Source organism: Pseudaquabacterium inlustre, from assembly GCF_038066595.1.
GTDB lineage: Bacteria > Pseudomonadota > Gammaproteobacteria > Burkholderiales > Burkholderiaceae_C > Pseudaquabacterium > Pseudaquabacterium inlustre.
Genome location: NZ_JBBUTH010000001.1, coordinates 736,349 through 791,444 on the forward strand (window position 1 = coordinate 736,349; position 55,096 = coordinate 791,444).

The window sequence follows — 55,096 nt, forward strand, 5'->3', positions numbered from 1 at the left end:
GAAGCTCTGCGCCGAGGCGCCGCCGGCCAGCGACAGCAGCCCGGAGCCCACGGTGGCCGTTGTGGCGGCGGCGGTGGCGATGAACTGGCGGCGGTTGGTGGGCGTGCGGCGGGTCATGGTGTGTCTCCTGTGTCTTCTTCGTCGTGAGGGGTTCAGCGCACCAGGCAGGGCTTCTTGTGGTCGAAGGTCCAGCCCGGGATCAGGTACTGCATCGCGATGGCGTCGTCGCGCGCACCCAGGCCGTGCTGCAGGTACAGCTGGTGGGCCTTCTCCACCTCGGCCATGTCGATCGCTATGCCCAGACCCGGCTTCTTGGGCACCTGCACGTAGCCGCCCTGGATCTGCAGCGGCTCTTTCGTCAGGCGCTGGCCGTCCTGCCAGATCCAGTGCGTGTCGATGGCCGTCACCTTGCCCGGGGCGGCGGCGCCCACGTGCGTGAACATGGCCAGCGAGATGTCGAAGTGGTTGTTCGAGTGGCTGCCCCAGGTCAGGCCCCAGTCACGGCAGGTCTGGGCCACGCGCACGCTGCCGGCCATGGTCCAGAAATGCGGGTCGGCCAGCGGAATGTCCACCGCCTGCAGCGACAGCGCATGCACCATCTGGCGCCAGTCGGTGGCCACCATGTTGGTGGCCGTGGGCAGGCCGGTGGCACGGCGGAACTCGGCCATCACCTCGCGGCCCGAGAAGCCGTCTTCGGCGCCGCAGGGGTCTTCGGCATAGGCCAGCACGCCGTGCAGGTCGCGCAACACGCGGATGGCGTCCTTGAGCTTCCAGCCGCCGTTGGGGTCCAGCGTGATGCGGGCTTCGGGGAATCGCTCGTGCAAGGCGACGATGGCCTCCACTTCCGCTTCAGGTGCCAGCACGCCGCCCTTCAGCTTGAAATCCTGGAAACCGTAGCGGGCCTGGGCGGCCTCGGCCAGGCGCACCACGCGCTCGGGCGTCAGCGCCTCGTCGTGACGCACGCGGAACCAGCCGTCGGCGGTCTCGGGTTCGTTCTTCGGATCGACGTAGGGCAGATCGGTCTTGTTGCGGTCGCCCAGGAAGAACAGATAACCCAGCATCTGCACGGCATCACGCTGCTGGCCTTCGCCCAGCAGGGCCGCCACCGGCACGCCCAGGTGCTGGCCCTGCAGGTCGAGCAGCGCGCTTTCCACGGCCGTGACGGCATGGATGGTGGTGCGCAGGTCGAAGGTCTGCAGGCCGCGGCCGCCCGAGTCGCGGTCGGCGAAGGTCGTGCGCATCTGGTTCAGGATGCTCTGCAGATCGCCGATCGGCCGGCCCTCGACGATGGCGCGCGCGTCTTCCAGCGTCTGGCGGATCTTCTCGCCGCCCGGCACCTCGCCCAGGCCGGTGTGGCCGGCCGAGTCGGTGACGATGACGATGTTGCGGGTGAAGAACGGGGCGTGCGCGCCCGACAGGTTCAGCAGCATGCCGTCGGTGCCCGCGACGGGCACGACGCGCATCTGGCGCACGACGGGAGAGGTGGTGACAGTCATGGGAAGCCTCAATCTGCGGTGATCTTGCGGGTCTCGATCACGGTCTTCCAACGCGCGTATTCAGCGGCCTGGAACTTGGTGAACTGCTCGGGCGTGTTGGCCACGATCTCGAAGCCCTGCTCCACCAGCTTGGTCTTCAGCACGGGGTCGTTCAGCGCCGCCACCAGGGCGCCGTACAGCTTGGCCTTGACGTCTGCGGCCAAGCCCTTGGGCGCGGCCACGGCCTGCCAGGAGTAGACGTCCACGCCCTTCACGCCGCTCTCGGTGAGCGTGGGCACGTTGGGCAACAGGCTGGAACGGCTGGCACCGGTGATGGCCAGCGCGCGCAGCTTGCCCGCGTGGATGTGCTGCAGCACCGCGTTGATGTTCTGGAACGAGGCATCGACGCTGCCGCCCAGCAAATCGGTGATGGCGGGTGCGCCGCCCTTGTAGGGCACGTGGATGGCCTCGGTGCCGGTCTGCAGCCAGAACAGCTCGGCCGTCAGGTGGTCGGACGAGCCATTGCCCGACGAGGCGAAACTCATCTTGCTGCCGTTCTTCTTCAGCTCGGCCAACACATCGGCCACGCTCTTGAAGCGCGAGCTGCCCGGCACCACCAGCACATTGGGCGCCTGCACCGCCACGGTGATCAGGTCGAAGTCCTTGGTGGCGTCGTACGGCACGCCCTTGAGCAGGTGCGGCGCGATCACCAGCGGACCCAGCGACGACACCAGCAGCGTGGTGCCGTCGGGCGCGGCGCGCTTGACCTGACCGGCACCGATGGTGCCGGTGGCGCCGGCCTTGTTGTCGACGATGAAGGTGCCGCCCAGCTTCTCCTGCAGCTTGGGGCCGAGCGCGCGGGCGATGGCATCGGTGGAGCCGCCCGGCGGGAACGGCACCACCAGGGTCACGGGCTTGTCGGGATAGGCGAAGGCGGGGGCGGACGCGGCGAAGCTGCCGGCCAGGGCAGCGGCCAGCACCGCGCCCGCGCCCAGCAGGCGGCGACGGAAGGTCATGTCGTGTCTCCGGGAACGGACGGCGCGGGAGAGGCTTATTGCGGGCCCAGCTTGGCGATCAGCGCGCGCAGCTCTTCCACCTCGGCGGGCTTCAGGTCCGACAGCGGCGGACGCACCGGGCCGGCCGAGTGGCCGACGATGGCCGCACCGGCCTTGACGATGCTGACCGCATAGCCCTGGCCCTTGTTGCGCAGCGCGATGTAGGGCATGAAGAAGTCGTCCAGCAGCTGGTTGCAGGTGGCGTGGTCGCCCTGGTCCAGCGCGTTGTAGAACGCCATCGCGGTCTTCGGGATGAAGTTGAAGACGGCCGACGAGTACACATGGCAGCCCATGGCGTAGTACGGCGCGGCGTAGAACTCGGCGGTGGGCAGGCCGCCCAGGTAGGTGACGCTGTCACCCAGCGTGCGGCGCATCTGCACGAAGTGCTCGATGTCGCCCACGCCGTCCTTGTAGCCGATCAGGTTGGGGTTGCGCTCCACCAGCTTCGCCACGGTGCTGGGCGCATAGCGTGCGCCGCCGCGGTTGTAGAGCACCACGCCGATCTTCACGCTCTTGCAGATGGCGTCCACGTGGGCCAGCAGACCCTCTTGCGAGGCTTCGGTCAGGTAGTGCGGCAGCAGCAGGATGCCCTGGGCGCCACGGGCTTCAGCCTCCTGCGCGTACTGGATGGCCATCTTGGTGGCACCACCGGCGCCGGCAATGATGGGCGTGTGGCCGCGGCAGGTGTCCACGGCCACCTTCACCACCTCACCGAACTCCACCGGCTCCAGCGAGAAGAACTCGCCCGTGCCACCGGCCGCGAACAGCACGCTGGCGCCATAGGGCTTGAGCCATTCCAGGCGCTCGGCATAGCCCTTGGGGTCGAAGCTGAGGTCGGCGTTGAAGTCGGTCAGCGGAAAGGACAGCAGGCCGCTGGACATGGCGGTCTTGAGCTCTTGGGGGGTCATCGGTGGCTCCGTGAGGGGAATGGAGAGGTGAATCTCTTGTTGTTAGACATCGTACAACTATCCACGCACGAATGATCGAGGGTTAACCCTCGATGCCGTTCAGCGCGCAGCGTTGGCGGTGGTCGAGGGGGTGGCCGCCGCGGTCGCACCGTCTTCCGCGGCACGCCGGCGCCGCTCGCGGCTGTTGACCAGGTGCGTGCGCATGGCGGCACGTGCGCTCTCGGGGTCTTGCGCGGCGATGGCGTCGAGGATGCTCTCGTGCTCGGTGTTCACGCGGCGCAGGTAGGCCTGGTGGGCGCTGTCGGTGAGGTGCGGCACCAGCCGCGCGCGGGGGATCACCTGGGTGCCGAAGGAGTCCATCAGCGCCTCGAAATGGCGGTTGTGCGCGGCGCGGGCGATCTCGCTGTGGAACAGGAAGTCCGAGGCCACGGCGTCGCGCCCCTCGGCCACCGCCTGGCCGAAGGCGTCGAGCGCGGCGCGCATGGCGGCCAGCTGCTCGGGCGTGCGGCGCAGCGCGGCCAGCGCCGCGGCCTCGCTCTCGACGCCGATGCGCAACTCCAGCACCGCGATCACGTCCTGCAGCGTGCCGCGCTCGTGCGGCTGCACCTGGAACTCCCAGCCCTCGCCGGCCTCGGCCACGAAGGTGCCCACGCCGTGGCGCGTGATCACCAGGCCAGCCGCCTGCAGCTTGCTGATGGCCTCGCGCACCACCGTGCGGCTGACACCGAACTCGGTGACCAGCGCCGACTCGGTGGGCAGCCGCTCGCCGGCCGCCCACTGGCCGTCGCGGATGCGCTGGCCGAGCTGTTCCACCAGGTGCTGGGCCAGGTTGCGGGGGCGGTTGGCACCGAGGGGGCGGTTCATGACGGGGTGGGCTCTCGAGGACGGCTGGGCCACCATTGTCGGCGATGCCGACGGTTGTTCAGACATCAGACATCGCACAGCGATATGCTGCGGTCACGCACCGCCACACGATGCGGGCCGGACCCGACGCCCGGCCCGTCCGGAGACACCCGACCATGACCCAGCCCCCGACCGCGACCCCCACCGCATCCGCCACCGTCGGCGCCACGGCGCCCGCCGCCCCACCCTTCGGCCGCCTGCTGCTCACCGGCGCGGCGGGCGGCATCGGCCGCCAGCTGCGCGAGCGCCTGGGCGCGCACTGCCAGACGCTGCGCCTGTCCGATCGGGACCTGGCCGCGCTGGGCCCGGCCCGCGCCGGCGAGGAATTCATGCCCGCCCGGCTGGAAGACGCCGCCGCCATGCACGACCTGCTGGCGGGCGTGGACGCCGTGGTGCACCTGGGCGGCGTGTCGGTGGAGGCGCCGTGGGAGCCCATCCTGCAGGCCAACATCGTGGGCCTGTTCCATCTGTACGAGGCGGCGCGGCGCCAGGGCACGAAGCGCATCGTCTTTGCCAGCAGCAACCATGTCACCGGCTTCTACCGCCAGGACGAGACCATCGACACGCTGGCCCCGCCGCGGCCCGACGGCCTGTACGGCGTCAGCAAGGCCTTTGGCGAGAACCTGTCGCGCATGTACTGGCACCGCCACGGCATCCAGACCGTGTGCCTGCGCATCGGCAGCGTCACACCCGCGCCGGTGGACCGCCGCATGCTGGCCACCTGGCTGAGCATCGACGACATGGAACGCCTGGTGATCGCCAGCCTGCGCACGCCGGTGGCCGGCCACACCATCGTCTTCGGCATGAGCGACAACGGCCAGCGCTGGTGGGACAACCGCCACGCCGCCCACATCGGCTACCAGCCGCAAGACAGCAGCGAGCGCTTCCGCGCCCAGGTGGAGGCGGCGCAGCCGGTGTGGCTGGACGCCAGCGATCCCGCCATCGCCTACCAGGGTGGGCGCTTCGTTGGCCTGGGGCCGTACGACGACCTGCCGGAGCATCTGCCGGCGTATTTGCGGGGCCAGGCATGACCGTCTCGTTGACCGAAGGCCCGGCCGTCCCGTTCTCGCCCAGCACCCGCTATCCCGATCCGACCGTCGAGATCCTGCACCCCAGCTTTGCCGCGCTGCGCGTCTACAGCAGCAGCGTCGAGCAGATCGCCAGCGGCTGCCGCTGGGCCGAGGGGCCGCAGTGGTTTGGCGACCACCGCTGCCTGCTGTGGAGCGACATCCCCAACAACCGCATCCTGCGCTGGGATGCGGCCACCGGCGCGGTCACGCCCTTCCGCATGCCATCGAACCACGCCAACGGCCTGGCGCGCGATGCCCAGGGCCGGCTGCTCGCCTGCGAGCACCTCACGCGCCGCGTCACGCGAACCGAGCACGATGGCCGCATCACGGTGCTGGCCGAGCGCATCGACGGCACGGCCGGAGGCGCGCGCTTGAACTCACCCAACGACATCGTCTGCCAGCGCGACGGCACGGTGTGGTTCACCGATCCCGAGTTCGGCATCCACGGCTGGTGGGAGGGCGAGCCCGGCACGCCCGCGCCGCACCAGGGCGTGTACCGCATCGATGCCGTCACCGGCCGCGTGGACTGCATGCTCACCGACCTGGCCGGCCCCAACGGCCTGGCCTTCAGCCCCGACGAGCGCGTGCTCTACGTGGTGGAAAGCCGGGCCACACCCACGCGCAAGATCTGGGCATGGGACGTTGGCAACGGCGGCGCCCTGACGAACCAGCGCCTGCACATCCAGGCCGATGGCGCCGAAGCCTTTGACGGGATCGCGGTGGACGCCGACGGCCGCATCTGGGCCGGGCTGGGATCGGACGGCCGCGCGGGCGCGCCCAGCGAGGACCTGGACGGCGTGCGCTGCTACGGGCTGGACGGCCGGCCCATCGGCCACATCCATCTGCCGGAGCGCTGCGCCAACCTGTGCTTTGGTGGCGACCGCCGCAACCGGCTGTTCATGGCGGCCAGCCATTCGGTGTACATGCTGGCGGTGAACACGCAGGGCGCGTGACTCGCTGCATGGCCCGCCAATGCCCGTCGACTTGCCGCGCCAGCAAGTCGCAGCCTATGATTTTCAGCAATTCAAGCCCGGAGCCTGAACATGCCACCGAACGTCTCGGAACTCGAAGCGCAGGCCCTTCGCCTGTCACCGGAAGAGCGCGCCCGCTTGGCCGACAAACTGCTGTCCAGCCTCGGCGCTGACGCTGCGGTGGAGGAGGCTTGGGCGGCGGAAGTGGACCGCCGCATCCAGGAATGGGACGCGGGCGCCGTTCAGGCCGTCCCGCTCGCCGACTCCCTCGCCCGGGCTCGCGCGGCCATTCGATGAACGTCTGGCTGCATCCGGCGGCCGACCAAGAGTTGATCGTCGCGGCCACCTACTACGCCCAGAACGCCTCGCGACAGTTGGCGGAAGACTTCATTGCCGAGTTTGACCGCGCAGTTGCGCTCATCGCCGGACACCCGGGCCTCGGCACCCCATGGCGTGGCGAGACCAGGCGATTTCCGTTGCGCAGGTTTCCATACAGTGTGATCTACCACCCGGTAGAAGCGCAGCTTCGAGTGGTGGCTGTGGCCCACCAGCGGCGCAAGCCCGGCTATTGGGCGGAGCGCCTCTGAACCCGCGCGCCCCGCGCCAACATCACACCACCAACATCGCCCTGAAATCGTTGACGTTGGTGAACGTCGGCCCGGTGATCACCAGATCGCCCACCGCGCTGAAGAAGCCGTAGGCATCGTGCCGGTCCAGGAACTCGCCGGGCTTCAAGCCCAGCGCCGCTGCCCGCCCCAGCGTGTCGGGCGTGATCAGCGCGCCGGCGTTGTCTTCCACCCCGTCGATGCCGTCGGTGTCGGCCGCCAGCGCCCACACGCCGGGCTGGCCCTGCAGCGCGATGGCCGCGCCCAGCATGAATTCGCCGGCCCGGCCGCCGCGGCCCGGTGAGGCATGCCGCACCGTCACGGTGGTCTCGCCGCCCGACAGGATCACGCAGGGCCGCGTGAAGGGCTCGCCGTGGCGCGCCACGCTGCGCGCCAGCGCCGCGTGCACCTGGCCCACGGTGCGACTCTCGCCTTCCAGGTCGTCGCCCAGCACATGGGCCGCCAGGCCGGCCGCGCGCGCGGCCTCGGCCGCCGCCTGCAGGCTCTGGCGCGGTGTGGCGATCATGTGCACCTCGTTGCCGGCAAAGCAGGCGTCACCCGGCTTGGGCGACTCGAACGCGCCGCTCTCCAGCCCCGCGCGTGCAGCCGGCGGCACCGCGATGCCGTAGCGGTCGAGGATGGCCAGCGCGTCGGCGCAGGTGCTGGCATCGGGCACCGTGGGGCCGCTGGCAATGACCTGCGGATCGTCGCCCGGCACATCGCTGATCAGCAGCGTGACCACGCGCGCCGGCGCGCACAGCGCCGCCAGGCGGCCACCCTTCACGGCGCTGAGGTGCTTGCGCACGGTGTTCATCTCGTCGATGGCCGCGCCGCTCTTCAGCAGCGCCTTGTTCAGCGCCTGCTTGTCGGCCAGCGTGACGCCCGGCGCCGGCTGGGTCAGCAGCGCCGAGCCGCCGCCGGAGATCAGGCACAGCACCAGGTCGTGCTCGGTGAGGCCCTGGGTCAGCGCCATCAGGCGCGCGGTGGCGGCCAGGCCGGCGGCATCGGGCACCGGGTGCGAGGCTTCCACCACCTCGATGCGACCGGGCTGCGCGGCATACGCCGGCGGCGTGTGCCCGTAACGCGTGATCACCAGGCCCGACAGCGGCGCATCGGCCGGCCACAGCGCATCCACCGCGGCGGCCATCGCGCCACCGGCCTTGCCGGCGCCGATGACCAGCGTGCGGCCGCACGCCGCGTCGGGCGGGGGCGGCAGGCATTGGCCGATCACCTGCGCCGGCTGGGCGCGGGCCACGGCGGCATCGAACAGGCTGCGCAGCAGCGCGCGGGCGCGCGCGTCGTCGAACGGTGCGGGTGCATTCATCACACCATTGTCGCCTGTCGTCCGGCGCGCGCGGATGTGGGTGGTACGGATGCCCCCGCGCTGGCAGCCGGCCCGGCCGGCTTCTACACTGGGCCCACATTCCAGATCACGGAGCGCATGCCTTGACCACCCTGCAGATCGATTTCGTCTCCGACGTGGTGTGCCCGTGGTGCGCGGTGGGCCTGGCCTCGCTGCAGCAGGCGCTGGCGAGGCTGGCACCCGAAGTGCACGCCAACATCACGTTCCAGCCCTTCGAGCTGAACCCGCAGATGCCGGCCGAGGGCGAGGAGATCGTGGCCCACCTGTCGCGCAAGTACGGCATCGGCGCCGAGCAGATCGCGGCCAACAGCGAGGCCATCCGACAGCGCGGCGCGGCGGTGGGCTTCAGCTTCGGCCAGGGCAAGCGCACGCACATCTACAACACCTTCGACGCCCACCGCCTGCTGCACTGGGCCGGCCTGCAGGGCGAGCGCGAGCAGACCGCGCTGAAGATGGCGCTGCTGAGGGCTTACCACGGCGAGGGCCGCAACCCGTCCGACACGGCCACGCTGGTGGCGCTGGCGGGCGAGGCCGGCCTGGACACCGCCGAAGCCGCCCGCGTGCTGGCCTCGGGCGAGCACGCCGAGGCCGTGCGCCAGGCCGAGCGGCGCTGGCAGGAGTCGGGCATCAGCTCGGTGCCGGCAGTGGTGATCGAGGGCCAGTACCTGGTGTCGGGCGGTCAGCCGCCCGAGGTGTTCGAGCAGGCGCTGCGGCAGATCGCCGCGTCCAACAGCACCATGTGCTGACCGGGCACGGGTTCAGGCGGGCTGGAAGCGCGCCAGGGCCGTCGGGTCGGGGATGCGGATGTCGCGCTTGTCGATCTCGATCAGGCCCTCGGCCTCCAGTTCGTGCAGCACGCGCGAGAAGTACTCGGGCGTGAGCGACAGGCGCGAGGCGATGGTGGCCTTGCTGGCCGGCAGCGACACGGTGACCGACCCACAGGGCAAGGGCGGCGGCTCGGCCGCCAGCTCGCCCGCCTCGTCGTCGTCGACCACGCCGTCGGCGATGTGGTCGCGCAGCAGGTAGCCGATGACGCGCTGCATGCCGTTGTGCAGCGCATAGGCCTGCACATCGTTGACCAGGCCGTGCAGCCGGCGTGACAGGCCGGCCAGCATGCGCAACGCGAAGCGCGGGTCGCGGTCGATCTCGCCCAGCACGGCCTGCTTGGCCACGGTGAGCAGCAGCGTGTCGGTCAGCGCCTGGGCATTCACGATGCAGGGCCGGTCGGTGAACATCAGCGCCTCGGCGAAGCTGTGGCCGGGGCCGATCAGCTCGATGACCTTTTCCTGCCCCGCCGGCGAGATGGCGAACAGCTTGACCTGGCCCACCACCGTGACGTGGAAGGCCTCGCAGGGGTCGCCCACGCGGAACACCATGTCGCCGCGCACCAGGCGGCGCAGCGTGCAGCCCTGGGCCAGGCGCTCCAGCTCGGGCCGGTTCATGTCGTTGAACAGGGGCAGCACCGACAGGTAGCGCGGCACGTCGAACGGGCGCGTTTCCACAACAATCCTTCCACAGTGGGCAGCCGCGGATTCTGGGCACCCACCGCAGGCCGCGGCTTGACGCCGATCAAGCGTCGAGGCCGATGTTCAGTTCGATGGCCAGGCGCTGCACCAGCGCACGCAGGTCCAGGTCCACCTGCTGCCCGCCCGACTGCAGTTCGGCCAGCGTGTCAGGCCCCGGCGTCGCCGGCCCCGCTTCGGCCAGCGCCTGCAGCGCCATCAGCTGCTCGGCCAGCACCCGTGCGCCCACGGCACCGCAGGCGCCGCACACCGAGTGGCAGGCCGCGCGCCAGGTGTTCAGGTTGGCGGCACCCAGTTCGCCCCGCAGGGCCGGGGTGCCATCGCGGTAGCTGTCGACGAAGCGCCGCAGCACGCGGCCCAGCACCGCCATCGAGCCGCCCACATGGTGCAGCGCCAGCGCCAGGTCGAAACCCTCGACGACCAGCAGCCGCTCGGCCAGCGAAGCGCTGGCCGGGGCCGGCCGGGCCGGGCGCTCGTCTGGACGCCCGCCCTGACGCTCGACCGGCGCGGCGGCGGCGGGCGTGTCGGCCGTGCGCAGCGGCAGCCAGCGCAGCAGCGTGGCGTACAGGCGCTGCGGGTCCACCGGCTTGGCCACATGGTCGTTCATACCGGCCTCCAGGCACAGGCGCCGGTCCTCGCCGAAGGCATTGGCGGTCATGGCCACGATGGGCAGCGCGCTGCCCACCTGCTCGCGGATCGCGCGGGTGGCGGCCAGGCCGTCCATGCCGGGCATCTGCACGTCCATCAGCACCAGGTCATAGGACCGGCTGCGCGCCATGGCCACCGCCACGCTGCCGTCGTCGGCCGTTTCCACCACCAGGCCGGTGCCGTGCAGCAGTTCCTCGGCCACCTCCTGGTTGATCGGGTTGTCCTCGACCAGCAGCACGCGCTGGCCGGCATGGCGTTCGCGCAGCAGGGCCTCGCCCTCGTCGCCCGCCGCGTCCACCGGCAGCGGCCAGGCAGCGCCGCTGCGCCGCAGCACGCGCGCCAGCGCATCGTTCAGCGTCGACGGCGTGATCGGCTTGACCAGGATGGCATCGAACGAGGCGGCCCGCGCCTGCGCCCACATGTCGGCATCGTCGAAGGCGGTCACCAGGATGGCCGGCGGCAGGCCGTCGCCCAGCATCGCGCGGGCCTGCTGCAGCGTGGCAATGCCGTCCAGCGGCGCCATGCGCCAGTCCAGCAGCAGCACGTCGAACGGGCGAGCCGCGGTCATCTCGGCTTCCAGGCGCCGCAGCGCCGGCTCGCCGCCGGTCTCGGTGTGCACCACCAGGCCCAGCATCTGCAGTTGGTCGGCGATGGCCTGCCGGGCCTCGGGCAGGTCGTCGACCAGCAGCGCGCGCAGGCCCTGCAGCGACAGCGGCCCGGCCCGGTCGCCGGCCTCGGCCGCGCGGCCCAGCGTGGCGGTGAACCAGAAGCGGCTGCCCTCGCCCGGCACGCTGTGCAGCCCCACCTCGCCGCCCATCATGCCGGCCAGGTGGCGGGTGAGCGCCAGGCCCAGGCCCGAGCCGCCGTGGCGGCGCGTGATCGAGTTGTCGGCCTGCTCGAAGGCGCTGAACAGCGCCGCCTGGCGCTCGGGCGCGATGCCTTCGCCGGTGTCCTGCACCTCGAAGCGCACCTGCAGGCGATCCCCGCGCTGGGACAGCAGCTCGCCGCGCAGGCGCACCCAGCCCTGGGCGGTGAACTTCACCGCATTGCTCAGCAGGTTGATCAGCGCCTGCGACAGGCGCACCGGGTCGCCGCGCATGCGCGACGGCAGGTGGTCGGTGTCGAGCACCAGCTCCAGCCCCTTACCGCGCGCTGTTTCGCCCACCATCTCGAACACGCCGGCCAGCAGTTCGTCGAGCGTGAACTCGGTGTCCTCCAGCGTCATCTTGCCGGCCTCGATCTTGGATAGGTCGAGCACGTCGTTGATCAGCTGCAGCAGGTGGCGCGCCGCCACACCGACCTTGGCCAGGCGCTCGCGCTGCAGGGTGTCGCGGGCGTCGCGGCGCATCAGGTGCGTGAGGCCGATGATGGCGTTCATCGGCGTGCGGATCTCGTGACTCATGTTGGCCAGGAAGGCGCTCTTGGCACGGCTGGCCGACACCGCGGCCTCGCGCGCGGCTTCCAGCTCGTGCGTGCGGCGGGCCACCAGGGCCTCGAGGTGGTGGCGATGCTGGTCGAGCTCGTGCGCGATGCGCTTCTTCTCGGTGATGTCCTCCTGCACCGCCACGTAGTTGACCGTCACGCCGTCCTGGTCGCGCATCGGCGAGACGATGGCGTATTCCACGTAGCTGCTGCCGTCCTTGCGGCGGTTCACCCATTCACCCTGCCAGGGCCGGCCGGCGGTCAGCGCCTGCCACATGCGGGCATAGGTGTCGGGCGGCGTCTGGCCCGACTGCAGCATGCGCAGGTTGCGGCCCTGCACCTCGTCGCGCCCGTAGCCGGTGGTGCGCACGAAGGCCTCGTTGACATACTCGACCCGCGCCTCCAGGTCGGTGATGACGATGCTCTCCGGGCTCTGCTCCACGGCCAGCGACAGTTTGCGCAGCGCGCGCTCGGCCTGCACGCGCTGGCTCACGTCCCGCAGCGTCAGCAGGCGGTCGTCGCCGACGGCGACGATCTCGCTGACAGCGATGCGCACGCTGCCGTCCTTGCAGCGCACCGGAAACTCCGACACCCCGCCGACGCGACCATGCGTGGCCGCCTCGTCCACCGCGCGGGCCCGGCGGCGGGCCATCGACTGGCGCAGCGCCGGATCGGGGTAGGCCTGGCGCGCCCAGTCGTCGATGGTGGGGCAGTCCTCGCGGGTGTAGCCGAAGATCTCGGTGAAGCGGCCGTTGACCGCCAGCACGCGGCCCTGGCTGGAGACCAGGGCCTGCGGCATCGGCGAGTTGTCGAACAGCCGCCGAAAGCGCTGCTCGCTGTCACGCAGCGTGGCGGCATCGCGCTCGCGTGCCTGCGTGGCCTCGTCCAGGCGCTGCTGCACCTGGGCCACCTCACGGATTGGGCTGCGCGCGCCGTCCGGTGGGGGGGCGTGCGATTCGGCGCTCAATGCGGCCAGGTCCTGGGTCAGCCGGCGACTGGCCAGGCGCCCGCCCAGCAGGCCGGCCGCGGTGGCCACGCCCAGCAGCCCGCCCAGCGTCAGGCTGGCCGCGAGGAGCGGCAAGCGCGACACCTCGGGCGGGATGGTGACCGACACGCGCCACGGCACGCGCTGCAGCGTGGCGGTGTACAGGTCGGCCTCGCGCATGGCCTCGGCCGGCGCCGAAGCCGGCGCGCGCTGCGCGACCACCGTGCCCACGCTGTCCACCACGGTGACGCCCCAGCCCGCCGGCAGGCTGCGCAGGTCCAGCCGGCGCTGGATCTGGGCCACGTCCACCGTGGTGATGAGGACCCGCACGGCCTGGCCGTCGCGCAGCACCGGCACGGCGATGGCGAACAGGCGCACGCCGGCAGCCGGCGCCGCCACCACGTCGCCCACGGCCGGCTCACCGGTGCGCAGCGCCTCGGGCAGGGCCGCGCGGCCCTGGGGGCGCAGCAGCGGCGGCAGCGGCGCGCCATAGGGCAGCCGGGTGTTGAGCTGCATCGCGCCATCGGGCGCCACCAGCAGCAGCTGGCTGCCATGCGCCTGCACGAAGCCCTGGGCATTGCGGTGGAAGGCGCGCAGATCGCCCGGCTCGTCCAGCAGCGGCGAGGCGGCCAGGGCCTTCAGCGTGTCCATGCGGGCCGTCATGGCCGTGTCCATGCCGGCGGCGATGGCCTGGGCCAGGCCCTGGGCGTCCTGGGCCTGACGGCGCCACACCTCGCGCACACGGTCGGCGGCCAGCCAACCGGCCAGCAGGACCAGGGGCAGCAACACCAGCCAGATGGTGCGCGTGATCAGCGTGCGCAAGGCCAGGCTGTCGGCCGGCGCCGCCACGGAGGCGGGGGCAGGCGGCAAGGACGGGTCCGCAGGCATCGTCGCGCAGTCTTCCCCTGGAGATGGATGCGCCGATTGTGGGGGACAAGCCGTGCCCCGGCGGGCCAACGGCCTCAGGGACTGCCCGGATGCGCGAGAAGAGTCTCAGCGCACCAGCTGCGCATGCAACTGCGCCAACCGCCCCACCAGATCGGCCGGCCGCCGCACCAGGGCCCAGCCGCGCTGGCCGAACAGGCGCGGCAGGTAGTCGTGCGCCTCGGCGTCGATGGTCACGGCAAAGGGCGTGAGCCCGGCGGCCTGCGCGGCCTGCACGGCGTGGCGGGTGTCCTCCAGACCGTAGCGGCCTTCGTACACGTCCAGGTCGTTGGGCTTGCCGTCGGTCAGCAGCAGCAGCAGGCGCTGGCGCTCGGGCCGCGCCTGCAGGCGCTGCGTGGCCAGGCGGATGGCCGCGCCCATGCGCGTGTAGTAGCCGGGCTGGATGGCGCCCACGCGGTCGCGCGCCGCCGCCCCCCAGGCCTCGTCGAAGCCCTTGAGGTGCTGGATGCGCACGTGCTGCCGCCGCACCGAGCTGAAGCCCAGCATCTCGAAGGCATCGCCGGTGGCCGACAGCGCCTCGCCGAAGACGTACAGCGCGTCGCGCACCACGTCGACCACGCGCTGCGCGCGGCCCTGGGCATCCACGCCGGGCACATAGGCATCGGTGGACAGGCTCAGGTCGGCCAGCAGCAGCGTGGCCAGGCTGCGCGCATGGCGCTGGCGCTGGGCATACACCGGCGGCGCGGCCTCGCGCTGCGCCGCACTGCCGCTGCCGGCATGGCGCACCCAGGCATCGAGGTCGATGGCCTCGCCCTCGGCCTGGCCGCGCACCCACTGCGGCGCGGCACGCAGGCCCTCGATGCGCCGGCGCACGCGTTGTGCCGTGGCACGCAGGGCCGGCGTGGGCACGAAGGGCTCGCCAGGGCGGGCAATCAGCATCTGGGCGGTGCAATGCGCGGGGCGGAGCACACCGCGCTTGAAATCCCACTCGGGCAGTGGCTGGCCCTCGCCCAGCGGCAGGTCGTCGGCGGCGGCGCTGGGCAGGTCCAGGTCGAACTTGACGCGCGAGGCGCTGGTCTGGCCGTCGCGTGCCAGGCTCAGGTGATCGAGGTCGGCGGCGGCGGTCAGCGCATCGGGGTTCTCGTCGTCGTCGGTGGCGCGGTTGACCTTGACCAGCTCCGACCAGCCGAACAGCGCCTCGGCGCGGAAGGGCAGCATGAAGGGCGCCCGGTCCTGCGCCTGCGGCGCCTGGCGGGCGCGGCGGCGGGTGGCGTCTTGCAGCGTGTCGGCGCGCGGGGCTGCGTCACCGTCGGCAGCGTTGGCCGCGGCCAAGGCTTCGGGTGTGGCCTGGCCATCGAACCACAGCCACACCGGCGCCACGTCGGCGGCATGCACCTCGGGCGCATCCACCGCCTGGCCGCGCAGCGCGGCCTGCACCGCGGCCTCGGCCACCGAGCTGGCGGGTGGCGGACGCTGGGCGAGGTGCGCGGCCAGCAGGCGCTGGTGGCGCTCGGCCAGGCCTGGAAACACCTGCAGCGCCGCCGCGGTGGCGGCGCGGTTGTCGGCGATCCAGTGGCCGCTGGGGGCATAGCACGCCGCCTGCGCGGCCAGCCACACGTACAGGTCGCGGTTCAGGCCGCGGTCACTGAACACCGCCAGTTCGGGCGGCAACGCCAGCACCTCGGGCGCCCACCAGGGCAGCGCAGCGCGCGTGCCGCTGCCGGCGATGCGCTGCAGCCAGCTGCGCGCACCGGCCGCCGCGGCCACGCGCGTCAGGCCGGCCGGCGCCAGGCGCATGGCGGCATCGCCGCCAGCAGCACGGAACAGCACGCCCAGCAGCGGCTGCACCTCGGCCAGCGTGACAGCGGCCTCGGCATGGCCGCGATCGGCCGCGCGGGTGATCGCGCGGTGCCACAGGGCGCCGACCCACTCTTCCATGTCAGTCCTTCCTTGCGCGTTGCGCCAGGGCTTCGCGCTCGGCCTGCTCAGACTTCTTTTGCCGCAGCGTCTCGCGCACGGCATCGACGCCCACCGCCCACTGCAACAGCGGCGCGCGCTGCTGCGCGCCCTGGCTGGTCTCGCAGGCCGACAGGCAGCGGCCGCACTGCACGCACGAGAACATCATGCGCTTGATGTCGCGCGGGTGCAGGCGCATCGGGCAGGCGGTGTCGCAGGCCGATCCGGTGGGCGGCGAGCACGAACGGCAATCGCGTGCCGCCTCGCGCCGGAAGGCCACCACCATGCCCTTGGGGTTGGCCATCCAGGCCAGGCTCTGGAACAGGCCCACGGCGCAGCCGAAGCGGCAGAACAGGTGGCGCGCGAACGCGAATTCCAGCGTGAACACCCCGCTGGCGATGGCCAGGAAGCGTGCCTGGTTGGGCGTCAGCGTGCCGTGCAGCAGGCCGCCCCAGATCTCGGCCGGCGGCAGCAGGTAGGTCAACAGCGTGATGGCCCAGGTGAAGCCCATCAGCGCACAGGCCAGGCCGAACACCGGCCACCAGCGCGGCTGCGGCTGCTGGCCGGGGCGCAGCGTGGGCCGCTTGTCCCACAGGCTGAACTTGGCCGTGGCGCGGTGCAGCAGGCCGTTGAGCGCCTCCACCATCGAGAAGTGCGGGCACAGCCAGCCGCAGTACAGCCGGCCGTAGCGCCAGGCCACGGCCAGGAAGCCGACGACCAGCACGATGGCCGGCACGAAGCCGCGCAGCAGGATGGCCAGCGCGGTCTGGGTGGCGGTGGCCTGGCCCTGCTGGAAGGCGGTGATGCCCAGACTCCAGCGCTGGCCCAGGAACCACAGCTGCGCCTCGTGCAGGTCGAAGCGCAGCAGGTCCAAAGCCGGCGCCACGAGGAACAGCACGAAGAAGCCGAATTGAAAGGCGCGGCGGCGACGCTGAAGACGCGCACGGGGGGAGGAGGAGACCGTGTCAGCCATGTGCATGACCCCAGACGCCGCCGCCGCAAAACCGGTCGATGAACCGGATGAACAAGTCATCCCAACACCGCAAGAACCACTTCTTCCAGCGCTGCCACGGTGTCGGGCTCGTCCGACAGCGCCTGAACGATGGCCGCCCGCACCGCGCTGCGCAGCGGCAGGCCGCTGGCATGCAGGCGCGCGGCCATCACCAGCAAACGCGTGCTGGCGGTTTCCTCCAGATCATGTTCGGTCAGGCGCCGCAGCGCCTGCGCCAGCGCCACCAGGCGCTGTGCGGTGGCCGCATCCACGCCGCCCTCGGTGGCGACGATGGCGCGCTCGACCTCGGGCGCCGGGTAGCCGAAGTCCAGCGCCACGAAGCGCTGGCGCGTGCTGGGCTTCAGGCCCTTGAGCACGTTCTGGTAGCCGGGGTTGTACGAGATCACCAGCATGAAGCCCGGTGCCGCCGGGATCAGCTCGCCGGTGCGCTCGATCGGCAGCACGCGGCGGTCGTCGGCCAGCGGGTGCAGCACCACGGTGGTGTCCTTGCGCGCCTCGACCACCTCGTCGAGGTAGCAGATGGCGCCCTGGCGCACCGCGCGGGTCAGCGGGCCGTCGCTCCACACCGTGTCGCCACCAGCGATCAGGTGGCGGCCCACCAAATCGGCCGCGCTCAGGTCGTCGTGGCAGCTGACGGTGATCAGCGGCCGCTGCAGCACGTGCGCCATGTGCTCGACGAAGCGCGTCTTGCCGCAGCCGGTGGGGCCCTTGATCAGCAGCGGCAGGCCGCAGCCGGCCGCATGCTGGAACAGCGTGCACTCGTCACCCTGGGGGGCGTACCAGGGCGCCTCGGCGGCCACGCTGCGCAGGTCTGACAGGTCCATCATCGGCTCCGGATGCGGCCTGGCCTCAGGCGCCACGCACCGGGCTGGCGGGGCTGGCCAGCGGGCCGGCGCCGGCACCCACGGCGGCGCGCTCAGCGGCGGTCTCGCCGACGAAGAAGCTGGCCAGGTAGGTGATCAGGCCGACCAGGAAGCCCAGGCCGCCGGCGATGCGCAGCCAGTAGAAGAAGGCCAGTTGGTCCTGCGTGGCCATGAAACCCAGCGCGCCGCTGGTGGGCAGGCGCTGCAGCCACACCTGCAGGATGCCGGCGCCGGTGAGGGCCAGCACCATCACGGCCATGCCGAGGGTCATGATCCAGAAGCTCCACATCTCGACCGACTGCGCGCGCTTGGGGTTGGCCTCGCGGCCGCGCATGATGGGCATGGCGTAGCTGATCATCGTGATCACCACCAGCACATAGGCGCCGTAGAAGGCCAGGTGGCCGTGGGCGGCCGTGACCTGGGTGCCGTGGGTGTAGTAGTTGACCGGGCTGAGCGTGTGGATGAAACCCCACAGGCCCGCGCCCAGGAAGCCCAGCACCGAGGTGCCCACGGCCCACAGCACGGCGGCCTGGTTGGGGTGCTCACGGCGGCGGCGCTGCACCATGTTGAAGGCGAACACCGTCATCATGAAGAAGGGGATGGGCTCGAGTGCCGAGAACACGCTGCCGATCCACTGCCAGTAGCCGGGCAGGCCGATGAAGTAGTAGTGGTGGCCGGTGCCCAGGATGCCGGTGATCAGCGCCATGGCGATGATCAGGTACATCCACTTGTCGATCACCTCGCGGTCGACACCGGTGGTCTTGATCAGCACGAAGGCCAGCAGCGAGGCCAGGATCAGCTCCCACACGCCTTCCACCCACAGGTGCACCACCCACCACCAGGCCATCTTGTCCTGCACCAGGTTCTTCGGGTTGTAGAACGAGAACAGGAACAGCAGCGCCAGGCCGGTCAGGCCCATCAGCAGCACCAGCGTGATGCTGGTCTTGCGGCCCTTCAGCACGGTCATCGCAATGTTGAGCAGGAAGCCCAAGGCGACGATGACGATGCCCACCTTGGTGGGCAGCGGCTGCTCCAGGAACTCGCGCCCCATGGTCTGCAGCAGCTCGTTGCCGGTGAGCTCAGCCAGCTTGGCATAGGGCACGGCCAGGTAGCCCACGATGGTCAGCGCGCCGGCCACCAGGAAGATCCAGAACAGCGCCAGTGCCAGCTTGGGGCTCCACAGCTCGGTCTCGGACTCTTCCGGCACCAGGTAGTAGGCGCTGCCCATGAAGCCAAACAGCAGCCACACGATCAGCAGGTTGGTGTGCACCATCCGCGCCTGGTTGAAGGGGATGTACGGGAACAGGAAGTCCCCGATCACGTACTGCAGGCCCAGGCTGATGCCGAACACGATCTGCCCGACGAACAGCGCCAGCGCGGCCACGAAGTAGTACTTCGCGACGCCCTGCGACTTGTATTTCATGGTTGCGGGTTGCATCTCGATACTCCAATCAACCTTCGATGTTCGGAGGCCACTTCTCCGTATTGATCTTGCTGCTCCAGTCCAGGAACTGCACCAGGTCGTCGAGCTGCTGCTCGTTCAGGTGGAACTGCGGCATCTGGCGGCGCCCCGGCACGCCGGTGGGCTGGGCCTTCATCCAGGCCTTGACGAACTCGGCACCGCGGCGCGGCACCACGTTGCCCAGCTCCGGCGCGAAGTACGCCCCCTCGCCCAGCAGCGTGTGGCAGCCAATGCAGTTGCGCGTTTCCCAGATCGTCTTGCCGCGCTCGACGGCCGGCGTCAGCGCGGCCGCGTTCGAACGCTTGGGGATGTGGCCGGCGCTGTCGGTCACCAGCGCGATGAACACCAGCACGAAGAACACCGTGCCGCCATAGAAGATGTTGCGGGCCATCTGTTTGGTGAACCCGCCCGTTCCGCTTCGTGTCGCGCCTGCGCCCATGGCCGGCCTCCTCGTCGTTCGTGAATGAGACGGACGGAAGCCTAGGGATCCACTCGGGTTCTTTCCTTGAACCGGTTCAAGAAAGCGCACGGCCTCCCGCACCTTGAGCCCGGATTGATGCGCATCAAGTTGCGGGCCGGCCGCTGCGGGCACAGTCGCGCCAGCCGTCGACGGGCCCGGTGCCTGTTGCCGGTGACAACCCATGCGCCGTAACGGAGCGGCCATGGCATCACCGCCTGCCCCGGCCGCGCCCAGCGGCTCCGCCACCACGCGCCGCCCCACGCCGCCATGCGACCTCGCATGTCGGCCCGGCCGCAGGCCAGCCCTCCCCCCCCATCCCCACACCCCTCGCCATGAGCATCCTCGGCGTCATCGTGCGCACCCGCCCCGAAGACCTGGCCGCCACCGAGCAGGCGCTGCGCGCGCTGCCGGGCACCGACATCGCCGCCCCGGCCGGCGAGGCCGATGGCCGGCTGGTGGTGGTGATCGAGGACACGCCCGCACGCACGGCCGCGGCGGTGATGGCCGAGATCGCCCTGTGGCCGCGGGTGCTGAACACCTCGCTGGTCTACGAGTACTCCGGGCCCGATGTGCCGCACACCGCGGTGGAACTCACGGGCTACACCGACTGGCGCAACAGCCTGGCCGACGGGCGCGGACCACTGCCCCGACGCGGTTGATCCCGCCTTGAACCAGTTCAAGGACAGCGCCGCTGCTGCGACGCAGCATCCCGAGCAACCCTGACACGAATCGACTCCGCCGAGGAGCCCACACCATGCAAGCCAACCGCCGCGACTTCATCAAGACCCAGGCCCTGGCCGCCACCGCTGCCGCGGCCGGCATTCCCATCGTCGTGGAAGGGGCCACCAAGGCCGCACCGGCTGCTGCGGCCTCCGCCGCCGACGGCGCCGTGCGCTGGGACAAGGCGCCCTGCCGCTTCTGCGGCACCGGCTGTGCGGTGATGGTGGGTGTGCAGGACGGCAAGGTGGTGGCCACGCAAGGCGACCCCGAGGCGCCGGTCAACCGCGGCCTGAACTGCATCAAGGGCTACTTCCTGTCCAAGATCATGTACGGCAAGGACCGGCTGACCACGCCGCTGCTGCGCAAGAAGGACGGCAAGTACGACAAGAACGGCGACTTCGTGCCGGTCAGCTGGGACGAGGCCTTCGACATCATGGCCGCCAAGTGGAAGGAGACCCTGGCCAAGGACGGCCCCACCGGCATCGCGATGTTCGGCTCGGGCCAGTGGACGGTGTGGGAAGGCTATGTGGCCAGCAAGCTGTGGAAGGGGGGCTTCCGCAGCAACAACCTCGACCCCAATGCGCGCCACTGCATGGCCAGCGCCGTGGCCGGCTTCATGCGCACCTTCGGCATCGACGAGCCGATGGGCTGCTACGACGACATCGAGCAGGCCGACGCCTTCGTGCTGTGGGGCAGCAACATGGCCGAGATGCACCCCATCCTGTGGAGCCGCATCACCGACCGCCGGCTGAGCAACCCGCATGTCAAGGTGGCCGTGCTGTCCACCTACGAGCACCGCAGCTTCGACCTGGCCGACGTGCCCATGGTCTTCGCGCCGCAGACCGACCTGGCGATCCTGAACTACATCGCCCACTACATCATCACGAACAAGAAGGTGAACACCGAGTTCGTGAAGAAGAACGTCAACTTCAAGAAGGGCGCCGACGACATCGGCTACGGCCTGCGCCCGGTGCATGCGCTGGAGAAGGACGCCAAGAGCAACGGCTACCCCGGCGCCGACGGCAAGCCCAAGGGCAACCCGAACGACTCGACGCCGATCACGTTCGAGGAGTACGCCAAGTTCGTCAGCGAGTACACCGCCGAGAAGGTGAGCAAGCTCTCGGGCGTGCCGGTCAAGCAGCTGGAAGACCTGGCCAAGCTGTACGCCGACCCGAAGGTGAAGGTGATGAGCCTGTGGACCATGGGCTTCAACCAGCACACGCGTGGCACCTGGGCCAACAACATGGTCTACAACATCCACCTGCTGACCGGCAAGATCAGCCAGCCGGGCAACAGCCCGTTCAGCCTGACCGGCCAGCCGAGCGCCTGCGGCACCGCGCGCGAGGTGGGCACCTTTGCCCACCGCCTGCCGGCCGACATGGTGGTGACCAACCCCGAGCACCGCAAGCACACCGAGGAGATCTGGGGCCTGCCCGAGGGCACCATCCCCGACAAGATCGGCCTGCACGCCGTGGCCCAGAGCCGTGCGCTCAAGGACGGCAAGCTCAAGTGCTACTGGGTCACCACCAACAACAACATGCAGGCCGGGCCCAACATCAACGGCGAGATGTACCCGGGCTGGCGCAACCCCGCGGCCTTCGTCGTGGTGAGCGATCCCTACCCCACCGTCAGCGCGATGGCCGCCGACCTGATCCTGCCCGCCGCCATGTGGGTGGAAAAGGAAGGCGCCTTCGGCAATGCCGAGCGCCGCACCCAGGTGTGGCGCCAGCAGGTCAACGCCCCGGGCCAGGCCCGCAGCGACCTGTGGCAGATGATGGAGTTCAGCAAGCGCTTCAAGATCGAGGAGGTGTGGCCGGCCGAGTTGATCGCCAAGAAGCCCGAGGTCAAGGGCAAGACGCTGTTCGACGTGCTGTTCAAGAACGGCAAGGTCAACAAGTACCCGCTGGCCGACGTGGGCAAGGTCAACGGCAAGTACATCCCCGGCTACAAGAACGCCGAGTCCGAGGCCTACGGCTTCTATGTGCAGAAGGGCCTGTTCGAGGAATACGCCGAGTTCGGCCGCGGCCACGGCCACGACCTGGCGCCGTTCGACACCTACCACGAGGTGCGCGGCCTGCGCTGGCCGGTGGTGGACGGCAAGGAGACGCTGTGGCGCTTCCGCGAAGGCTATGACCCGTACGTGAAGGCCGGCGAGGGCGTGAAGTTCTATGGCCAGAAGGACGGCAAGGCCAACATCTTCGCCCTGCCCTACCAGCCCGCGGCCGAAAGCCCCGACAAGGACTACGACCTGTGGCTGTGCACCGGCCGCGTGCTGGAGCACTGGCACACCGGAACCATGACCCGCCGCGTGGCCGAGCTGCACCGCGCGGTGCCCGAGGCCGTGCTGTTCATGCACCCCGACGACGCCCAGGCCCGCGGCCTGCAGCGCGGCATGAAGGTCAAGGTGGCCTCGCGCCGCGGCGAGATCGAGGTGGCCGTGGAGACCAAGGGCCGCAACAAGGTGCCGCGCGGCCTGGTGTTCGTGCCCTTCTTCGACGAAGGCCGCCTGGTCAACAAGCTGACGCTGGACGCCACCTGCCCGATCAGCAAGGAAACCGACTTCAAGAAGTGCGCCGTGAAGGTGGTCCGGGCCTAAACCTTCTCGCCATGGGCTTGAACAGACGTCAGGTGCTGCAAGGCGCCGCCAGTGCCACCACCGCAGGCTTGATCGCCGGCGGTGCGGCGCTGCTCGGGCGGCCGGCACTGGCCCGGCCGGCGCAGGCCATCCGGCCGCCGGGCGCGCTGGCGGAAGAGGACTTCCTCGGCGCCTGCGTGCGCTGCGGCCTGTGCGTGCGCGACTGCCCGCCGCAGAACCTCAAGCTCAGCACCGGTGGCAGCGGCGTGGCCAGAGACGTCGCGATCGGCACGCCCTACTTCGTGGCGCGCGACATCCCCTGCGAGATGTGCGAGGCCATCCCCTGCGTCAAGGCCTGCCCCACCGGCGCGCTGGACCACCGGCTCACCGACATCGCCCAGGCGAAGATGGGCGTGGCCGTGCTGATCGACCAGGAGAACTGCCTGAACTTCCTGGGCCTGCGCTGCGACGTGTGCTACCGCGTGTGCCCGGTGATCGACCAGGCCATCACGCTGGAAAAGCACAGCAACCCGCGCAGCGACCGCCACGCCATGCTGCTGCCCACCGTGCATGCCGAGGCCTGCACCGGCTGCGGCAAGTGCGAGAAGAGCTGCGTGCTGGAGCAGGCGGCGATCAAGGTGCTGCCGATGGCCATCGCCCGCGGCGAGCTGGGCCATCACTACCGCAAGGGGTGGGAAGCCGGCAACCGCCAAGGCAAGCCGCAGTTCGACCTGCCGGTGCAGAACCTGCCGGCCCAGCCGGTGCCGGGCGACCTGGCACCGCTGCGTGGCGGCGGTGCGGCCTATGACCCGGCGGCCGCGGCGGCGGCCAATGCGGCACATGCGGCCAGCGGAGTGGCGCCATGACCACGGCCGTGAACGACAACACCGTGATCAGCCGCAGCTTCGGCGTCGGCCGCGCAGCCGCCAGCACCCAGCCCGGCCGCGAGGCCGTGCAGGCCAAGGGCTGGTGGCGGGCCCACCGCTTCCTGCTGCTGCGCCGGCTGTCGCAGCTGGGCATCGTCACGTTGTTCCTGCTCGGCCCCTGGGCCGGCATCTGGATCGTCAAGGGCAACCTCAGCAGCAGCCTGACGCTGGGTGTGCTGCCGCTGACCGATCCGTTCACCCTGGCCCAGGTGCTGGCCGCGCGCCATGCGCCCGAGGTGAGCGCACTCATCGGGGCTGCCATCGTCATCGCCTTCTATGCGCTGGTGGGCGGCCGCGTGTTCTGCAGCTGGGTGTGCCCGGTCAACGTGGTCACCGACACCGCCGCCTGGCTGCGCCGGCGGCTCAAGATCACCAGTGGCCGCGCCCCGCGCGGCGGCCTGCGCTACTGGCTGGCCGGCGCCGTGCTGCTGGCCAGCGCCGCCAGCGGCCTGACCGTGTGGGAGAGCGTCAACCCGGTCAGCATGACCCAGCGCGCGCTGATCTTCGGCGGCAGCCTGGCCTGGGGTGCCACGGCCGCCGTGTTCCTGTTCGATCTGCTCGTCGCGCCGCGCGGCTGGTGCGGCCATGTCTGCCCGGTGGGCGCCGCGTATGCGCTGATCGGCAGCAAGCCGCTGCTGCGCGTGGCCGCCACGCACAGCAGCCGCTGCAACGACTGCGCCGACTGCTATGCCGTGTGCCCCGAACCCCAGGTGATCGTGTTGCCCCTGAAAGGCAAACAGGGCCACGGCCCCGTGATCACCGACCGCGAATGCACCAACTGCGGCCGCTGCATCGACGTCTGCGGCCCTGATGTTTTCCGATTCACCCACCGATTCGACACGAAGAGGGACTGACCATGCGACTCCCCCATTTCGCTTCTTCCGTTGCCAAGCTGCTGCTCGCCACCGCGCTGCTGGCCATCGGCGCCCAGATGGCCCCGGTGCACGCCGCCGACGCCCCGGTCAAGCTGCAGGGCCTGCGCGGCGGCACGCCGGTGAACCAGGACAACCCGCCGGTGGGTGGCCACCAGGAGCGCGACCGTGCGCCGATGGACCGTGACTTCGTGCAGCAGCCGCCGCTGATCCCACACACCACCCAGGGCTACCAGATCACCAAGAACTTCAACAAGTGCATGGACTGCCATGCCTGGCAGAAGACCAAGAACAGCGGCGCCACCAAGGTCAGCGTCACGCACTTCAAGACGCGTGAAGGCACCGAACTCGACAACATCAGCCCGCGCCGCTACTTCTGCACCCAGTGCCATGTGCCGCAGACCGATGCCAAGCCGCTGGTCGAGAACACCTTCCAGCGCGCCAAGGGATTGCAGTAACCCCGCATCTGACGGAGAGACGCCGTGAGCACCGACAACAACGACAAGACGACGCCCAAGCCCGGCCTGATCCGCCGCTTCTGGCTGCTGGCCACCGGCGGCTTCGGCCTGGCCTTCGTGCTGGGCATCCTGTTCTGGGGCGGCTTCAACACCGCGATGGAATGGACCAACCGCGAAGAGTTCTGCATCTCGTGCCACGAGATGAAGGACAACGTCTACGCCGAGTACCGCAACACCATCCACTACCAGAACCGCACCGGCGTGCGCGCCACCTGCCCGGACTGCCACGTGCCCAAGGAATGGGGCCCGAAGATGATCCGCAAGATCCAGGCGAGCAACGAGGTGCTGCACAAGATCCTGGGCTCGATCGACACGCCGGAGAAGTTCAACGCGAAGCGCGCCGAACTGGCCCAGCACGAGTGGGACCGCATGAAGCGCACCGACAGCCACGAGTGCCGCAACTGCCACAACTTCTCGTACATGGATTACAGCGAGCAGAACCGCCGCGCGGCCACCAAGCACCAGGTGGCGTTCAGCCAGGGCCAGACCTGCATCGACTGCCACAAGGGCATTGCCCACACGCTGCCGTCGATCGAGCAGCACATCGGTGCCGACAAGCCCGACGCCGCGGTGCCGCCGCCGGCCACGCCGGCCTCGGCCGCTGCCGCGGCGTCGAAGTAGGCCCGCACGCGGACCGGCCCGGCGGTGCGCGGCGCAAGCCGCGCACCGCTTCGTCATTCCGGCTGCGCCTTGGCGCTGCGGCTGGCGCGGGCCTTGGGCTCGGCCTTGGACGCCGGCTTGCGCTCGGCCTGGTCGCCGGCCGCCTTCTGGAAGCCCGAGCCGGCCACGGTCAGCCCGGCCTGCGAGAACTTCACCGAGTTGCCGGCGCCGATGCCGGCCACACGCTCCTGCAGGTCGGTCCAGTCCTTGAACGCGCCCTTCTCGCGCGCCGCCAGGATCTTGCCCGACAGGCCCGGGCCGATGCCCTTGACGGTCTCCAGTTCCGCCTGGCTGGCGCGGTTGACGTCGATGGCGGCGAAGGCGGGCACGGCCAGCACGGACAGGGCGGCGAACACAAGGCTCACGAGGTGGCTGCGGATCATGGTGGGCTCCTTCCTGGGGATGGGTTGAGTGAGGGGACCGGCCCGCTGCGCCGTCGGTCACCGGGGGCCGGTGAATCGGGCAGCGGGTTGGAGTGAATTCTGGAAAGCCCGCCCGGCCGGCGCACTCCCCCTGCGGCGGGCCTCGGTGGGGGCCACCGGAAGGGGGCCCTCCGCGCCGCCGCATGCCCCCCACCGACCGCGGTCGGGGCGAGAAACCGTTCACGGCGCCGGGTTTCCATGTCGTGGCAAAATTTGCCCAGTCAAACATTGACCGGCCAACCAATTCACCGCCATGTGCCCATCCCGCACCCGCCCGCTGTACGACGGCCGTTGCTACAACGTCGGCGACAGCATGGGCCACCAGCTCGTGCGCATGGTGGCGCTGCTGCGCCGCGTGGCCGATGCCCGCATGGCCGCCCACGGCCTCACCGACGCCCAGTGGAAGCCGCTGTGGCTGCTGGACAGCGGCCGCTGCGCCACGCCCATCGAGCTGGCCCGCGAGATGGAGATCGACGCCGGCGCCGTGACCCGCATGCTCGACCGGCTGGAGACCAAGGGCCTGCTGGTGCGCACCCGCTCCGACACCGACCGCCGCGTCGTGCAGCTGGCCCTCACCGAGGCCGGCCGCGCCGCCGCCGCCCAGGTGCCCATGGTGCTGGCCGAGGTCAACAACGACATCCTGCGTGGCTTCAGCGCGCAGGAACACCAGCAACTGCGCCACTTCCTCGAACGCCTGCAGGCCAACGGCGAAGCCATGCAATCCGCCACCGCCACCGCCACCACCCCGGCCCCCGGCATCCCCGACACGCCATGAACCCGACCGCCCCCCATCCCGTCACCGGCACCGCCTGCGCCAGGGGCCTGACCCTGGCCACGGTGTCCACCGCCATCGCCGCGGCCGCCCTGCTCACGCTGCTGGGCGGCTGCGCCAGCCCTGGCCCGCAGGCGGGTGCGGCGCTGTCGCAGCCCGCAGCGGCCGAGCGCTTCGGCGCCACCGGCACCGCCACGCCCTGGCCCACCGAGCGCTGGTGGCAGGCCTTCGGCGACGCCCGGCTCGACACCCTAGTGGGCCAGGCCCTGGCCGGCCAGCCCAGCCTGAAGCTGGCCGCCGCGCGGCTGCAGCAGGCCCAGGCCGCCGTGGCTGCCAGTGACGCCGCGCGCAGTCCGCAGGCCAACCTGTCGGTCGACCTGACCGACCAGCGCTTCACCGCCAAGGGCCTGGTGCCGGCGCCGGTGGCCGGCCACATCTACTGGAGCAACAGCGCCACGCTGGGCGCCAGCTGGGACCTGGACCTGTTCGGCCGCCAGCGCGCCACGCTGGATGCCGCCATCGGCCAGGCGCGCAGCGCCGAGGCTGAGGCCCAAGCCGCGCGCGTGCTGCTGGCCGGCAACATCACCGCCGCCTGGGTGCAGCTGGCGCGCCAGGTGCAGGCGCGCGATCTGGCGCAGCAGACCCTGGCCCAGCGCCAGCAGCTGCAGCAGCTGGTGCGCCAACGCCTGGCCGCCGGGCTGGACACCCAGGTGGAACTGCGCCAGGCCGACGGCACCATGGCCCAGGCCCGGCTGGAGGTGGCGCAGGCCGAAGAGGCCATCCAGCGCAGCCGCCACGCCCTGGCCGAGCTGGCCGGCCTGCCGCTGCAGGCCCTGGCCGAGCTGAGCCCCACGCTGGCCGACGCCCCGGCCGCCGCCCTGCCCACCACGCTGCCGGCCGACCTGCTGGGCCGCCGCGCCGACCTGGTGGCCCAGCGCTGGCGTGTGGAAGCCGCGCTGAAGGACGTGGACGTGGCCCGCACCCAGTTCTATCCCAACGTCAGCCTCACCGGCTTCGTGGGCCTGTCCAGCCTGGGGCTGGACAACCTGCTGAAGTCCGGCGCGCAGACATATGGCGTGGGCCCGGCGCTGCGCCTGCCGGTGTTCGACGGCGGCCGGCTGCGCGCCAACCTGGGCGCCAAACGCGCCGAGGTGGAAGCCGCCGTGGCCGGCTACGACGCCGCACTGCAGCGCGCGCTGCGCGAGGTGGCCGACGAACTGGCCAGCCAGCAGGCCCTGGCCACGCAGGCCCAGGCCCAGGCCGAGGCCACCGCCGCCGCCGAGGCGGGCCTGGCCCTGGCGCGCCAGCGCGAGCAGGCCGGCCTGGCCACCCGCCTGTCGGTGGTGAACGCCGAACTGGGCCTGCTGGCCCAACGCCGCGCCAGCCTGGAACTGCAGGCCCGCACCCTGGCCAGCCGCGTGGCCCTGGCCCGCGCGCTTGGCGGCGGCTGGCAGGCCGCCCCGGACGGCCTGCCAGCCCCCCTGACCACCGCGCAGCGCTGAGCCGCCCGCCGCCCGAACCCGCCGCCCGCCGTCCGCCCCCTCCACGGCCCACCGAACACCGCAAGACCATGAGCCAAGACCCGAACGCCCCCGCCGTAACCCCCGTGACCCCCGTGCCCACCAACCCGCGCCGCCCCGCGCTGATCATCCTGTCCAGCCTGGTGCTGCTGGGCGGCCTGGGCTACGGCGCCTGGTGGTACACCACCCAGCGCCACTACGAGGCCACCGACAACGCCTATGTGCAGGCGCCGGTGGTGCAGGTGACGCCGCAGGTGGGCGGCACCGTGCTGGCCGTGCTGGCCGACGACACCGATGTGGTCAAGGCCGGCCAGCCGCTGGTGAAGCTGGACGCCGCCGATGCCAAGGTGGCCCTGGCCCGCGCCGAGGCCCAGCTGGCGCAGACCGTGCGCGAGGTGCGCACGCTGTACGCCAACAACGCCACGCTGGACGCCACCATCCAGGTGCGCGAGGCCGACGTCACGCGCATGAAGGCCGAGGTCACGCGCATCCAGAGCGACCTGGCCCGCGCCCAGGACGACGTGCAGCGCCGCAGGCCGCTGGTGGCCACCGGCGCCGTCAGCGGCGAGGAGCTCAAGCACGCCGAGGCCGCCGCCACCGCGGGCCAGAGCGCGCTGGCCAGCGCCCAGGGCGCCCTGGCCGCCGCGCAAAGCGCACTGGCCGCCGCCCGCGAGCAGGCCGCCGGCAACCGCGTGCTGACCGATGGCACGCAAGTCGCCACGCACCCCAACGTGGAGCGCGCCGCCGCCGCCGTGCGCGAGGCCTGGCTGGCCCAGCAGCGCACCGACCTGCCGGCCCCGGTGAGCGGCCAGGTGGCCAAGCGCACCGTGCAGGTGGGCCAGCGCATCGCCCCGGGCACGCCGCTGATGACGCTGATCCCGCTGGAGCAGGTGTGGGTGGAGGCCAACTTCAAGGAAGTGCAGCTGCGCAACATGCGCATCGGCCAGCCGGTCACGCTGACCGCCGACCTCTACGGCAGCAAGGTGGACTACCACGGCAAGGTGGCCGGCGTGGGCGCCGGCACCGGCGCGGCCTTTGCGCTGCTGCCGGCGCAGAACGCCACCGGCAACTGGATCAAGGTGGTGCAGCGCGTGCCGGTGCGCATCGAGCTCGATGCCAAGGAGCTGGCCGCGCACCCGCTGCGCGTGGGCCTGTCGATGGAGGCCACGGTGGACGTGGCGGGCGGCGACGGCCAGCCGCTGATGGCCGCGGGCACCGCCACGCCGCGCGCCAGCAGCCAGACCCAGGCCTTCGACCTGCCCACCGCAGCCATCGACACGCGCATCCAGAAGATCATCGCCAGCAACGCCGGCGAGGCGGTGAAGACCGCCGCGACCTCGGCGCCCGCCAAGGCCAAGGCCCACGCCGCCCACCCCGCCAAGGGCTGATCGCCACCGCGCCATGAGCCAGAGCCTTTCCGCTCCCAACCCAGGGCCAGCCGCTGCGCCGCCGGCCCCGGCCGCGCCGCCCGCCAGCCCCGGCCCGGCTGCCCGCCCGGCCTTCCCGCCACTCACCGGCGGCCAGCGCGTGCTGGGCACCGTGGCGCTGTCGCTGGCCACGTTCATGAACGTGCTCGACACGTCCATCGCCAACGTGTCCATCCCGGCCATCGCCGGTGACCTGGGCGTCAGCCCCTCGCAGGGCACCTGGGTCATCACCTCGTTCGCGGTGGCCAATGCGATTGCCGTGCCGCTGACCGGCTGGCTCACGCAGCGCTTCGGCCAGGTGCGGTTGTTCACCGCCAGTGTGCTGCTGTTCGTGCTGGCCTCGTGGCTGTGCGGCCTGGCGCCCAACATCGAGTCGCTGATCTTCTTTCGCGTGCTGCAGGGCCTGGTGGCCGGGCCGATGATCCCGCTGTCGCAGACCCTGCTGCTGGCCAGCTACCCGCCGGCCCTGGCCGGCACGGCCATGGCCATGTGGGCCATGACCACGCTGGTGGCGCCCGTCACCGGGCCGCTGCTGGGCGGCTGGATCACCGACAACATCAGCTGGCCCTGGATCTTCTACATCAACGTGCCGGTGGGGCTGCTGGCTGCGGCCATCACCTGGAGCATCTACCGCAGCCGCGACCCCGGCCCGCGCCGCGTGCCGCTGGACCGCCTGGGCCTGGGCCTGCTGGTGCTGTGGGTGGGTGCGCTGCAGCTGATGGTCGACAAGGGCAAGGAGCTGGACTGGTTCAACTCCGGCGAGATCGTGGCCTATGCGCTGGTGGCCGCGGTGGGCTTCGCCTACTTCCTGGTGTGGGAGCTGACCGAGGCGCACCCCATCGTCAACCTGCGGCTGTTCGCGCGGCGCAACTTCCTGGCCGGCACCACGGCGCTGTCGGTGGGCTACGGCCTGTTCTTCGGCAATGTGGTGCTGCTGCCGCTGTGGCTGCAGCAGTGGATGGGCTACACCGCCACCTGGGCCGGCTGGGCCACGGCGCCGGTGGGCCTGCTGGCCATCCTGTTTTCGCCCTGGGTGGGCAAGAACGTGGGCCGCATGGACCCGCGCCGCCTGGCCACCGTGGCCTTTCTGGGCTTTGCCGGCGTGCTGTGGATGCGCTCGCAGTTCAATGTGCAGGCGCCGTTCGCCACCATCCTGATCCCCACGCTGCTGCAGGGTGCGGCGATGGCCTTCTTCTTCATCCCGCTGCAGGCCATCACCTTCAACGGCCTCACGCCCGACCAGCTGCCCTCGGCCTCGGGGCTGTCGAACTTCGTGCGCATCACGGCCGGCGCCATCGGCACCTCGATCTTCACCACGCTGTGGGAGGACCGCGCCACGCTGCACCACGCCCACCTGGCCGAGGCGGTGAACGCCGGCAACCTGGCCGCGGTGCAGGCCTTGGCCGGCCTGAACAGCGCCGGCCTCACGCCCGAGCAGGCCAGCGCCACCGTCAACCGCCTGATCGACCAGCAGGCCTTCACGATGGCCGCCACCGACATCTTCCACCTGTCGTCGGCGCTGTTCCTGGCCCTGGTGGGGCTGATCTGGCTGTCGAACCCGAAGCGGGCTCCGGGGGCGGCGCCAACGGATGCGGGTGGCGCCCACTGAGACGGACGGTCAGGCCAACTGCGTGCGCTCCAGAACAGCCACCGCCAGCGCCTTAAAGTCGCTCCAGGCGTCACGCACAGCCATCGCGTGGTTGCCAATGGCGCCATCGGCCGTGCTCAGCATGAAGATGGGCTTGCGTGCTTCCTGCGCCATGGGCACCAGGCTGCGGTAGTGCTTGAGCCTGGCCACGCAATCATGGTCACGCGCAGGCAGTGAATCGGGCGCCATTGGATGCCCCAGCACGCTGTCGCTGTAGACCGCCGGTATGCGATCGGCCCACCGCTTGTAGGCCTTCATGGGCCGCGAAAGCCGCTCCATGTGCTGCATCAGCACATAGCCGCGCGGTTGCATCAGCCCGCCCGGCAATTCGAACTGTGGGTTCGGCCAGTTGTCCAGGCGCTTGCGCCAATCCGAGCGCCAGCGCTCCAGGGTGGGCCCGAGATTGCGCAGGCCTTGCAGCGAGTACAGGTCCGCCGCCAGCGGAAAGAAGACATGGTCGGTCGCAATCAGCGCCGATCGGTTGATGGCGCCCAGGTTGGGCCCCACGTCCACGAGCACCAGGTCGGCCTGATGCGCCTTGGCCGCGCGCTGTGCCACCTCCCAGAACGCCGCCAGCACCCGGAAGGGCCGGTACAGATTGCCCGAACCCATGGCATCCGGCCACTCGCGCGACAGTGTGTCCTCGAAACCGGCCAAGGCCAGATCCCCGGGCACCAGATGCAAACCCGGCGCAATTTGGCGCGTGACCGGATCGCGGATGTCGCCCACTTCGGTCAGCGGCTTCACGCACTGGAAAATGGTGGAGCCGGATGCCGACTGGGCGTCACCGAGCCACAAGGCCTCCAATTCCTCATCGTCCAGAAATGCCGAGGTCAGGTTGGCCTGCGGATCCAGGTCAACCGCCACGACCACCTTGCCCATCTGCGAGAGCATCCAGGACAGATGGAACACCAGCGAGGTCTTGCCGACACCGCCCTTGTTGTTGAAGAAGGTGACGACAGGCGTGCTCATGGGATGGCCTTTCTCAAGGTCACCAGCACGAACTGATCCTCCACCTGGAACTCTGGCGGCGGATTGCCGTTGGCCTGCATGGCACGCTTGGCTTCGGCAATGCCAAAGCCGAAGCGTTGCACGAAGCCCAGGTCTCGTAGCACTGCGGCCAGGGCCGGATTGCGATAGTCACTGGCGCCTGGACGCCCGAAGTTCTGCTTCGTCACCGCACCATACGGCCCGCCCGGACTGTGCACTTCGATGCGATCGTCGAACCAGTACACCCGCACCGGCGCGTTCGTGCCCTCGTAGGTGCGATGCATGACCGCATTGCGCACCACCTGCTGCAAAGCACTGAACGGATAGGCGCTGGCGCGCCGTTCGACGACGGTCCCCGACGTGAAGTCCACCGCGGTGGCCAGATGGGCCTTGAGCTTGTCGTCCAGACGGCGCAACACCATGTCCAGCGTGCCATCCAGTTCCGCCGCATCCAGCACGGGATCGCCCCACTCGGTGCCTTGGACACGCAGAAACTGCACATAGGCACCTGGCAGCCAACTGCGCGGGCTCTTGCCCAGGGTCAGCATGCCCAGCACCGTGGGAGTCGGGTCGTCTACGCTGGCAATCATGCCCAGCGATGCCAGCTGTTCTTCGTAGCTACGACCGTTGGCCTGCAGCACATCCGGCGCTACAGCCTGCGGCAGAAACTCCTGTTGAAAGAAGCCGCGGTTCAATTCGTCGACCGTGCAGCCACGCAGGGGCCGAGTGTCAAAGCTGCGATCAAGATGGCGCCGTTTCTCGTTGAGGATGCGTTCATCCTGCGCCGATGCCAGGCCACGACGCGGACCAATGCGGATCCAGATTCGCCCTTCGTAGCGCACGGGTGGGGAATCGGACGGCCAGGTAGTGACCACCGCCATCGGCTGCCCTTTCAAGACCCGCCGTTCCACAGTCAAAGTGGGCGGCGGCACGGTCTTGCCATCAGTCTTGATGTCCGCCAGCGTCATCAGCAGTTCGTCGGTCACCGCGAACTCACCGCCAGTGGGCATGCCGTCGTCCCGCGCACCCACGAAAAGCACACCCGGCGTCTGATGGTTGGGCAGATCGTTGGCAAACGCGCACACCGCCTGACGGCCCTTTTCAGGCGCATCACCGCGCCAGCTCTGCTTGCGCTCGGCGCAATCGCTTTCCAGGTTGTCCAGCAGCGTCAGCAGTTCTTCGTCAGTCAGCGCCTTCATGGACCTTGCTCCGGTCATCCCATGTATCCGATCGGGGTTTCAGAAGTCATTGTGCAGTGCGCCGAAGTGTCTGCGATCGCTCGAAACGCCTAAATGGCGGGCGCCGGATGGAGTGAGGTGGTACAACCCTGCCCCCATGCCCGACAACACCCCCCTGACCCAGCCCGCAGGCAGCGCCTCGCCTGCGGGCCTGTGCGTGGCCGTCATCGGCGGCGGCCCGGCCGGGCTGATGGCCGCCGAGACGCTGGCCGCCGGCGGCGCCCAGGTCGACCTGTACGACGCCATGCCCTCGGTCGGCCGCAAGTTCCTGCTGGCCGGCAAGGGCGGGCTGAACCTGACCCACAGCGAGCCGATCGAGCCCTTCCTGGGCCGCTATGCCGAGGCCCGCAGCGCCCTCGAACCCATCGTGCGCGCCTTCGATGCCGACGCGCTGCGCGCCTGGGCGCAGGGCCTGGGCATCGGCAGCTTCGTCGGCAGTTCGGGCCGCGTGTTCCCCACCGACATGAAGGCCGCGCCGCTGCTGCGCGCCTGGCTGCACCGGCTGCGTGCGGCCGGCGTGCGCCTGCATGCCCGCCACCGCTGGCTGGGCTGGGCGCAGGATGGGCAGGACAGCGGCGCGCTGCGCTTCGCCACGCCCCACGGCGAGCAGTCGGCGCAGCCCCAGGCCACGGTGCTGGCGCTCGGCGGCGCCAGCTGGGCGCGCCTGGGCTCCGACGGCGCCTGGGCGCCCTGGCTGGCCGCACGCGGCGTGGCGGTCAAGCCGTTGAAGCCGTCGAACTGCGGCTTCGACCTGGCGCCCGCCGCCGATGGCCGCGTGGGCTGGAGCGAGTTCCTGCGCAGCCGCTTCGCCGGCCAGCCGGTCAAGCCGGTGGCCGCCAGCTTCACCGACGCCGACGGCCACACGCAGCGCCAGCAGGGCGAGTTCGTCGTCACCGACACCGGCATCGAAGGCAGCCTGGTCTATGCCTTCTCGGCCCGCCTGCGCGAGGCCATTGCCGCCCACGGCACGGCCACGCTGATGCTCGACCTGCTGCCGCAGCACACGCCCGCGCAGGCGCTGGCCGAGGTGCAGCGCCCGCGCGGCCCGCGCAGCCTGGCCACGCACCTGAAGAGCCGCCTGGGCATTGCCGGGCTGAAGCTGGCGCTGCTGCATGAAGTGCTGGGCGCCGACGGCATGGCCGACGCCCAGCGCCTGGCCGCCGGACTGAAGGCCTTGCCGCTGGTGCTGGGCGCCGCGCGGCCGATCGACGAGGCCATCAGCACGGCCGGCGGCGTGCGCTGGGATGCGCTGGATGCCCACCTGATGCTGCGCGCCGCACCCGGCGTGTTCTGCGCCGGCGAGATGCTGGACTGGGAAGCGCCCACCGGTGGCTACCTGCTCACCGCCTGCTTCGCCACCGGCCGCGCCGCCGGCCAGGGCGTGCTGGCCTGGGCCGCCCAACACACGAAGAACGCGTCCAACCCGGACGCCTGAGAAGAAAGCTGCCATGAGCACGACCCCCGACGCCACCGCGCTGCCCACCATCACCTGGACGGACGACGATGGCGAAAGCCACACCATGGCCTGGCGCAGCGAATCGGGCGCACGGCCGCCCAAGCGCGTGGTGCTGGCCGATGACACGATGAACGCCGACACCGCCTACCGCATGGCCTGCGAAGGCACGGCCCTGCTGTGGCGCGGCGACTTCCAGAACGCCCGGCTGCTGCTGCAGGCGCTGGCGCGCCGCGTCGAGCGCAAGCCGCACAAGCCCAAGGCCGCGGCCGCCGGTGCTGCACCGAAGAGCAAGGCCGAGCAGGCCGCCGAAGCCTTCCACCTGCACCGCAAGGCGCAGGGCGAGCGCGCGCGCATCCTGGGCATGCTGGTGCTGCCCTTCGACGCCGACCACGGCGTGCCGCTGCGCCGCGCGCCCGATGTGCGCGCCGCGGGCCTGGAAGCCCATGGCCCGGCCGACGGCCCCTACGTGGCCTCGCTGCGCGAACTGCTGGGCCTGGTGGGCGCGCACGAGTGGCGCAAGAAGGGCGTGCCGATCCCCACGCTGGGCCAGGCCAAGATCCACCCGCACTACGCCGTGTTCAGCCCGGTGCGCGGCGAGTACCTGGAGCTGATCAACGCCGCGCCGCTGCCGGCCGCGCTGACCGATGCGGGCAAGGCCGGCGTGGCCTTCGACATCGGCGCCGGCACCGGCGTGGTGTCGGCCCTGCTGGCCAAGCGCGGCGTGCCCGGCATCATCGCCACCGAGACCGACCCGCGCGCGCTGGCCTGCGCGCAGGAGAACCTCAAGCGCCTGAAGATCGACCGCAAGGTGCAGCTGCAGCAGGCCGACCTGTTCCCCGAGGCGCGCGCGGCGCTGATCGTGTGCAACCCGCCGTGGGTGCCGGCCAAGCCCGCCGCGCCGGTGGAACGCGCGATCTACGACCCCGACAGCCGCATGCTCAAGGGCTTTCTGGCCGGCCTGGCAGCGCACCTGGTGCCCGGCGGCGAGGGCTGGCTGATCCTGTCGGACCTGGCCGAGCACCTGGGCCTGCGCAGCCGCGCCGAGCTGGAACAGTGGATCGATGCCGCCGGCCTGGAGATCGAGGGCCGGCTCGACATCCGCCCGCAGCACCCCAAGACCGGCGACGCCAGCGACCCGCTGCACCGCGCGCGCTCGCGCGAGGTCACGTCGCTGTGGCGGCTGCGCGCGAAGTGAGCTGACCGGGCCGCCCGCCCCCACGTCTGCCGGGACCCGGCACGCGCAGGCCCGCCGCTACACTCCGCCCACCCTCCGCCGTACCCGCCGTGATCGACCGCCTCGCCGTCTTGCCCCAGTACCTGCTGCCCAAGCAGGCGCTCACCGCCTTCATGGGCCGCCTGGCCAGTCGCCAAGGGGGCAGCACCACCACCGCGGTGATCCGCTGGTTCATCCAGCGCTACGGCGTGAACATGGCCGAGGCCGCCAACCCCGACCCGGCCGCCTACCCCAGCTTCAACGAGTTCTTCACCCGCGCGCTCAAGCCCGGCGCCCGGCCGCTGTCGGACGCGCGGCTGCTGTGCCCGGTGGACGGCGCCATCAGCCAGTTCGGCCGCGTCGCGCGCGGGCGCATCTTCCAGGCCAAGGGGCACGAGTACACCGCCACCGCGCTGGTGGGCGGTGACCAGGCACTGGCCGATCGCTTTGCCGATGGCTGGTTCGCCACCATCTACCTGAGCCCGCGCGACTACCACCGCATCCACATGCCCTGCGCCGGCCGCCTGCGCCGCATGATCCATGTGCCGGGCGACCTGTTCTCGGTCAACCCCACCACCGCGCGCGGCGTGCCGGGCCTGTTCGCGCGCAACGAGCGCGTGGTGTGCGTGTTCGACGACGAGGCCGGCCGGCCCTTCGTGATGGTGCTGGTGGGCGCCACCATCGTGGGCAGCATGGCCACCGTGTGGCACGGCGTGGTGAACGCGCCACGGCCCGGCACGGTGCGCGAGTGGACCTACGACGACCAGGACATCACGCTGGCGCGCGGCGCCGAGATGGGCCGCTTCCTGCTGGGCTCGACCGTGGTGATGCTGTTCCCCACCGGCCCGCTGACCTTCAACCCCGGCTGGGCCGAGGGTGTGCCGGTGCGCATGGGCCAGCCCATGGTGCGGGCCTGAGCCCAGCGGTGTTCAGGCGGCCTGCGGCGTCGCCCAGGCCATCAAACGGTCGGCCACGCCCCTGAAGTCCAGCCGGGCCATGGCCTCGGCCAGCGCCTCGACCTCGGCCGCGCCGTGGTGCGCGCGCAGGGCCGGCGCCAGCGCCTCGAAGGCGGCCACCGCCGCGAAATCCTGCAGGCGCAGCAGCATGACCAGCTGATCCAGTGCCTCGGGCGGCAGCGTGCGCGCCAGCTCAGGCGCAGCCTCAGCCGCGCCCACCGGCACCGCGCCGGCCGCCTGCGCCTGCCTCGCCGGTGCGGTCTGGATGGCCAGCCAGGGCGCCAGGGCGTCGGCCAGCGTGCCCAGCGCCTGGGCCAGCGCGGCCAGGGCCTGACCGGCCTGCGCCAACGGTGCGTCGGCGGCCGGTGCGCCCGCCGTGTCGCAGGCCAGCACCGCCGCCTCGGCCACCCGCGCCTGGCCGGCCACCGCCTCGGCACCCAGCATCGCCGCGCTGCCGCGCAGCGTGTGCAGGCGGCGCGCCAGCGCCTGGCGTTCGCCGGGGGTCGGCGGCAGCGCCGGCGCGGCAGGCGGCATCAGGTCGGCCGATTCACGCAGCAGGCGGCGCAGCAGCCGCGCCAGCAGTGCTGCATCGCCCTGCAGGCGCTGGGCCGCCTCGGCGGTGTCGAGGCCGGGCACCGCGGGCCAGGCCGCGGCCAGGGCCGCGGCAGGCTGCGGGCGCGGCCGCGGCACCAACGGGGCACCGCGGGCCCGCTCGACATGCAGGCGCAGCGTCTGCACCAGGGCCTGCGGTGACAGCGGCTTGCTGATGAAGTCGTTCATGCCGGCCTCCAGCGCGCGCTGCCGCTCGGTGACCAGGGCGCCGGCGGTCAGCGCGATCACCGGCACACGCTGCCAGCGCGCATCGGCGCGCAGCCGGCGCGTGACCTCGTGGCCGTCCATGCCGGGCATCTGCACGTCCATCAGCACCAGGTCGAAGCCATCCGGCGTCTCGGCCAGGCAGCGCAGCGCCTGCGCACCCTCGGTGCAGGCGCTGACCTCGGCGCCTTCGGCCTGCAGCATGCGGCGCGCCACCTCCAGGTTCAATTCGCTGTCGTCGACCAGCAGCACGCGCACGCCGGGCAGTTGCTGCAGCAGCCCGGGCGGTGGGGCGTCCGGTGCCGCCCTCGGGGCCACCAGCACCTGCGCATCGGCTTCGTCCACCCGCGCCAGCCGCAGCGTCACCCAGAACTCGCTGCCCTGCCCCGGCACGCTGTGCACGCCGGCCTGCCCGCCCATCAGCTCGGCCAGGCGGCGCACGATGGACAGGCCCAGGCCGGTGCCCCCGAAGCGCCGCGTGGTCGAGGTGTCGGCCTGCGTGAACGGCGTGAACAGCCGCGCCTGCGCCTCGGGCGCGATGCCGATGCCGGTGTCACGCACCCGGCAGTGCAGCTGCACCGCGGCGGGCGCGCCCGGCCCGTCCGTGGCCGGCTCGGTGGGGGCGTCCGGCAGGCAGCTCAGCGCCAGGTCCACCCCGCCCTCGGTGGTGAACTTCAGCGCATTGGCCAGCAGGTTGGTCAGGATCTGCTGCACGCGCAGCACATCGCCCCGCAGCCAGGTGGGCACCTCGGGTGCCACCTGCACGCGCAGCCACAGGCCGCGCGCCTGGGCCTGTGGCGCCAGCATCTGCTGCAGCATGTGCAGCAAGGCGCGTGGCTCGAAGGGCGCCTGGGCCAGCGCCATCTGCCCGGCCTCGATCTTGGACAGATCGAGCACCGCGTCGATCACGCCCATCAGCGCCTGGCTGGCGCCCTGCATGCGCTCAAGCAGGCCGCGCTGGTCGGCGTCCAGCGTGCTCTGGCCCAGCAGGTGGGCCAGGCCGATCACCGCGTTCATCGGCGTGCGGATCTCGTGGCTGACATTGGCCAGGAACTCGCTCTTGGCCGCATTGGCGGCCTCGGCCGCCTGCAGCCGGCGCAGCGCCAGGTCGGCCTCGCGGCGGGCGGTGATGTCCTGCAGCGCCCCCACCAGGCGCACCGGGCGCTGGCGCAGGGCGTCACCGTCGCGGTATTCGGGCTCGCCCACCGCGCGCACCCACAGCGCGCGGCCGCTGGCGGTGACGAAGGGCAGCTCCATGTCCCAGGCCTGGCCCTGCGTCAGCGCGGCCTGCACGGCGGCCTGCAGCTGCTCGCGGCCGGGCGAGGGGTAGAAGGCCAGGCCGTCGTCCAGCGTGGGCTGGTAGTCGGGCGCCACCTCGTGGATGCGGCGGGTTTCCTGCGTCCAGGCCAGGCGGCCGCTGTCGGGCTCGTAGCGCCAGCCGCCCACCCGCGCCACGCGGCCCACGCGCTCCAGAAAGGCCTCGCTGTCGGCCAGGCGCATGCGGCCTTCGGTGAGCTCGCTGACGTCGTGCACCAGCACGTAAAAGCCCTGCACCTGGCCATCGCGCAGATCGGGCAGGTAATGCGCCAGCGAATGGCGCACGCCCTGGCCCGACGGGTGCGGGATCGCGCGCTCGAAGGTCTGCGGCTGGCCGGCCAGCGCGCCCTCGATGTAGGGCAGGTTGCGCGCGAACAGCGACGGGCCCAGCAGCTCCTGCATGTGGCGCCCGGGCAGGCTGCCGGGGTCGACGCCGAACCATTGGTGGTACGCGTGGTTGGCGAAACGGTTGAACAGCTGCCGGTCCCAGTAGCCCACCATCGACGGCAGCGCGTCGAGGATGGTCTGCAGGTCGTGCCGGGCCGACTGCAGCTGCGCGCTGCGCTCGGCCACCAGCTGCTCCAGCGTGCCGGTCAGCGCCTGCAGCTGGCGCTCGGCGGCGCGGCGTGCGCCGATGTCGCGGATGGTCTTGCCCACGCCGATGATGCGGCCGCTGTCGTCGGTGATCGGCGAGGCGGCGATCGACACGTCGACCAGCGTGCCGTCGCGGTGGCGGCGCACGCTGTCGAAGGGGGCCAGCGTCTCGCCATGGCCGGCGCGCTGCAGGATCTGCAGTGTCTCGTCGGGGCGTTCATCGGGCTGGATCAGCGTGGCCAGGGGCCGGCCGATGGCCTCGTGCTCGCGCCAGCCGAAGATGCGCTCGGCGGCCCGGTTCCAGCCGGTGACGATGCCGTCGAGCGACTCGCTGATGATGGCGTCGCTGGAGTTCTCGGCGATGGCGGCCAGGCGCAGCTGGCCGGCACGCAGCTCGCGGCTGCGCTGCTGCCCCAGGCGTGCCAGGTGCAGCACCAGCGCCAGCAGGCCGCTGGCCAGCGCACCCAGCACCCCCACCTGCACCGGCGACAGCAGCTTGAGCTCGGTGACGAAGCGCGGGCGCGCCCGCAACTCGATCTCCCACTGCCGGCCATACACCGACTGGCCGATGCGCCGCACCAGCGCCGGCCGGACCTGCTCGGTGGCGTCGTCGAAGCCGGCGGTGGCGAAAAAGCGCTGCGCCGTGCCGTCGGCCACATCGTGCAGCGCCAGCGCGAAAGCCTCGTCGTGCAGCGCGAAGTCCTGCAGCACCTCGTCGATGACCAGTGGCGCATAGGTCCAGCCGTACAGCGCCTCGCGCCGTGCGTCGGCCGTGGCTTGGCGGGCCGCGCCGGGCGCATCGGCCCGGTACACCGGCAGCAGCAGCAGGAAGCCGCGCTGCGACTGGCCACTGGCCTGCACCAGCGAGATCGGTGCGGTCAGCGTGGCCTCGCCGCGCAGCATGGCCTGCTCGGCGGCGCGGCGGCGGGCGGGCTCGGACGCGATGTCCAGCCCCAGCGCGCTGCGGTTGGATTCCACCGGCTCGACGTACTGGATCACCCAGCGCTCGCCGTCGCGCGGGCTCAGCTGGCGCAGCGTGAACCCGGGCGCGCCGTCGCGCCGCGCGGCAGCCAGGAACGCCGCCTCGTCGGACGGCGCCACGCGGCGCACGAAGCCGAAGCCATGGGCGCCGCGGAACTCGCGGTCGAGCTCGCGCGACAGGTGGTAGGCACGGAAGGCGTTGCGGGTGATGCCCTGCTCGCCCGCAGCCTGGATGGCGCCGCGTGCGCCGCGCACGCCGTACTCGTAGGTCTGCAGCCGGTCCTGCAGCTGCGCCACGAGGCGCTGGGCTTGGGCGTCGAAGCGTTCGAGCGCGAAGCGCTGGTTCTGATCGGCCTGGCGCGCCACCAGCCCCAGCGTGAGCGCCAGGCCGCACAGCAGCACCAGCAGGGGCAGCGCGCGGGGCGGCGGGGTGTCAGGCACGGCGCGGCTCGGGGCAGGCGCGCTGCTGCTGCGGGGGCAGCAGCGCCGCGCCGGCGCCCACGCGCTGGGCCCGCTCGGCATGGCCCTCGTCGGCCAGGGCCAGCAGGCAGGCCCCGTGGCGGCCGGCCTTCTTGGCCGCGTACAAGGCCTGGTCACTGGCGGCGAGCAGGCGCTCCAGCGTGGCCGAGCCGCCATCGTGCAGGGTCATGGGCGCCGCCTCGGGCTGGCAGCTCAGGCCCACCGACACGCTGACCGTGGGCGCCACCGGCGACGCGGCATGCGCCTGTGCCAGCCCATCGACCGCCTGGATCAGCTGCTGGGCCACGGCCGCGGCGCCGCGGGCATCGGTCTCGGGCAGCAGCAGCACGAATTCCTCGCCGCCGAAGCGCGCCAGCAGGTCGGCCGGCCGATGCACCACGCTGCGCATGGCCTGGGCCACGGCCTGCAGGCAGCGGTCACCGGCCGGATGGCCGTAGTGGTCGTTGTAGGCCTTGAAGTGGTCGATGTCGACCAGCAGCAGCGACAGCGGCGCGCCCGAACGCTGCGCGCGCAGCCACTCGCGCGGCGCCACCTCGTCGAAGCGGCGGCGGTTGGCCAGACCGGTGAGGCCGTCGGTGGCGGCGGCCACGCGCAGCGCATCGGCCATCTGCTTGACCCGCAGGTGCGTGCGTACGCGCGCCAGCACCAGCGGCCCGCGCGGCGGCTTGCCGATGAAGTCCACCGCGCCCAGCTCCAGGCCCAGCAGCTCCTGCTCGGTGTCGTCGTGGGCGGTGACGAAGATCACCGGCACGTCGGTCAGCAGCGGGTCGCGCTTCATGCGGGCGCAGACCTCGAAGCCGCTCAGGTCGGGCATCTGCACGTCCAGCAGCACCAGATCGGGTTGCCATTCGGCGGCCAGGCGCAGGGCCTCTTCACCGCCGGTGGCAAAGCGCAGCCGCACGAAGCCTTCGAGCAGCCGGCCCAGCACCGTGATGACGGTGGGATCGTCATCGACCAGCAGCACCTTGGAGCGTTCGACCAAGTTCACCCCCGCACACGAACCGTCCGAGACGTCGTCGGGGTGGACCCGTTACTGCAGAGGGTGATCCACCCCTGGAACGGTCACGATACCGCGGATGCCGCGTGGTGCCTAGCCGAAGTTGGCGCGCGTTGTGGCGGGGATGCACGCCGCAATCGATCGCAGCGCGAACGCCGCGCGATCGCGGCGGCCGGCTCAGCCGCCCACCAGGGCCGCGGCGTCGTCGCCCAGGCCGTGCAGATGGGCCGTGCAGGCCAGGCGCTGCACACGGTGCGGCGGCGTGCCCTGCACCAGGCTGAGCGCGGTGTTGGCCAGGTGCTCGGGCAGCGCCAGGCCGTCGGGCCGCTGCACGCGCGGGTGGGCCAGCCACTGGCGCAGCACCAGGCCATGCGTCACCACCACCAGCGCGCCCTGGGCCGGGCGCTGCGTCAGCAGCCAGGCCCAGGCGGCGTCGCAGCGCGCGGCGAACACCGCGCCAGACTCGCCACCGGGCGGCGCCTCGTCGCTGGCGATCGGGTCGTGGCCCAGGCTGTCGTAGGCGCGGCCACGCAGATCGCCGAAGTTGCGCTCCTGCAGCAGCGCGCTGGTGGCCACGGCCAGGCCGCAGGCCTGGGCGATGGCCTGCGCGGTCTCGAGTGCGCGCGCCAGGTCGCTGCTGACGATGGCGCCTACCGGCGGCACGCCGTCGCGCGCATCACTCGCCAGACGCTGGGCCAATGCGCGAGCCTGCGCGCGGCCATGCGCCGACAACGGCGTGTCGGGCGGCTGCAGCACGCGCGCCACGTTCAGTGGCGTTTCACCATGCCGGATCAGCAGCAAGGCCATGGCGGGCGTCTCAACGCACCAGGTTTACGCCACCATCGACGGTGAGCGTGGTGCCCACCACGTAGTCGCCCGCACGGCTGGCCAGGTAGATGGCGGCGGCGGCCATGTCCTCGTCCACGCCGATGCGGCGCGCGGGAATGCGTGCGGCCACGGCCTCGGCCTCGTCGCGGGCGGCGCGGTTCATCTCGCTGGCGAAGGCGCCGGGGCAGATGGCGTTGACCACGATGTTGTCCTGCACCAGGCGCAGCGCCATGCGCTTGGTCAGGTGGATCAGGCCGGCCTTGCTGGCGGCGTAGCTGTAGGTCTCCAGCGGGTTCACCGTCTGGCCGTCGATCGAGGCGATGTTGATCACCTTGGCCGGCTGGGCCTTGCCAGCCGCGCTGAGTTGGGCGTGAAGCGCCTGGGTCAGGAAGAACGGCGTCTTCATATTCAGGTCGACCACCTTGTCCCAGCCCGCCTCGGGAAACTCGTCGAAGGGCGCGCCCCAGGCGGCGCCGGCGTTGTTGACCAGGATGTCGAGCTTGGGCTCGCGCGCCGCGATGCTGGCCACCAGCGTGGCCAGGCCCTCGCGCGTGGCGATGTCGGCCGGGATGGCGATGCACTGGCCATGCACCGAGAGCTCGGTGGCCGTGGCCTGGCAGGCCTCGGCCTTGCGCGCCGAGATGTAGACGCGCGCGCCCTGGTCGAGGAAGCCCTTGGCGATCATGCGGCCGATGCCGCGCGAACCACCGGTGACCAGGGCCACGCGGCCGGCCAGCGAGAACAGTGCATTGCTCATGGAAACGTCTTTCTGTGGTGAAGCGATGGAGGGGTGGTTCAAAAGCCGCCGGCCGCGCCCAGCGCGCCCAGCCGGCGGGTGATGGCCTGGAACTCGGCCACCGTGTCGTCGATGATCTGCTGCGCGCTCTTCACGCCGTGGATCAGCCCGGCCGACTGGCCGGCCAGCGCCGGCGCGGCGTTCATGTCGCCGTCGAAGTACACGCCGCGGATGTTCTTGAAGGCATCGGCCGGCAGCACGCCGGCCTCGCGCACCGGGGCCATGGCCTCGGTCTTGAGCGCGCGGATGCAGGGCGTGGCGCTCTGGTTCAGCACCCAGGTGCCGGTGGTGGGCGCGTCGACGATGGCCTGCTTGTAGTGGGCATGCACCGGGCTCTCGGCGCTGGCCACGAAGCGCGTGCCCATCTGCACGCCTTCGGCGCCGAGCGCGAAGGCCGCGGCCATGCCCCACCCGTCGACGATGCCGCCGGCGGCGATCAGCGGCACGTCCACGCGCTCGCGGATGGCCTGCAGCAGCACCAGGGTGCTCACCTCCTCGGGGTTCTTGAAGCCGCCGCCTTCCGCGCCCTCGACCACCAGGCCGTCGATGCCGGCGTCCACGCACTTCAGCGCGGCATCCAGCGTGGGCACGGCGTGGTAGACCACGATGCCGGCGGCCTTCAGCGGCGCGATGAACTTGGCCGGGCTGCCGGCCGAGGTGGTGACGAAGCGGATGCCGCTGTCGCACACGTAGCGCAGCATCGCGTCGTCCTTCAGAAACCGGATCGGCAGGTTCACGCCGAAGGGCAGGCCGCTTTGCAGCATCACCGCGATCTCGCGCTGGCAGGCCTCGGCCTCGCCGGACGAGGTCTCGATGATCCCCAAGCCGCCGGCGCGCGACACCGCCAGCGCCAACGGGCTGCGCGCGATCCAGCCCATCGGCGCCTGCACGATGGGATAGCGGGCGCCGGTGTGGGCAAGCACTCGGTTCATGGCGGGCGACTCCAAAAACGAACGACCGTTCGCAAAAGGGCGCCAGTGTCCCGGGGCCGCCGCGGCGGCGCAGTCGCCTAGGTGTCGGCGGGCAGCTGCCAGTCGCTGAGGTACTCGTGCGCCGAGCCGCGTGGCTTGGGCCGCTGGCCCTCGGCCGTGCCAATGGACACGAAGCACACCGCCTGCTCGCCCTCGCCCAGCGCAAAGGCGCGGGCAAAGCGCGCGGTGCGCACCGCGCGGCCGCTGGTGAGCATGGCGCCAAAGCCCAGGCCATGCGCGGCCAGCAGCAGCGCCATCAGCGCCGCGCCCAGGGCCACGGCGCGCTCGGTGTAGGGCACCTCGGGGTCGGGCGGCTCGGTGCGCAGCACGGCCAGCAGCAGCGTGGGCGCGCGGTAGGCCTTGGCGCGCGACTTGGCCAGGTCGTCCGGCTCCGGCGGCGGCAGGCGCTCGCGCGAGCAGGTCTCGAACAGGTCGGCCAGCGCATCGCGCTGGTCATCGGCCACGCGGATCAGGCGCCAGGGCTTCAGGCCGCGGTGGTCGGGCGCGCAGGCTGCCGCCTGCACCATGCGCTGCAACTGCCCGGCATCGGGCCCCGGCGCGTGCAGGCGCTTGGGCGCCACCGACTGGCGTGTGCCGATCAGCGCCAGCACCAGGCCGGCGAGGTCAGCGCCGTCATCGTCGTTCGACATCGCTGTGCTGCTGTGCGGGTCCATGCGCCGATTCTGCCGCCGCGGCTTACCGGCGCGACGAGACCACGATGCCGGCCACGATCAGCGCGAACGCCACCCCGTGGTAGGCCTGCGGCCACTCGCCCAGCAGCGCGGCCGACAGCAGCGCGGCGAACAGCGGCGTCAAATTGCCGAAGAACGAGGCCACCGCCGGCCCCACCGCCGCCACGCCCAGGCCCCACAGGCGGTAGGCGATCAGCGACGGCCCCACTGCCACATAGGCCAGCGCCACCACCAGGCCCATCGACCAGTGCGGCGTGACCGAGGGCTGCACCGCCTCCAGCGCACCGGCTGCCAGCGTGGCCCAGCCCAGGCCCAGCGTGATCTGGATGAACAAAAACTGCGCCCAGTCCCAGGCCGGCCGGGCCTCGCCCTGCATGTGCGCGGGCGGCCGCGCCAGCAGCCAGCTGTAGAAGCTCCAGCTCACGATGGCCAGCAGCATGAACAGGTCGCCCGGCACGAAGTGCACCCGCGCCAGCGCCGCCACGTCGCCGCGCGCCAGCACCGTGGCCACGCCCAGCAACGACAGCAGCGCGCCCAGCAGCTGCGCCCGGCTGGGCCGCACGCCATAGACCAGCGCGCCGATGGCCATGGCCCACACCGGCGAGCTGGCGGCGATCAGCGTCACGTTCAGCGGCGTGCTGGTGGTCAGCGCCAGGTACTGCAGCGCGTTGTAGGCGCCCACGCCGGTCAGGCTCAGCAGCGCCAGGTGGGGCAGGCGTGCGCCCACCGCCGCGCGCGCCTGCCGCGTGCCGAAGGCGCGCCAGCCCAGCGGGGCCAGCAGCAGCAGGGCCAACACCCAGCGCGCGGCGTTCAGCCACAGCGGCCCGATGGACTGCACCGCCAGCCGGCCCACCACGGCATTGCCGGCCCACAGCAACGGGGGCACGGCCAGCATCAGTGCAAAGCGGGGCGTGATGGTCATTCGGGGCGGGCCGGCGGCCAGGCGTTCAGGGCGGCGGATTGTGGACCGCGCGGTGAAAGGCCCGGCGTCGCCGGGGCGATGGCCGGTATGCAAACACCGTTTGCATCCGCGCGAAAGCCCCGGCTGGCGGCGGCCGGCCCGCTGCGGTTACGCTTGCCCGCGCCACGCAATACCCCACCGGAGACCCCATGCCCCAAGCCATCCAGATCACCCAGTACGGCGGCCCCGAAGCCATGCAGCTGGTCGAGCGCGAGGTCGGTGCGCCCGGCCCCGGCGAGATCCGCATCCGCCACCACGCCATCGGCCTGAACTTCATCGACGTGTACCAGCGCACCGGCCTGTACAAGAACCCGCTGCCGCTGACGCTGGGCATGGAAGGCGCCGGCGTGGTGGAGGCCGTGGGCGAAGGCGTCACGCACCTGCAGGCCGGCGACCGCGCGGCCTATGCCAGCAACCCGCCCGGCAGCTACTGCGACGTGCGCGTGATGCCCGCCAAGTGCGTGTGCAAGCTGCCTGACGAGATCGACTTCGAGACCGGCGCGGCCATGATGCTCAAGGGCCTGACCGTGCAGTACCTGCTGAAGAAGACGCTGCCCGCCGAAGGCCTGCAGCCCGGCGACCACGTGTTGTGGCACGCCGCGGCCGGCGGCGTGGGCCTGATCGCCTGCCAATGGGCCAAGGCCCTGGGCCTGCAGCTGATCGCCACCGCCGGCAGCGATGCCAAGTGCCAGCTGGCGCTGGAACACGGCGCCACGCACGCCATCAACTACCGCAGCGAGAACTTCGTCGAGCGCGTCAAGGACATCACCGGCGGCAAGGGCGTCAAGGTGGTCTACGACTCGGTGGGCAAGGACACCTTCGACGGCAGCCTGGACGTGCTGCGCCCCTTCGGCCTGCTGGCCAGCTTCGGCAACGCCTCGGGCCCGGTGCCGCCGTTCGCCCCCGGCATCCTGGGCACCAAGGGCTCGCTGTACATCACGCGCGGCACGCTGTTCACCCACATCGCCACGCGCGAGGCCACCCAGGCCATGGCCGACGACCTGTTCGCGGTGGTCAAGAGCGGCGCGGTGAAGATCCGCATCGACCAGCGCTACCCGCTGGCCGAGGTGGCCCAGGCGCATGTGGCGCTGGAAGCGCGCAACACCACCGGCTGCACGATCCTGACGCTGTGAGCCGGCCCGCCGTGGACCGCATCGCCATCGTGCCGATCCGCAACGAGCACGCGGGCAGCTTCCACGCCTGCCTGGACGCGGTGTGCCGCGAGAAGCGCTACCTGGCCCAGATCGAGGCACCGCCACCGGACAAGGTGGCAGGCTTCGTGCGCGACAGCGTGGCGGCCGACGTGGCGCAGTTCGTGGTGCTGGACGGCGAGCGCGTGGTCGGCTGGGCCGACATCTTCCCCGCCTGGGCGCATGCGCTGGCCCACACCGGCCGCCTGGGCATGGGCCTGCTGCCCGAATGGCGCGGCGCGGGCCTGGGCGAGCGCCTGCTGCGCACCTGCATCGCCAAGGCCTGGGCCAAGGGCCTGACCCGCATCGAACTGGAAGCGCGCGCCGACAACGCCCACGCCATCCGCCTTTACGAGCGCGTGGGCTTCATGCACGAATGCACCAAGCCGCGCGGCCTGCGCTTCGAAGGCCAGTATTTCGACGCGGTGCAGATGCGGCTGCTGAAGGACGACGCTTGAAAGGTCCATGGGACGGCCGTTCGATTGCCCTCGGCACCACCGAACACTCTGGCAGCACCCAAAGAAAAAGCCCGACGGTCTCCCGTCGGGCTTTTCAGTTGTGTGGTGGAGCCGGGGGGAATCGAACCCCCGTCCGCAAGCCATCACCGGCCAGTTCTACATGCGTAGCTGTCTGATTTGAGTCTCGCCTGCCAGGTCGCGCAGCAGCACGCTACCTGGCAAACCAGTCACCTTGAATCTCGCACCCGGCCAAGTGACCCGGCAAGGTGCCAGCCGATGTGAATGACCTCACAGCCTTTGCCTTGCGGCTCGGGCCCGGCCCATCGGCCTGCCGTTGTGAGGCTCACCGGTGTTTAAGCGGCGAGGGCGAAACGTTCGTCGTTCGCAGTTACTTGTTTCCAGCTGGATTTACGAGCTGATCTGGCGCTCGGCATGCCCTGAACCGACTCCGCACCCACGTCGAAGCCAGGTCGGCCCCTGGTGACACGTATTTTAGGCCAGTTGCAGCCAGTTCAAGAGCTGGCCGGGATGATCCATCACATGGTCGGCGCCCCAGGCGCTCACCGGCTCGCCCTGGCCCAGGTAGCCCCAGGCCGCGGCCAGCGTGGCCATGCCGGCGGCGCGGCCGGCCTGCACGTCGCGCAGGTCGTCGCCCACATAGGCGCAGGCGGTGGGTGCCACGCCCAGGCGGCGCGCGGCTTCCAGCAGCGGCTCGGGGTGAGGCTTGGCATGCGGCGTGGTGTCGCCGGCGATCACCACCGCCGCACGGCGCGCCAGGCCCAGGCCCTCGACGATGGGGCCGGTGAAGCGCATGGCCTTGTTGGTGACGATGCCCCAGGGCCGGCCGGCGGCGTCCAGCGCGTCCAGCAGCGGCGCCACGGCGTCGAACAGGCGCGTGTCGACCAGCAGGCGCTCGGCGTAGCGGTCGAGGAAGGCGTCCTTCAGCGCCGCGAACTCGGGCTGTTCGGGCGTCACGCCGAAGGCGATGCCGACCATGCCGCGCGCGCCGGCGCCCACCATCGGGCGCAGCGCGGCCAGCGGCAGCGGCGGCAGGCCGTGGGCGGCGCGCAGGTCGTTGGCGGCGCCAGCCAGATCCGGCGCGCTGTCGATCAGCGTGCCGTCCAGATCGAACAGAGGCAATATGTCAGCCCCTCGTCCGATGAGTACATCGGCCGATCCCCCGAGGGGGTGAGCCGCATGCGGCGAACGGCCGGCTTGGGAGCGGCCCGGCGCTCGGCCCGCCAGAAGATCCGCGCTCAACCCGGCACCCGGCAGGCCAGCAGGTAGTTCACCGAGGTGTCGGCCGACAGCCAGTAGCGCTGCGTCAACGGGTTGTATTCCATGCCCTTGAAGCCCACCGGCTCCAGGCCGGCCTCGCGCACCCAGCCGGTCAGCTCGGCCGGACGGATGAAGCGCTGGTACTCGTGCGTGCCCTTGGGCAGCAGCTTGAGCACATGCTCGGCGCCGACGATGGCGAACAGCCAGCTCTTGAGGTTGCGGTTCAGCGTGGAGAAAAACACCCAGCCGCCCGGCTTGGCCAGCGTGGCACAGGCGCGCACCACCGAGGCCGGCTCGGGCACATGCTCCAGCATCTCCATGCAGGTGACGACGTCGAAGCTGGCGGGCTGCTCGGCCGCCAGGGCCTCGGCCGCCACCTCGCGGTAGCGCAGGCGCTGCACGCCACTTTCCATCGCGTGCAGCATGGCCACCTTCAGGGGCTTGGTGGACAGGTCGATGCCCAGCACATCGGCGCCGCGCTGGGCCATGCTCTCGGCCAGGATGCCGCCGCCGCAGCCCACGTCCAGCACCGCCTTGCCCTGGATGCGGGCCAGGCCGTCGATCCAGTCGAGCCGCAGCGGATTGATCTGGTGCAGGGGTCGGAACTCGCCGTCGGCATCCCACCAGCGGTGGGCCAGATCGCCGAACTTGGCCAGTTCCTGAGGGTCGGCATTGAGGTTCATGGGGCGAGATGCTACCCGTCCCGGCCGGCCCTGCCGGCGACGGGGCCGCGCGATCTGACGCGCGATTCCCCCGCGCGACCGGCCGGGCTCAGCGCCCGCGCAGGCGCTGCACGGCCGTCACCGCGCCCAGCACCAGCGCGCCGGCCACCACGCCCAGCGCGGCGTTGGCCAGGTTCTCCACCAGCGCGCCCGTCAGCGGCCCGGCGGTGGCCGTCCAGCCCTGCAGCGCATGGTGCAGCGGCCCGATGCCATGCACCAGGATGCCGCCGCCCACCAGGAACATGGCCGCGGTGCCCACCACGGTGAGGCCCTTCATCAGCCAGGGCGCGGCGGCCAGCAGGCCGCGGCCGATGGTCTGGGCCAGGGCGCCGGGCCGGCGCGACAGCCACAGCCCCGCGTCGTCGATCTTCACGATGCCGGCCACCAGGCCGTAAACCCCCACCGTCATCAGCAGCGCCACCATCACCAGCACCGAGGCCTGGCGGGCCAGCGGCTCGGTGGCCACGGTGCCCAGCGAGATGGCGATGATCTCGGCCGACAGGATGAAATCGGTGCGCACGGCGCCCTTGATCTTGTCCTTCTCCACGGCGGCCAGGTCGGCCGACGGATCGTGCAGCGCCTGGGTCAGCTCGGCATGCCGGGCTTCGTCGTCTTCGCGGCTGTGCAGCCAGCGGTGCGCCAGCTTCTCGAAGCCCTCGAAGCACAGGAAGGCGCCGCCCACCATCAGCAGCGGCGTGATGGCCCAGGGCGCCAGCGCGCTGATCAGCAGCGCCGCCGGCACCAGGATGGCCTTGTTGACCAGCGAGCCGCGCCCCACGGCCCACACCACCGGCAGTTCGCGGTCGGCGCGCACGCCGCTGACCTGCTGGGCATTGAGCGCCAGGTCATCGCCCAGCACGCCGGCGGTCTTCTTGGCCGCCACCTTGGTCATGACGCTCACGTCATCGAGCACGGTGGCGATGTCGTCGAGCAGGGCGAGCAGGCTGGCGGCCATGGTGAGCGGGCAGTGGGCGAAACCCCGATGCTAGCGGCGCCGGGCCGCACGCCCGCAGGACGCCGCCGGCCCGCGCGGTCAGCGCGGCGCGTTGACGGCGCGCTCGCTGTCGGCCACGGCCTGGTTGTAGCGGGCGATGGCCTGCCGGCAGGCCTGCACGCTCTGCACCAGCGCGGCCTCGCGTGCGCCGCAGTCGGCCAGGGCCTTGCGGTCCTGCTGGGCGATCTGCAGCACCTGGCCGTAGTTGATGCCGTCGGCCAGCGGTGCCGGCGCGGCGCAGCGGGCCTGCAGCAGCTCAGGCGCCACCGGGCAGTCCAGCGTGGGCAGGGCCTTGACCACCGTGGCCGCGCAACCCGGCAGCAGCAGCGCGATGGCGGCCAGGGCCGCCCCGTTCAGGACACAGCGCATCATGCTCAGCCCCCCACCCGCAGCGGCGCCAGCAGCTCGGCCGGCACCGGCACCCTGGAACATTCCAGCCCGGCCATGCGCGCGCGCTCGGCCTGCACCTCGCCCTGCAGCCGGGTGATCTCGGCCTGCAGCGTGTTGCGCTCGACCACCGGCAACGTGGGATCGGCCACGCGCTTCTCGATCTCGACGATGCGCGTCTGCTTGCCGTCGCTGCTGCGCTGCAGCGCGGCGATGGTCTGGTCGCGCCCCGCCAGCGCAGTGTCGAGCGCGCCCTTGGCCGTGGCGAACTCGGCGTCACGCGCCTTCTGCTTCGCGTCGAACTCGGCCTGGATGCCGTCGAGCCGCGCCTTCAGCGCCTGGGTCTCGTCGGCGTGGGCCTTCTTGGCCTGTTCGCCCAGGTCTTTCGCCTTCTCGAGCGCGGCGATGGCGTCGCGCCCCTTCCAGCTGCCGGCCCACCAGCCGGCACCGCCGGCCAGCACCATCACGATCAAGAGCACCAGATTGCGCATGCGCCCCACCCCGCCTTGGCTGCTGTGTGTGTGCGCCGGATGCTGTCATGGTTCAGGCCGGTGGCCGCGGCCGCCCCCCACGTTCACAGCACGCACCGGCGCGCCGCAGCGCGGCGGTGTCAGCGCGACAGCGCCAGCTTCACGCCGAAGCCCAGCAGCAGCGTGCCGCCGGCACGGTTGAGCCAGCGCGTCAACGTGGGGCTGGCGCGCAGGCGCTCGGCGAACACCCGCGTCAGCACAATCACCACCGCGGCATAGCCGAAGGTGAGCACGGCGATGGTGGCAGCCATCACGCCGAAGGTCAGCAAGCCCTGGTGGTGCTTCGGGTCGACGAACAGCGGAAAGAAGGCCATGTAGAACACGATGGCCTTGGGGTTCAGCAGCGTGATCGTGAAGGCCTGGCGGAAGTAGTGACCGGCGGTGATGGTGATCGGCGGCGCATCGCCGGGCTTGGCGGTGATCATGCGAAAGCCCAGCCAGGCCAGGTAGGCCGCGCCCAGCCACTGCACGGCGTTGAACACCAGCGGCGCGGCCGCCAGCAGCGTGGCCACGCCGGCCACGGCGGCCCACATCAGCACCTGGTCGCCGGCGATCAGGCCGGCCGTGGCCGCCAGGCCGCCGCGCACGCCGCCCTTGCTGGTGGAGGTGATCAGCGCCAGGTTGCCCGGCCCCGGAATGGCCAGGAACACGATCACCGCCACCACGAAGGCGCCATAGTCAGCCACACCGAACATCGCTCACTCCTGCATGTCTTGCCGGCGCCGGGCCACCGGCCCGCAGCGCATCGGCGATGATGACATGGCCATGCTTGCCAGCCACCTGCCCCCTGCCCTCGAACCGCTGGACGAGGAGCTCGACTTCAGCGCCATCCGCGCCCAGGGCGCCGGCGGGCAGAACGTCAACAAGGTGTCGAACGCCGTGCACCTGCGCTTCGACATCGCCGCCAGCCACCTGCCCGAGGCGGTGAAGGCACGCCTGCTGGCGCTGGGCGACCAGCGCATCAGCGCCGACGGCGTGGTGGTGATCAAGGCGCAGGCCCACCGCAGCCTGCCACTGAACCGCGCCGACGCGCTGGACCGCCTGCGCACCCTGATCGCCGAGGCCGCCCATGTGCCCAAGGTCCGCCGCGCGACGAAACCCACGCGCGCCTCGCAGCGCCGGCGGGTGGAGGGCAAGCTGCAGCGGGGGCAGGTGAAGGCCTTGCGGGGCAAGAGCGGCTTCGACTGATCATGCGGGCGGCCCGGCCGATTCGCCCGGCCGGTACGGTCGCACCAGCCGCAGCCACTTGCGCGCCGGCAGCTTGAACGCCGCTTCGATGGCATCGGCGCGGCGGTTCAGCGTGTCGCGGTCGGGCACCACCACGCCGCGGCCGGCCACGACGATGGTGTTGCCCTCCTTGGTGGGCGCCAGCTGCCACAGCTGATCGCTGCCGAAGGCGGCGGCGATGCGCGCCGCACTGCGCTCGAAGCTGGCGTCGCGCCCGAACAGGTTCACGGTCATCAGCCCGCCCTCGGCCAGCATGTCGCGGCAGGCGGCGTAGAAGGCCTCGTCGTCCAGCACCGGCGCGGCGGCCTCGTGGTCGTACAGGTCCACGCACAGCACATCCACGCGGCCGGGCACCACGCCGTGCTGCACCCAGTGGCCGGCATCGGCCTCGAAGATGGTCAGCCGATCATCCTCGGGCGGCAGGTGGAACCACAGCCGGTTGGCGGCCAGCACGGTGGGGTTGATCTCCACCACCGTGGTCGGCCAGCGCAGCTCCTGGTGCGTGAAGCGGGTGATGGCGCCGGCGCCCAGGCCCAGCTGCACGGCACAGCCGGCGTCGGAGCCCAGCGTGCCGGCCTCGCGCCACAGCATCCAGGCCATCATGCGCTGGATGTACTCCAGCTCCAGCTTCTTGGGGCTGCGGATGCGCATGGCGCCCTGCACCCACTCGGTGCCCAGGTGCAGGTAGCGCACGCCGTCGAATTCACTGATGGTGGCGCCGGCCAGGTCTTGCTGGCGGGCGGCTTTCTTCTTGGTGCTCATGCGGTCAGGTGGGGGCCCAGCGCCTCGCGCCAGGCGACGAGCTTGCGCTCGAAAGACCAGCTGGCGTTGGCCGGGCTGGTGGACGGCAGCCGGTGCACCGGCACGCCAAAGGCGCGCGTGATGCGCAGGCTGCGCGCCGATTCGCCGCCATTGTGGGCGATGGCGGCCAGCGCCGGCAGGCGCGCCACCAGGCTCGCCAGATCATTGGGCTCGGCCTGCTCGATGGCCGAGTCGAGGCTGCCCTCGCGCCGGCAGGCGGCGTAGACGTCCCACAGGCCCACGCCATGCGCGCGCAGCGCGTCCAGCCGCTGCGCGTAGGGCATGGCGGTCAATGCCTCGCCGAGCAACGCACCGACGATGGGCCAGAACTGGTTGCGCGGATGGCCGTAGTACTGCTGCGCGGCCAGCGACGCCGCACCCGGAAAGCTGCCCAGCAGCAGCACGCGGGTGCGCGCATCGGCCACCGGCGGCAGGCCCAGCAGGCGATCGCTCATGGCGCCTCTGCCGTCGGCATCTGCGCCGTCGGCATCAAGGCCGCCAGCCGCGGCAGCGCCGCGAGGGCGTTGGCCGTGGTGATGCGTGCCGTCTCGTCCAGCGTCCAGCCGCGCAGCGCGGCCAAGGTCTCGGCGATGCGTG

Annotated in this window: 53 protein-coding genes and 1 other RNA gene (2 of these 54 cut by a window edge); 21 read left to right on the top strand and 33 right to left on the bottom strand. The window is 71.4% G+C overall.

What is annotated here, in order from left to right; translation table 11 throughout:
• The 5 genes from AACH10_RS03225 to AACH10_RS03245 all read right to left on the bottom strand — a co-directional run.
• A protein-coding gene (locus AACH10_RS03225) for an SMP-30/gluconolactonase/LRE family protein (RefSeq protein WP_341408912.1) crosses the window boundary here: on the bottom strand, positions 1 to 117 show its 5' end (the start). It extends 1,020 nt beyond the left edge of the window; the window shows 117 of its 1,137 coding nt (coding positions 1-117); it begins with the start codon at positions 115 to 117; its stop codon lies beyond the left edge, outside the window.
• A 35-nt stretch (positions 118 to 152) separates the two neighbouring features.
• Positions 153 to 1,496, bottom strand: a complete 1,344-nt coding sequence (gene gudD, locus AACH10_RS03230; protein ID WP_341408913.1) for a glucarate dehydratase — start codon at positions 1,494 to 1,496, stop codon at positions 153 to 155.
• Positions 1,497 to 1,504: 8 nt separating this feature from the next.
• Positions 1,505 to 2,491, bottom strand: a complete 987-nt coding sequence (locus AACH10_RS03235; RefSeq protein ID WP_341408915.1) for a Bug family tripartite tricarboxylate transporter substrate binding protein — start codon at positions 2,489 to 2,491, stop codon at positions 1,505 to 1,507.
• A 35-nt stretch (positions 2,492 to 2,526) separates the two neighbouring features.
• Positions 2,527 to 3,438, bottom strand: a complete 912-nt coding sequence (gene kdgD, locus AACH10_RS03240) for a 5-dehydro-4-deoxyglucarate dehydratase (protein WP_341408916.1) — start codon at positions 3,436 to 3,438, stop codon at positions 2,527 to 2,529.
• Between the two features lie 99 nt (positions 3,439 to 3,537).
• Positions 3,538 to 4,302, bottom strand: a complete 765-nt coding sequence (locus tag AACH10_RS03245) for a FadR/GntR family transcriptional regulator (RefSeq protein WP_341408917.1) — start codon at positions 4,300 to 4,302, stop codon at positions 3,538 to 3,540.
• 155 nt (positions 4,303 to 4,457) lie between these two features.
• On the opposite strand from AACH10_RS03245, the gene AACH10_RS03250 reads away from it, so the two are divergent.
• The 4 genes from AACH10_RS03250 (at position 4,458) to AACH10_RS03265 (ending at position 6,969) form a co-directional block, all read left to right on the top strand.
• Complete coding sequence (locus tag AACH10_RS03250) at positions 4,458 to 5,372, top strand: NAD-dependent epimerase/dehydratase family protein (protein ID WP_341408918.1); 915 nt, start codon at positions 4,458 to 4,460, stop codon at positions 5,370 to 5,372.
• A complete protein-coding gene (locus tag AACH10_RS03255; protein ID WP_341408919.1) occupies positions 5,369 to 6,364 on the top strand; it encodes an SMP-30/gluconolactonase/LRE family protein in 996 nt (331 codons plus the stop codon). The genes AACH10_RS03250 and AACH10_RS03255 overlap by 4 nt, the downstream gene beginning before the upstream one ends.
• A gap of 90 nt (positions 6,365 to 6,454) precedes the next feature.
• A complete protein-coding gene (locus tag AACH10_RS03260; protein ID WP_341408920.1) occupies positions 6,455 to 6,679 on the top strand; it encodes an addiction module protein in 225 nt (74 codons plus the stop codon).
• Entirely contained in the window at positions 6,676 to 6,969 is a 294-nt protein-coding gene (locus AACH10_RS03265; RefSeq protein ID WP_341408921.1) for a type II toxin-antitoxin system RelE/ParE family toxin, read from the top strand. The genes AACH10_RS03260 and AACH10_RS03265 overlap by 4 nt, the downstream gene beginning before the upstream one ends.
• A gap of 22 nt (positions 6,970 to 6,991) precedes the next feature.
• Here the strand turns inward: AACH10_RS03265 and AACH10_RS03270 are convergent, their stop codons facing one another.
• A complete protein-coding gene (locus AACH10_RS03270; protein ID WP_341408922.1) occupies positions 6,992 to 8,311 on the bottom strand; it encodes a glycerate kinase type-2 family protein in 1,320 nt (439 codons plus the stop codon).
• Between the two features lie 122 nt (positions 8,312 to 8,433).
• Between AACH10_RS03270 and AACH10_RS03275 the strand changes: the two genes are divergently transcribed.
• On the top strand, positions 8,434 to 9,096 hold the full coding sequence (locus AACH10_RS03275; protein ID WP_341408923.1) for a DsbA family oxidoreductase: 663 nt from the start codon (positions 8,434 to 8,436) through the stop codon (positions 9,094 to 9,096).
• 12 nt (positions 9,097 to 9,108) lie between these two features.
• Here the strand turns inward: AACH10_RS03275 and AACH10_RS03280 are convergent, their stop codons facing one another.
• From AACH10_RS03280 to AACH10_RS03310, 7 genes are all read right to left on the bottom strand, one after another.
• The gene (locus AACH10_RS03280) at positions 9,109 to 9,852 is read right to left on the bottom strand and encodes a Crp/Fnr family transcriptional regulator (protein WP_341408924.1); all 744 of its coding nucleotides are present in this window, start codon (positions 9,850 to 9,852) and stop codon (positions 9,109 to 9,111) included.
• Between the two features lie 67 nt (positions 9,853 to 9,919).
• Entirely contained in the window at positions 9,920 to 13,798 is a 3,879-nt protein-coding gene (locus tag AACH10_RS03285) for a response regulator (protein ID WP_341408925.1), read from the bottom strand.
• Positions 13,799 to 13,921: 123 nt separating this feature from the next.
• Positions 13,922 to 15,751, bottom strand: a complete 1,830-nt coding sequence (locus tag AACH10_RS03290; RefSeq protein ID WP_341408926.1) for a nitric oxide reductase activation protein NorD — start codon at positions 15,749 to 15,751, stop codon at positions 13,922 to 13,924.
• Position 15,752: 1 nt separating this feature from the next.
• Positions 15,753 to 16,748 carry a 4Fe-4S binding protein gene (locus tag AACH10_RS03295; protein ID WP_341408927.1) on the bottom strand — a complete coding sequence of 332 codons (996 nt, stop codon included), beginning with the start codon at positions 16,746 to 16,748 and terminating at the stop codon, positions 15,753 to 15,755.
• A 50-nt stretch (positions 16,749 to 16,798) separates the two neighbouring features.
• Positions 16,799 to 17,605, bottom strand: a complete 807-nt coding sequence (locus AACH10_RS03300; RefSeq protein WP_341408928.1) for a CbbQ/NirQ/NorQ/GpvN family protein — start codon at positions 17,603 to 17,605, stop codon at positions 16,799 to 16,801.
• A gap of 25 nt (positions 17,606 to 17,630) precedes the next feature.
• Positions 17,631 to 19,082: a cbb3-type cytochrome c oxidase subunit I gene (locus AACH10_RS03305; RefSeq protein WP_341408929.1), complete on the bottom strand. Its 1,452-nt coding sequence runs from the start codon at positions 19,080 to 19,082 to the stop codon at positions 17,631 to 17,633.
• Positions 19,083 to 19,095: 13 nt separating this feature from the next.
• Positions 19,096 to 19,497: a c-type cytochrome gene (locus AACH10_RS03310; protein WP_341408930.1), complete on the bottom strand. Its 402-nt coding sequence runs from the start codon at positions 19,495 to 19,497 to the stop codon at positions 19,096 to 19,098.
• 401 nt (positions 19,498 to 19,898) lie between these two features.
• Here AACH10_RS03310 and AACH10_RS03315 point away from each other — a divergent pair, with 401 nt between their 5' ends.
• From AACH10_RS03315 to AACH10_RS03340, 6 genes are all read left to right on the top strand, one after another.
• Positions 19,899 to 20,225 carry a chaperone NapD gene (locus tag AACH10_RS03315; protein WP_341408931.1) on the top strand — a complete coding sequence of 109 codons (327 nt, stop codon included), beginning with the start codon at positions 19,899 to 19,901 and terminating at the stop codon, positions 20,223 to 20,225.
• Positions 20,226 to 20,320: 95 nt separating this feature from the next.
• The gene (gene napA / locus AACH10_RS03320; RefSeq protein ID WP_341408932.1) at positions 20,321 to 22,882 is read left to right on the top strand and encodes a nitrate reductase catalytic subunit NapA; all 2,562 of its coding nucleotides are present in this window, start codon (positions 20,321 to 20,323) and stop codon (positions 22,880 to 22,882) included.
• Positions 22,883 to 22,893: 11 nt separating this feature from the next.
• Positions 22,894 to 23,727, top strand: coding sequence for a ferredoxin-type protein NapG (gene napG, locus AACH10_RS03325; RefSeq protein ID WP_341408933.1), 834 nt, complete (start codon positions 22,894 to 22,896; stop codon positions 23,725 to 23,727).
• Positions 23,724 to 24,641 carry a quinol dehydrogenase ferredoxin subunit NapH gene (napH, locus tag AACH10_RS03330; protein ID WP_341408934.1) on the top strand — a complete coding sequence of 306 codons (918 nt, stop codon included), beginning with the start codon at positions 23,724 to 23,726 and terminating at the stop codon, positions 24,639 to 24,641. Before napG ends, napH begins: the two co-directional genes overlap by 4 nt.
• Before the next feature lie 2 nt (positions 24,642 to 24,643).
• On the top strand, positions 24,644 to 25,117 hold the full coding sequence (locus tag AACH10_RS03335; protein WP_341408935.1) for a nitrate reductase cytochrome c-type subunit: 474 nt from the start codon (positions 24,644 to 24,646) through the stop codon (positions 25,115 to 25,117).
• A gap of 24 nt (positions 25,118 to 25,141) precedes the next feature.
• The gene (locus AACH10_RS03340; RefSeq protein ID WP_423228549.1) at positions 25,142 to 25,798 is read left to right on the top strand and encodes a NapC/NirT family cytochrome c; all 657 of its coding nucleotides are present in this window, start codon (positions 25,142 to 25,144) and stop codon (positions 25,796 to 25,798) included.
• Between the two features lie 53 nt (positions 25,799 to 25,851).
• Here the strand turns inward: AACH10_RS03340 and AACH10_RS03345 are convergent, their stop codons facing one another.
• On the bottom strand, positions 25,852 to 26,220 hold the full coding sequence (locus AACH10_RS03345) for a ComEA family DNA-binding protein (protein WP_341408936.1): 369 nt from the start codon (positions 26,218 to 26,220) through the stop codon (positions 25,852 to 25,854).
• A 292-nt stretch (positions 26,221 to 26,512) separates the two neighbouring features.
• Here AACH10_RS03345 and AACH10_RS03350 point away from each other — a divergent pair, with 292 nt between their 5' ends.
• The 4 genes from AACH10_RS03350 (at position 26,513) to AACH10_RS03365 (ending at position 31,587) form a co-directional block, all read left to right on the top strand.
• Positions 26,513 to 27,034 (top strand): MarR family winged helix-turn-helix transcriptional regulator, encoded by a 522-nt coding sequence (locus AACH10_RS03350; RefSeq protein ID WP_341408937.1) that lies wholly within the window; start codon positions 26,513 to 26,515, stop codon positions 27,032 to 27,034.
• Positions 27,031 to 28,533 carry an efflux transporter outer membrane subunit gene (locus tag AACH10_RS03355; RefSeq protein WP_341408938.1) on the top strand — a complete coding sequence of 501 codons (1,503 nt, stop codon included), beginning with the start codon at positions 27,031 to 27,033 and terminating at the stop codon, positions 28,531 to 28,533. The genes AACH10_RS03350 and AACH10_RS03355 overlap by 4 nt, the downstream gene beginning before the upstream one ends.
• A gap of 68 nt (positions 28,534 to 28,601) precedes the next feature.
• The gene (locus AACH10_RS03360) at positions 28,602 to 29,939 is read left to right on the top strand and encodes an HlyD family efflux transporter periplasmic adaptor subunit (protein WP_341408939.1); all 1,338 of its coding nucleotides are present in this window, start codon (positions 28,602 to 28,604) and stop codon (positions 29,937 to 29,939) included.
• A gap of 13 nt (positions 29,940 to 29,952) precedes the next feature.
• The gene (locus AACH10_RS03365) at positions 29,953 to 31,587 is read left to right on the top strand and encodes a DHA2 family efflux MFS transporter permease subunit (protein ID WP_341408940.1); all 1,635 of its coding nucleotides are present in this window, start codon (positions 29,953 to 29,955) and stop codon (positions 31,585 to 31,587) included.
• 9 nt (positions 31,588 to 31,596) lie between these two features.
• Here the strand turns inward: AACH10_RS03365 and AACH10_RS03370 are convergent, their stop codons facing one another.
• Complete coding sequence (locus tag AACH10_RS03370) at positions 31,597 to 32,598, bottom strand: ParA family protein (RefSeq protein ID WP_341408941.1); 1,002 nt, start codon at positions 32,596 to 32,598, stop codon at positions 31,597 to 31,599.
• Positions 32,595 to 33,815, bottom strand: coding sequence for an ATP-binding protein (locus AACH10_RS03375; RefSeq protein ID WP_341408942.1), 1,221 nt, complete (start codon positions 33,813 to 33,815; stop codon positions 32,595 to 32,597). The genes AACH10_RS03370 and AACH10_RS03375 overlap by 4 nt, the downstream gene beginning before the upstream one ends.
• 136 nt (positions 33,816 to 33,951) lie before the next feature.
• Here AACH10_RS03375 and AACH10_RS03380 point away from each other — a divergent pair, with 136 nt between their 5' ends.
• The 3 genes from AACH10_RS03380 to asd all read left to right on the top strand — a co-directional run bounded on the left by AACH10_RS03380 (position 33,952) and on the right by asd (position 37,440).
• On the top strand, positions 33,952 to 35,289 hold the full coding sequence (locus AACH10_RS03380) for a TIGR03862 family flavoprotein (RefSeq protein ID WP_341408943.1): 1,338 nt from the start codon (positions 33,952 to 33,954) through the stop codon (positions 35,287 to 35,289).
• Between the two features lie 13 nt (positions 35,290 to 35,302).
• Positions 35,303 to 36,505, top strand: a complete 1,203-nt coding sequence (locus AACH10_RS03385; protein WP_341408944.1) for a methyltransferase — start codon at positions 35,303 to 35,305, stop codon at positions 36,503 to 36,505.
• A gap of 89 nt (positions 36,506 to 36,594) precedes the next feature.
• The gene (asd, locus tag AACH10_RS03390; RefSeq protein WP_341408945.1) at positions 36,595 to 37,440 is read left to right on the top strand and encodes an archaetidylserine decarboxylase; all 846 of its coding nucleotides are present in this window, start codon (positions 36,595 to 36,597) and stop codon (positions 37,438 to 37,440) included.
• A gap of 12 nt (positions 37,441 to 37,452) precedes the next feature.
• Here asd and AACH10_RS03395 read toward each other — a convergent pair whose 3' ends face one another.
• The 7 genes from AACH10_RS03395 to AACH10_RS03425 all read right to left on the bottom strand — a co-directional run bounded on the left by AACH10_RS03395 (position 37,453) and on the right by AACH10_RS03425 (position 46,873).
• Complete coding sequence (locus tag AACH10_RS03395; RefSeq protein ID WP_341408946.1) at positions 37,453 to 41,628, bottom strand: CHASE domain-containing protein; 4,176 nt, start codon at positions 41,626 to 41,628, stop codon at positions 37,453 to 37,455.
• Complete coding sequence (locus tag AACH10_RS03400; protein WP_341408947.1) at positions 41,621 to 42,655, bottom strand: diguanylate cyclase; 1,035 nt, start codon at positions 42,653 to 42,655, stop codon at positions 41,621 to 41,623. The genes AACH10_RS03395 and AACH10_RS03400 overlap by 8 nt, the downstream gene beginning before the upstream one ends.
• A gap of 186 nt (positions 42,656 to 42,841) precedes the next feature.
• On the bottom strand, positions 42,842 to 43,471 hold the full coding sequence (locus AACH10_RS03405; RefSeq protein ID WP_341408948.1) for a histidine phosphatase family protein: 630 nt from the start codon (positions 43,469 to 43,471) through the stop codon (positions 42,842 to 42,844).
• Between the two features lie 10 nt (positions 43,472 to 43,481).
• A complete protein-coding gene (locus AACH10_RS03410; RefSeq protein ID WP_341408949.1) occupies positions 43,482 to 44,249 on the bottom strand; it encodes an SDR family NAD(P)-dependent oxidoreductase in 768 nt (255 codons plus the stop codon).
• 38 nt (positions 44,250 to 44,287) lie between these two features.
• On the bottom strand, positions 44,288 to 45,220 hold the full coding sequence (locus AACH10_RS03415) for an NAD(P)H-dependent flavin oxidoreductase (RefSeq protein ID WP_341408950.1): 933 nt from the start codon (positions 45,218 to 45,220) through the stop codon (positions 44,288 to 44,290).
• Positions 45,221 to 45,297: 77 nt separating this feature from the next.
• Positions 45,298 to 45,909: a nitroreductase family protein gene (locus AACH10_RS03420; RefSeq protein ID WP_341408951.1), complete on the bottom strand. Its 612-nt coding sequence runs from the start codon at positions 45,907 to 45,909 to the stop codon at positions 45,298 to 45,300.
• Positions 45,910 to 45,955: 46 nt separating this feature from the next.
• Positions 45,956 to 46,873: a DMT family transporter gene (locus AACH10_RS03425; RefSeq protein ID WP_341408952.1), complete on the bottom strand. Its 918-nt coding sequence runs from the start codon at positions 46,871 to 46,873 to the stop codon at positions 45,956 to 45,958.
• 188 nt (positions 46,874 to 47,061) lie between these two features.
• Between AACH10_RS03425 and AACH10_RS03430 the strand changes: the two genes are divergently transcribed.
• A complete protein-coding gene (locus AACH10_RS03430) occupies positions 47,062 to 48,045 on the top strand; it encodes a quinone oxidoreductase family protein (protein ID WP_341408953.1) in 984 nt (327 codons plus the stop codon).
• Complete coding sequence (locus tag AACH10_RS03435; RefSeq protein ID WP_341408954.1) at positions 48,042 to 48,560, top strand: GNAT family N-acetyltransferase; 519 nt, start codon at positions 48,042 to 48,044, stop codon at positions 48,558 to 48,560. Before AACH10_RS03430 ends, AACH10_RS03435 begins: the two co-directional genes overlap by 4 nt.
• Before the next feature lie 103 nt (positions 48,561 to 48,663).
• On the opposite strand, the gene ssrA is transcribed toward AACH10_RS03435, so the two are convergent.
• The 7 genes from ssrA to AACH10_RS03470 all read right to left on the bottom strand — a co-directional run bounded on the left by ssrA (position 48,664) and on the right by AACH10_RS03470 (position 53,166).
• Positions 48,664 to 49,038, bottom strand: a transfer-messenger RNA (tmRNA) gene (ssrA, locus tag AACH10_RS03440).
• Positions 49,039 to 49,052: 14 nt separating this feature from the next.
• Positions 49,053 to 49,700 carry a phosphoglycolate phosphatase gene (gph, locus tag AACH10_RS03445; protein ID WP_341408955.1) on the bottom strand — a complete coding sequence of 216 codons (648 nt, stop codon included), beginning with the start codon at positions 49,698 to 49,700 and terminating at the stop codon, positions 49,053 to 49,055.
• A 116-nt stretch (positions 49,701 to 49,816) separates the two neighbouring features.
• Positions 49,817 to 50,521: a bifunctional 2-polyprenyl-6-hydroxyphenol methylase/3-demethylubiquinol 3-O-methyltransferase UbiG gene (gene ubiG / locus AACH10_RS03450; RefSeq protein ID WP_341408956.1), complete on the bottom strand. Its 705-nt coding sequence runs from the start codon at positions 50,519 to 50,521 to the stop codon at positions 49,817 to 49,819.
• An 88-nt stretch (positions 50,522 to 50,609) separates the two neighbouring features.
• Positions 50,610 to 51,515: a DUF808 domain-containing protein gene (locus AACH10_RS03455; RefSeq protein ID WP_341408957.1), complete on the bottom strand. Its 906-nt coding sequence runs from the start codon at positions 51,513 to 51,515 to the stop codon at positions 50,610 to 50,612.
• Positions 51,516 to 51,593: 78 nt separating this feature from the next.
• Positions 51,594 to 51,926 (bottom strand): hypothetical protein, encoded by a 333-nt coding sequence (locus AACH10_RS03460; protein WP_341408958.1) that lies wholly within the window; start codon positions 51,924 to 51,926, stop codon positions 51,594 to 51,596.
• A gap of 2 nt (positions 51,927 to 51,928) precedes the next feature.
• A complete protein-coding gene (locus AACH10_RS03465; RefSeq protein WP_341408959.1) occupies positions 51,929 to 52,432 on the bottom strand; it encodes a hypothetical protein in 504 nt (167 codons plus the stop codon).
• Between the two features lie 119 nt (positions 52,433 to 52,551).
• Positions 52,552 to 53,166, bottom strand: a complete 615-nt coding sequence (locus tag AACH10_RS03470) for a LysE family transporter (protein ID WP_341408960.1) — start codon at positions 53,164 to 53,166, stop codon at positions 52,552 to 52,554.
• Positions 53,167 to 53,236: 70 nt separating this feature from the next.
• Between AACH10_RS03470 and arfB the strand changes: the two genes are divergently transcribed.
• The gene (arfB, locus tag AACH10_RS03475; RefSeq protein WP_423228556.1) at positions 53,237 to 53,659 is read left to right on the top strand and encodes an alternative ribosome rescue aminoacyl-tRNA hydrolase ArfB; all 423 of its coding nucleotides are present in this window, start codon (positions 53,237 to 53,239) and stop codon (positions 53,657 to 53,659) included.
• Here the strand turns inward: arfB and AACH10_RS03480 are convergent, their stop codons facing one another.
• The 3 genes in view from AACH10_RS03480 to AACH10_RS03490 are tightly spaced (each overlapping or abutting the next) and all read right to left on the bottom strand, a layout consistent with a single transcriptional unit that may run on beyond the window.
• Positions 53,660 to 54,460, bottom strand: coding sequence for a class I SAM-dependent methyltransferase (locus AACH10_RS03480; RefSeq protein ID WP_341408962.1), 801 nt, complete (start codon positions 54,458 to 54,460; stop codon positions 53,660 to 53,662). It abuts the gene before it with no gap.
• Positions 54,457 to 54,954, bottom strand: a complete 498-nt coding sequence (locus AACH10_RS03485) for a DNA-deoxyinosine glycosylase (protein WP_341408963.1) — start codon at positions 54,952 to 54,954, stop codon at positions 54,457 to 54,459. Before AACH10_RS03485 ends, AACH10_RS03480 begins: the two co-directional genes overlap by 4 nt.
• Positions 54,951 to 55,096 carry the 3' end of a TatD family hydrolase gene (locus AACH10_RS03490; protein ID WP_341408964.1) on the bottom strand. 706 nt of this gene lie beyond the right edge of the window, so 146 of the gene's 852 nt are visible here — the last part of the coding sequence; its start codon lies beyond the right edge, outside the window — the gene reads right to left on this strand; it ends in the stop codon at positions 54,951 to 54,953. Before AACH10_RS03490 ends, AACH10_RS03485 begins: the two co-directional genes overlap by 4 nt.

Coding starts and splice junctions, on each gene's coding strand:
- gudD (WP_341408913.1), bottom strand. CDS start 1,496: ATGACTGTCACCACCTCTCCCGTCGTGCGCCAGATGCGCGTCGTGCCC.
- AACH10_RS03235 (WP_341408915.1), bottom strand. CDS start 2,491: ATGACCTTCCGTCGCCGCCTGCTGGGCGCGGGCGCGGTGCTGGCCGCT.
- kdgD (WP_341408916.1), bottom strand. CDS start 3,438: ATGACCCCCCAAGAGCTCAAGACCGCCATGTCCAGCGGCCTGCTGTCC.
- AACH10_RS03245 (WP_341408917.1), bottom strand. CDS start 4,302: ATGAACCGCCCCCTCGGTGCCAACCGCCCCCGCAACCTGGCCCAGCAC.
- AACH10_RS03250 (WP_341408918.1), top strand. CDS start 4,458: ATGACCCAGCCCCCGACCGCGACCCCCACCGCATCCGCCACCGTCGGC.
- AACH10_RS03255 (WP_341408919.1), top strand. CDS start 5,369: ATGACCGTCTCGTTGACCGAAGGCCCGGCCGTCCCGTTCTCGCCCAGC.
- AACH10_RS03260 (WP_341408920.1), top strand. CDS start 6,455: ATGCCACCGAACGTCTCGGAACTCGAAGCGCAGGCCCTTCGCCTGTCA.
- AACH10_RS03265 (WP_341408921.1), top strand. CDS start 6,676: ATGAACGTCTGGCTGCATCCGGCGGCCGACCAAGAGTTGATCGTCGCG.
- AACH10_RS03270 (WP_341408922.1), bottom strand. CDS start 8,311: ATGAATGCACCCGCACCGTTCGACGACGCGCGCGCCCGCGCGCTGCTG.
- AACH10_RS03290 (WP_341408926.1), bottom strand. CDS start 15,751: ATGGAAGAGTGGGTCGGCGCCCTGTGGCACCGCGCGATCACCCGCGCG.
- AACH10_RS03295 (WP_341408927.1), bottom strand. CDS start 16,748: ATGCACATGGCTGACACGGTCTCCTCCTCCCCCCGTGCGCGTCTTCAG.
- AACH10_RS03300 (WP_341408928.1), bottom strand. CDS start 17,605: ATGGACCTGTCAGACCTGCGCAGCGTGGCCGCCGAGGCGCCCTGGTAC.
- AACH10_RS03305 (WP_341408929.1), bottom strand. CDS start 19,082: ATGCAACCCGCAACCATGAAATACAAGTCGCAGGGCGTCGCGAAGTAC.
- AACH10_RS03310 (WP_341408930.1), bottom strand. CDS start 19,497: ATGGCCCGCAACATCTTCTATGGCGGCACGGTGTTCTTCGTGCTGGTG.
- AACH10_RS03315 (WP_341408931.1), top strand. CDS start 19,899: ATGAGCATCCTCGGCGTCATCGTGCGCACCCGCCCCGAAGACCTGGCC.
- napA (WP_341408932.1), top strand. CDS start 20,321: ATGCAAGCCAACCGCCGCGACTTCATCAAGACCCAGGCCCTGGCCGCC.
- napG (WP_341408933.1), top strand. CDS start 22,894: ATGGGCTTGAACAGACGTCAGGTGCTGCAAGGCGCCGCCAGTGCCACC.
- napH (WP_341408934.1), top strand. CDS start 23,724: ATGACCACGGCCGTGAACGACAACACCGTGATCAGCCGCAGCTTCGGC.
- AACH10_RS03335 (WP_341408935.1), top strand. CDS start 24,644: ATGCGACTCCCCCATTTCGCTTCTTCCGTTGCCAAGCTGCTGCTCGCC.
- AACH10_RS03345 (WP_341408936.1), bottom strand. CDS start 26,220: ATGATCCGCAGCCACCTCGTGAGCCTTGTGTTCGCCGCCCTGTCCGTG.
- AACH10_RS03350 (WP_341408937.1), top strand. CDS start 26,513: ATGTGCCCATCCCGCACCCGCCCGCTGTACGACGGCCGTTGCTACAAC.
- AACH10_RS03355 (WP_341408938.1), top strand. CDS start 27,031: ATGAACCCGACCGCCCCCCATCCCGTCACCGGCACCGCCTGCGCCAGG.
- AACH10_RS03360 (WP_341408939.1), top strand. CDS start 28,602: ATGAGCCAAGACCCGAACGCCCCCGCCGTAACCCCCGTGACCCCCGTG.
- AACH10_RS03365 (WP_341408940.1), top strand. CDS start 29,953: ATGAGCCAGAGCCTTTCCGCTCCCAACCCAGGGCCAGCCGCTGCGCCG.
- AACH10_RS03370 (WP_341408941.1), bottom strand. CDS start 32,598: ATGAGCACGCCTGTCGTCACCTTCTTCAACAACAAGGGCGGTGTCGGC.
- AACH10_RS03375 (WP_341408942.1), bottom strand. CDS start 33,815: ATGAAGGCGCTGACTGACGAAGAACTGCTGACGCTGCTGGACAACCTG.
- AACH10_RS03380 (WP_341408943.1), top strand. CDS start 33,952: ATGCCCGACAACACCCCCCTGACCCAGCCCGCAGGCAGCGCCTCGCCT.
- AACH10_RS03385 (WP_341408944.1), top strand. CDS start 35,303: ATGAGCACGACCCCCGACGCCACCGCGCTGCCCACCATCACCTGGACG.
- AACH10_RS03405 (WP_341408948.1), bottom strand. CDS start 43,471: ATGGCCTTGCTGCTGATCCGGCATGGTGAAACGCCACTGAACGTGGCG.
- AACH10_RS03410 (WP_341408949.1), bottom strand. CDS start 44,249: ATGAGCAATGCACTGTTCTCGCTGGCCGGCCGCGTGGCCCTGGTCACC.
- AACH10_RS03415 (WP_341408950.1), bottom strand. CDS start 45,220: ATGAACCGAGTGCTTGCCCACACCGGCGCCCGCTATCCCATCGTGCAG.
- AACH10_RS03420 (WP_341408951.1), bottom strand. CDS start 45,909: ATGTCGAACGACGATGACGGCGCTGACCTCGCCGGCCTGGTGCTGGCG.
- AACH10_RS03425 (WP_341408952.1), bottom strand. CDS start 46,873: ATGACCATCACGCCCCGCTTTGCACTGATGCTGGCCGTGCCCCCGTTG.
- AACH10_RS03430 (WP_341408953.1), top strand. CDS start 47,062: ATGCCCCAAGCCATCCAGATCACCCAGTACGGCGGCCCCGAAGCCATG.
- ubiG (WP_341408956.1), bottom strand. CDS start 50,521: ATGAACCTCAATGCCGACCCTCAGGAACTGGCCAAGTTCGGCGATCTG.
- AACH10_RS03455 (WP_341408957.1), bottom strand. CDS start 51,515: ATGGCCGCCAGCCTGCTCGCCCTGCTCGACGACATCGCCACCGTGCTC.
- AACH10_RS03460 (WP_341408958.1), bottom strand. CDS start 51,926: ATGATGCGCTGTGTCCTGAACGGGGCGGCCCTGGCCGCCATCGCGCTG.
- AACH10_RS03465 (WP_341408959.1), bottom strand. CDS start 52,432: ATGCGCAATCTGGTGCTCTTGATCGTGATGGTGCTGGCCGGCGGTGCC.
- AACH10_RS03470 (WP_341408960.1), bottom strand. CDS start 53,166: ATGTTCGGTGTGGCTGACTATGGCGCCTTCGTGGTGGCGGTGATCGTG.
- arfB (WP_423228556.1), top strand. CDS start 53,237: ATGCTTGCCAGCCACCTGCCCCCTGCCCTCGAACCGCTGGACGAGGAG.
- AACH10_RS03480 (WP_341408962.1), bottom strand. CDS start 54,460: ATGAGCACCAAGAAGAAAGCCGCCCGCCAGCAAGACCTGGCCGGCGCC.
- AACH10_RS03485 (WP_341408963.1), bottom strand. CDS start 54,954: ATGAGCGATCGCCTGCTGGGCCTGCCGCCGGTGGCCGATGCGCGCACC.